General features: G+C 57.0%; 57 protein-coding genes (2 of these 57 only partly in view). 29 read left to right on the forward strand and 28 right to left on the reverse strand.

Annotation, left to right across the window (positions count from 1 at the left end; genetic code table 11):
• From N1689_RS03970 to N1689_RS03980, 3 genes are all read left to right on the forward strand, one after another.
• Positions 1-205 carry the 3' portion of a hypothetical protein gene (locus N1689_RS03970; RefSeq protein ID WP_405038342.1) on the forward strand. 611 nt of this gene lie to the left of the window's left edge, so 205 of the gene's 816 nt are visible here — the last part of the coding sequence; its start codon lies off the left edge, out of view; the stop codon is at positions 203-205.
• A gap of 612 nt (positions 206-817) precedes the next feature.
• Positions 818-2416, forward strand: coding sequence for a hypothetical protein (locus N1689_RS03975; protein WP_260057992.1), 1599 nt, complete (start codon positions 818-820; stop codon positions 2414-2416).
• A gap of 177 nt (positions 2417-2593) precedes the next feature.
• Positions 2594-3658: a lytic transglycosylase domain-containing protein gene (locus tag N1689_RS03980; RefSeq protein WP_260057993.1), complete on the forward strand. Its 1065-nt coding sequence runs from the start codon at positions 2594-2596 to the stop codon at positions 3656-3658.
• Between the two features lie 55 nt (positions 3659-3713).
• Here the strand turns inward: N1689_RS03980 and N1689_RS03985 are convergent, their stop codons facing one another.
• Both N1689_RS03985 and N1689_RS03990 read right to left on the reverse strand, forming a co-directional pair.
• A complete protein-coding gene (locus N1689_RS03985; RefSeq protein WP_260057995.1) occupies positions 3714-4772 on the reverse strand; it encodes a hypothetical protein in 1059 nt (352 codons plus the stop codon).
• A 14-nt stretch (positions 4773-4786) separates the two neighbouring features.
• Entirely contained in the window at positions 4787-5458 is a 672-nt protein-coding gene (locus N1689_RS03990) for a hypothetical protein (RefSeq protein WP_260057996.1), read from the reverse strand.
• A gap of 461 nt (positions 5459-5919) precedes the next feature.
• Between N1689_RS03990 and N1689_RS03995 the strand changes: the two genes are divergently transcribed.
• The 9 genes from N1689_RS03995 to hrpT all read left to right on the forward strand — a co-directional run bounded on the left by N1689_RS03995 (position 5920) and on the right by hrpT (position 12245).
• Entirely contained in the window at positions 5920-6912 is a 993-nt protein-coding gene (locus N1689_RS03995) for a sigma 54-interacting transcriptional regulator (protein ID WP_260057998.1), read from the forward strand.
• Positions 6913-7053: 141 nt separating this feature from the next.
• Entirely contained in the window at positions 7054-7293 is a 240-nt protein-coding gene (locus N1689_RS04000; protein ID WP_058956631.1) for a hypothetical protein, read from the forward strand.
• Positions 7294-7356: 63 nt separating this feature from the next.
• The gene (locus N1689_RS04005) at positions 7357-7725 is read left to right on the forward strand and encodes an EscI/YscI/HrpB family type III secretion system inner rod protein (protein ID WP_260058001.1); all 369 of its coding nucleotides are present in this window, start codon (positions 7357-7359) and stop codon (positions 7723-7725) included.
• A 5-nt stretch (positions 7726-7730) separates the two neighbouring features.
• Complete coding sequence (sctJ, locus tag N1689_RS04010; protein WP_260058002.1) at positions 7731-8495, forward strand: type III secretion system inner membrane ring lipoprotein SctJ; 765 nt, start codon at positions 7731-7733, stop codon at positions 8493-8495.
• A gap of 6 nt (positions 8496-8501) precedes the next feature.
• Complete coding sequence (locus N1689_RS04015; protein WP_260058089.1) at positions 8502-9083, forward strand: serine kinase; 582 nt, start codon at positions 8502-8504, stop codon at positions 9081-9083.
• The gene (gene sctL, locus N1689_RS04020) at positions 9070-9666 is read left to right on the forward strand and encodes a type III secretion system stator protein SctL (protein ID WP_260058003.1); all 597 of its coding nucleotides are present in this window, start codon (positions 9070-9072) and stop codon (positions 9664-9666) included. The genes N1689_RS04015 and sctL overlap by 14 nt, the downstream gene beginning before the upstream one ends.
• A 75-nt stretch (positions 9667-9741) precedes the next feature.
• A complete protein-coding gene (locus N1689_RS04025; protein ID WP_069026120.1) occupies positions 9742-9969 on the forward strand; it encodes an HrpF protein in 228 nt (75 codons plus the stop codon).
• 30 nt (positions 9970-9999) lie between these two features.
• The gene (gene sctC / locus N1689_RS04030) at positions 10000-12042 is read left to right on the forward strand and encodes a type III secretion system outer membrane ring subunit SctC (protein WP_260058091.1); all 2043 of its coding nucleotides are present in this window, start codon (positions 10000-10002) and stop codon (positions 12040-12042) included.
• Positions 12043-12059: 17 nt separating this feature from the next.
• Entirely contained in the window at positions 12060-12245 is a 186-nt protein-coding gene (hrpT, locus tag N1689_RS04035) for an HrpT family type III secretion system protein (protein ID WP_260058007.1), read from the forward strand.
• Positions 12246-12575: 330 nt separating this feature from the next.
• On the opposite strand, the gene sctU is transcribed toward hrpT, so the two are convergent.
• The 11 genes from sctU to sctW are packed head-to-tail and all read right to left on the reverse strand — an operon-like array spanning position 12576 to position 22921.
• Positions 12576-13661, reverse strand: coding sequence for a type III secretion system export apparatus subunit SctU (gene sctU / locus N1689_RS04040; protein WP_260058008.1), 1086 nt, complete (start codon positions 13659-13661; stop codon positions 12576-12578).
• Positions 13658-14473, reverse strand: coding sequence for a type III secretion system export apparatus subunit SctT (gene sctT / locus N1689_RS04045; RefSeq protein WP_260058010.1), 816 nt, complete (start codon positions 14471-14473; stop codon positions 13658-13660). Before sctT ends, sctU begins: the two co-directional genes overlap by 4 nt.
• Positions 14473-14733, reverse strand: coding sequence for a type III secretion system export apparatus subunit SctS (sctS, locus tag N1689_RS04050; protein WP_260058012.1), 261 nt, complete (start codon positions 14731-14733; stop codon positions 14473-14475). Before sctS ends, sctT begins: the two co-directional genes overlap by 1 nt.
• A 7-nt stretch (positions 14734-14740) precedes the next feature.
• A complete protein-coding gene (sctR, locus tag N1689_RS04055; RefSeq protein ID WP_260058014.1) occupies positions 14741-15394 on the reverse strand; it encodes a type III secretion system export apparatus subunit SctR in 654 nt (217 codons plus the stop codon).
• Between the two features lie 5 nt (positions 15395-15399).
• Positions 15400-16443: a FliM/FliN family flagellar motor switch protein gene (locus tag N1689_RS04060; protein WP_260058016.1), complete on the reverse strand. Its 1044-nt coding sequence runs from the start codon at positions 16441-16443 to the stop codon at positions 15400-15402.
• Positions 16440-16979, reverse strand: a complete 540-nt coding sequence (locus N1689_RS04065) for a type III secretion system HrpP C-terminal domain-containing protein (RefSeq protein ID WP_260058018.1) — start codon at positions 16977-16979, stop codon at positions 16440-16442. The genes N1689_RS04060 and N1689_RS04065 overlap by 4 nt, the downstream gene beginning before the upstream one ends.
• A complete protein-coding gene (locus N1689_RS04070) occupies positions 16976-17440 on the reverse strand; it encodes a type III secretion protein (RefSeq protein WP_260058019.1) in 465 nt (154 codons plus the stop codon). Before N1689_RS04070 ends, N1689_RS04065 begins: the two co-directional genes overlap by 4 nt.
• Positions 17418-18776 carry a type III secretion system ATPase SctN gene (gene sctN / locus N1689_RS04075; protein ID WP_311202144.1) on the reverse strand — a complete coding sequence of 453 codons (1359 nt, stop codon included), beginning with the start codon at positions 18774-18776 and terminating at the stop codon, positions 17418-17420. The genes N1689_RS04070 and sctN overlap by 23 nt, the downstream gene beginning before the upstream one ends.
• Entirely contained in the window at positions 18776-19642 is an 867-nt protein-coding gene (locus tag N1689_RS04080) for an FHA domain-containing protein (protein WP_260058021.1), read from the reverse strand. Before N1689_RS04080 ends, sctN begins: the two co-directional genes overlap by 1 nt.
• Positions 19643-19644: 2 nt before the next feature.
• Positions 19645-21768, reverse strand: a complete 2124-nt coding sequence (sctV, locus tag N1689_RS04085) for a type III secretion system export apparatus subunit SctV (protein WP_260058023.1) — start codon at positions 21766-21768, stop codon at positions 19645-19647.
• A 10-nt stretch (positions 21769-21778) separates the two neighbouring features.
• A complete protein-coding gene (gene sctW, locus N1689_RS04090; RefSeq protein WP_260058025.1) occupies positions 21779-22921 on the reverse strand; it encodes a type III secretion system gatekeeper subunit SctW in 1143 nt (380 codons plus the stop codon).
• Between the two features lie 275 nt (positions 22922-23196).
• On the opposite strand from sctW, the gene N1689_RS04095 reads away from it, so the two are divergent.
• The 3 genes from N1689_RS04095 (at position 23197) to N1689_RS04105 (ending at position 25982) form a co-directional block, all read left to right on the forward strand.
• A complete protein-coding gene (locus N1689_RS04095; protein WP_260058026.1) occupies positions 23197-23742 on the forward strand; it encodes an RNA polymerase sigma factor in 546 nt (181 codons plus the stop codon).
• A 126-nt stretch (positions 23743-23868) separates the two neighbouring features.
• Positions 23869-25344 carry a PAS domain S-box protein gene (locus N1689_RS04100; RefSeq protein WP_260058027.1) on the forward strand — a complete coding sequence of 492 codons (1476 nt, stop codon included), beginning with the start codon at positions 23869-23871 and terminating at the stop codon, positions 25342-25344.
• Positions 25341-25982 carry a response regulator transcription factor gene (locus tag N1689_RS04105; protein WP_260058028.1) on the forward strand — a complete coding sequence of 214 codons (642 nt, stop codon included), beginning with the start codon at positions 25341-25343 and terminating at the stop codon, positions 25980-25982. The genes N1689_RS04100 and N1689_RS04105 overlap by 4 nt, the downstream gene beginning before the upstream one ends.
• 195 nt (positions 25983-26177) lie before the next feature.
• On the opposite strand, the gene ychF is transcribed toward N1689_RS04105, so the two are convergent.
• Entirely contained in the window at positions 26178-27269 is a 1092-nt protein-coding gene (gene ychF / locus N1689_RS04110; protein WP_161735574.1) for a redox-regulated ATPase YchF, read from the reverse strand.
• Positions 27270-27377: 108 nt separating this feature from the next.
• Positions 27378-27965, reverse strand: coding sequence for an aminoacyl-tRNA hydrolase (pth, locus tag N1689_RS04115; RefSeq protein WP_161735576.1), 588 nt, complete (start codon positions 27963-27965; stop codon positions 27378-27380).
• A 255-nt stretch (positions 27966-28220) separates the two neighbouring features.
• Between pth and ychH the strand changes: the two genes are divergently transcribed.
• Positions 28221-28496: a stress-induced protein YchH gene (ychH, locus tag N1689_RS04120; protein ID WP_260058031.1), complete on the forward strand. Its 276-nt coding sequence runs from the start codon at positions 28221-28223 to the stop codon at positions 28494-28496.
• Here the strand turns inward: ychH and N1689_RS04125 are convergent.
• From N1689_RS04125 to lolB, 4 genes are all read right to left on the reverse strand, one after another.
• Positions 28493-29644, reverse strand: coding sequence for a GGDEF domain-containing protein (locus N1689_RS04125; protein WP_161735580.1), 1152 nt, complete (start codon positions 29642-29644; stop codon positions 28493-28495). The two genes, ychH and N1689_RS04125, sit on opposite strands and share 4 nt — an antisense overlap.
• A gap of 211 nt (positions 29645-29855) precedes the next feature.
• On the reverse strand, positions 29856-30803 hold the full coding sequence (gene prs, locus N1689_RS04130; RefSeq protein ID WP_003850825.1) for a ribose-phosphate diphosphokinase: 948 nt from the start codon (positions 30801-30803) through the stop codon (positions 29856-29858).
• A 136-nt stretch (positions 30804-30939) separates the two neighbouring features.
• Positions 30940-31797, reverse strand: a complete 858-nt coding sequence (gene ispE, locus N1689_RS04135) for a 4-(cytidine 5'-diphospho)-2-C-methyl-D-erythritol kinase (protein WP_222924135.1) — start codon at positions 31795-31797, stop codon at positions 30940-30942.
• Positions 31794-32417, reverse strand: a complete 624-nt coding sequence (lolB, locus tag N1689_RS04140) for a lipoprotein insertase outer membrane protein LolB (RefSeq protein WP_033782873.1) — start codon at positions 32415-32417, stop codon at positions 31794-31796. Before lolB ends, ispE begins: the two co-directional genes overlap by 4 nt.
• 216 nt (positions 32418-32633) lie before the next feature.
• Here lolB and hemA point away from each other — a divergent pair, with 216 nt between their 5' ends.
• Genes hemA through kdsA form a run of 6 tightly spaced genes read left to right on the forward strand, consistent with a single transcriptional unit; the run spans position 32634 to position 37956 of the window.
• Complete coding sequence (hemA, locus tag N1689_RS04145) at positions 32634-33890, forward strand: glutamyl-tRNA reductase (protein WP_013357619.1); 1257 nt, start codon at positions 32634-32636, stop codon at positions 33888-33890.
• 43 nt (positions 33891-33933) lie between these two features.
• Entirely contained in the window at positions 33934-35016 is a 1083-nt protein-coding gene (gene prfA / locus N1689_RS04150) for a peptide chain release factor 1 (RefSeq protein ID WP_161735582.1), read from the forward strand.
• Complete coding sequence (prmC, locus tag N1689_RS04155) at positions 35016-35849, forward strand: peptide chain release factor N(5)-glutamine methyltransferase (protein ID WP_260058036.1); 834 nt, start codon at positions 35016-35018, stop codon at positions 35847-35849. The genes prfA and prmC overlap by 1 nt, the downstream gene beginning before the upstream one ends.
• A gap of 23 nt (positions 35850-35872) precedes the next feature.
• Positions 35873-36265: a SirB2 family protein gene (locus tag N1689_RS04160; RefSeq protein WP_161735626.1), complete on the forward strand. Its 393-nt coding sequence runs from the start codon at positions 35873-35875 to the stop codon at positions 36263-36265.
• 1 nt (position 36266) lies between these two features.
• The gene (sirB1, locus tag N1689_RS04165) at positions 36267-37076 is read left to right on the forward strand and encodes an invasion regulator SirB1 (protein WP_161735585.1); all 810 of its coding nucleotides are present in this window, start codon (positions 36267-36269) and stop codon (positions 37074-37076) included.
• 25 nt (positions 37077-37101) lie between these two features.
• A complete protein-coding gene (kdsA, locus tag N1689_RS04170; protein ID WP_033732390.1) occupies positions 37102-37956 on the forward strand; it encodes a 3-deoxy-8-phosphooctulonate synthase in 855 nt (284 codons plus the stop codon).
• 366 nt (positions 37957-38322) lie between these two features.
• Here the strand turns inward: kdsA and chaA are convergent, their stop codons facing one another.
• Complete coding sequence (gene chaA, locus N1689_RS04175) at positions 38323-39414, reverse strand: sodium-potassium/proton antiporter ChaA (protein ID WP_260058037.1); 1092 nt, start codon at positions 39412-39414, stop codon at positions 38323-38325.
• 373 nt (positions 39415-39787) lie between these two features.
• Between chaA and chaB the strand changes: the two genes are divergently transcribed.
• Both chaB and N1689_RS04185 read left to right on the forward strand, forming a co-directional pair.
• Positions 39788-40018, forward strand: coding sequence for a putative cation transport regulator ChaB (gene chaB / locus N1689_RS04180; protein ID WP_161735589.1), 231 nt, complete (start codon positions 39788-39790; stop codon positions 40016-40018).
• 226 nt (positions 40019-40244) lie between these two features.
• On the forward strand, positions 40245-40919 hold the full coding sequence (locus N1689_RS04185; RefSeq protein WP_202605020.1) for a gamma-glutamylcyclotransferase: 675 nt from the start codon (positions 40245-40247) through the stop codon (positions 40917-40919).
• A gap of 94 nt (positions 40920-41013) precedes the next feature.
• Here N1689_RS04185 and N1689_RS04190 read toward each other — a convergent pair whose 3' ends face one another.
• From N1689_RS04190 to N1689_RS04225, 8 genes are all read right to left on the reverse strand, one after another.
• The gene (locus N1689_RS04190) at positions 41014-42441 is read right to left on the reverse strand and encodes a serine/threonine-protein kinase (RefSeq protein WP_222924134.1); all 1428 of its coding nucleotides are present in this window, start codon (positions 42439-42441) and stop codon (positions 41014-41016) included.
• Between the two features lie 44 nt (positions 42442-42485).
• On the reverse strand, positions 42486-43439 hold the full coding sequence (locus tag N1689_RS04195; protein ID WP_161735595.1) for a hypothetical protein: 954 nt from the start codon (positions 43437-43439) through the stop codon (positions 42486-42488).
• A gap of 14 nt (positions 43440-43453) precedes the next feature.
• On the reverse strand, positions 43454-44230 hold the full coding sequence (locus tag N1689_RS04200; protein WP_161735597.1) for a PP2C family serine/threonine-protein phosphatase: 777 nt from the start codon (positions 44228-44230) through the stop codon (positions 43454-43456).
• A complete protein-coding gene (tagH, locus tag N1689_RS04205; protein WP_161735599.1) occupies positions 44227-45363 on the reverse strand; it encodes a type VI secretion system-associated FHA domain protein TagH in 1137 nt (378 codons plus the stop codon). Before tagH ends, N1689_RS04200 begins: the two co-directional genes overlap by 4 nt.
• 36 nt (positions 45364-45399) lie before the next feature.
• Complete coding sequence (gene tagF / locus N1689_RS04210) at positions 45400-46098, reverse strand: type VI secretion system-associated protein TagF (protein ID WP_260058040.1); 699 nt, start codon at positions 46096-46098, stop codon at positions 45400-45402.
• A 13-nt stretch (positions 46099-46111) separates the two neighbouring features.
• Entirely contained in the window at positions 46112-48226 is a 2115-nt protein-coding gene (tssM, locus tag N1689_RS04215) for a type VI secretion system membrane subunit TssM (protein ID WP_260058041.1), read from the reverse strand.
• Positions 48226-49443, reverse strand: coding sequence for a type IVB secretion system protein IcmH/DotU (gene icmH / locus N1689_RS04220; RefSeq protein WP_161735605.1), 1218 nt, complete (start codon positions 49441-49443; stop codon positions 48226-48228). The genes tssM and icmH overlap by 1 nt, the downstream gene beginning before the upstream one ends.
• Before the next feature lie 85 nt (positions 49444-49528).
• Complete coding sequence (locus N1689_RS04225; protein ID WP_013357636.1) at positions 49529-50020, reverse strand: hypothetical protein; 492 nt, start codon at positions 50018-50020, stop codon at positions 49529-49531.
• Between the two features lie 487 nt (positions 50021-50507).
• Between N1689_RS04225 and N1689_RS04230 the strand changes: the two genes are divergently transcribed.
• The 5 genes from N1689_RS04230 to nirB all read left to right on the forward strand — a co-directional run.
• Complete coding sequence (locus tag N1689_RS04230; protein WP_222924132.1) at positions 50508-51719, forward strand: nitrate regulatory protein; 1212 nt, start codon at positions 50508-50510, stop codon at positions 51717-51719.
• Positions 51720-51982: 263 nt separating this feature from the next.
• Positions 51983-53233 (forward strand): CmpA/NrtA family ABC transporter substrate-binding protein, encoded by a 1251-nt coding sequence (locus tag N1689_RS04235; protein ID WP_161735628.1) that lies wholly within the window; start codon positions 51983-51985, stop codon positions 53231-53233.
• Positions 53234-53244: 11 nt separating this feature from the next.
• Positions 53245-54117: a nitrate ABC transporter permease gene (gene ntrB / locus N1689_RS04240; protein WP_260058044.1), complete on the forward strand. Its 873-nt coding sequence runs from the start codon at positions 53245-53247 to the stop codon at positions 54115-54117.
• Positions 54118-54127: 10 nt separating this feature from the next.
• Entirely contained in the window at positions 54128-54919 is a 792-nt protein-coding gene (locus N1689_RS04245) for an ABC transporter ATP-binding protein (protein ID WP_161735610.1), read from the forward strand.
• Positions 54920-54929: 10 nt separating this feature from the next.
• Positions 54930-57119, forward strand: partial view of a nitrite reductase large subunit NirB gene (gene nirB, locus N1689_RS04250; protein WP_260058045.1) — the 5' portion only. The gene runs 1875 nt beyond the window's last position; the window shows 2190 of its 4065 coding nt (coding positions 1-2190); the start codon lies at positions 54930-54932; the stop codon falls past the right edge of the window.

Consider the following 57119-nt stretch of genomic DNA (forward strand, 5'->3'; position numbering starts at 1 on the left):
CTGTGCGATGTTGCTTATATCGACCGTTTTACTCTTGAGCTACAGCGTAGTTATGGGTAGCCACTCGGGCCTGTGGCTGATTCTGGCACTCGCGGCTTTGGTAGGTGCTCGCTGGATACTTAATGGGCAGGCTTTCATCCTGTTTGCCATTTATTGCCGGACACAACGCCTCGCCAGCGTCGCCCGGCAGCGTCGCATGAAATAACCTCTGTCCGTGTTCTGTTATTGCGGAACAGCCGTTCCGCAACCCTTCATACAAGACACTCAGGTAAGATTCCGCTTCATCTGGGAAAGTTAACCCCTGCTGCAGGAGAGCTAGCAAGCCACTCCGCGGATCTGTGTTTATAGCCACAGTCGCAGGCCACTCTGCAACTCAGGCAGATGATCCGTGACAGACTGTGGCAGATTACCCTGCAGTGCGAAACGCCGTTTATCCGTCGCTGAACCCGCGCCGCGTGCTATCGCTCCCCATTCAGCTAATTGTGATGCACATCACAAAATACTAAAAGTTCACTCCTGATTTGAAACCCGGCTCGCTCGCGCATCACTCAACCCTGAGGTTGCGGGGTGAGTAGCTCATTTCGCAAGTTATCAACTGACCGGTGACTGATAACCGGCATAACCTGGCGGAGTGAGAATTATGGATGGAATTAGACGCCCACTTTCCCCTGTACATCACGAAACGATTGAACTGCCCACGCGCGGTGGGCCATCAACTAACGCAGTCACTGCTACAACCCCTGCTGAGAGGGCTCGTTCAGCGGAGATTAGTCGTATTACCACGACTCTGCATAACGCGTGTAAAGGCGGACCGGACGTGCGTGAATATCTGCAGGGAATCGCTGTCGAGCTGCACGATGAATTGCACCAGACGGACGATCAGGTAAAAGATGTCCTCAAATTGGCTAGCAGCTGTGACACGATGATCATGGCCAAGGCAAAGGGGGCGATTGGAATGACCTATGCCCTTTCCGGTGTACCTGGCGATCTGGTGGGTAAGGGGATAGCGAGCGCGATGAAGCTGGAGCCGGGTACTCCCATGCACAACTTTGTCGCTGGCGTAGCGGGAGGGATGACCGCAGTGGCTTTTAAAGCGGTGCTCACGCGGGTTATCGGTAGCAGTATCCAGGATTCGAGATGGATGCAGGCAGATGGGGATGCGCTGAATCCTCTTATGAAAAAAGAGGCAGAAAAACGCGAGACTTTTGGACATAAATTAAAAATGACGGCGCTGGGCGGGACGGGCTTTAACGTCCGCAACCCGGTGACGGGGGGAATTTCCGGTGCAACCCAGCTATTACCCGAAAATAAACCGCGGCCAGAGCCGATGGGGATTATACAGGGTGCGCTCAAGCCGGGTTATGCCATCAACCAGATTGCAGGTTTTGGCCTGACTTCCGCTGCCGGTGCATTGAGTGGAGTCGTTGAAAACTACTACGACAACCTGCACGGCGCGGAGTTTTTATTTGGCCGTAACGACTGGAAGGATCGTTATAAGGCGCTGTCCAACGGGCACACGAATAGTAGCGAGGGGAGCCACTTCGATGCAGTGTGGGAACACGCCAAATCGCCAAAACGTTGGGTTGAAGGTGTTACAACGCTGAGTGCATTAAGTGCGGTAGCCTCTGAGACGATGGAAGCGCTCGGTTTGGGCCTCGGAGCGGGCGCGGCACGTGTGACCAAAGGGGGTGCAGAGAAGCTTTTCACCTCCGGCAAGACGAGTGCGGCAGAGACCGCTTTAGATCTGGCGAACAAATCCAGCTTCCGCGTTTCGCGCGAAAGTGTTGGCAATGCGGCTGCCCTGCTGCCAAACGCCTATTCTTACCTGCAACAGGGGGTGTTCGGTCTTCTTTATCAGGAGGCTGAGCGAGCAGTGGCAAACAAGCTGCACCCGAAGGCCGCCGACACGACAGAGGAGGGAGCCCCGGTAAGTTCCGGGGCAAGAACACCAGACGGCACGCCAGCACCGAGTGTGGGTACCGGGGCAAGAACACCAGACGGCACGCCAGCACCGAGTGTGGGTACCCGGACCAGAGTACCGTCAGAAGAAGGCGAATCGGACAGCGGCAGCGTGCATTCGCAGAACTCCGGCCCATTACGTAATACCCCGCCGGAGCGTTCATCAGAGATGCGCACCGCGGGTGATACTCATGCATGGTGGCACGCCTTCCCGGAGCTGGCGAATATCAAAAGCCCACAGCCTGAGAAGTTAACCCAGGCTGACTATGAAGCCATCATCGCCGTCCTTGAAGCTGAAGCGGAGAAGATGAGCGAGCGCATTGCGGAGATGATACCGTTGCCAGACTCTTTACCGACATCGGCAGCAGCATCAGAGGCACCCGGATCATCTGCATCTTCAGAAGCCGGAGGACCAGCAGGATCGCCAGAGCCTGAAGAGACGAAAAAAGCGTCCTGATGCCACACCGTAAAAGCCGCAGCGATGCGGCTTTTTTACGCCTGAATTTGCGCTGTCTCACGCGCCGTCCGGAACTCCCGCTTCGCGCTTTCCACTCAATCCTACCCCGGTCATAGCGGGAAAGAGGTGTCAGTCTGACTGGCGCTAATGATGACGCTTTGTTGAGAGGAGAGAAGGATGAATATCTCGTCAGGGTCGGTTTTCGGGCCGATACAGCCGCAAATGCCTGATTTTAGTGCGCTCGATGAAAAAAATGTAGCCGCGTTTACCCCGCCAGATGCTGGCGGCAGTGGCCTGGCGATTAACTTTGGCAATGATGCCATGAGCGGCACGGATTTCAGTCGCCTCACCGCCACGCCCGACAGTGGGAGCCGCAGGGATCCGATGCAGATGCAGGGGCTGATGCAGCAACTCGGGCCGCAAATAGAGGCACTACTGCAAATGCTATTAATGCTGCAACAGCTTTTCTCTGGTCAGCAGCAAAATAACAGCGCAGGAGCAGGAGCAGGAGCAGGAGCAGGGGCCGGGCGTGGCGGCGATGCCAATATGCCGGGCACCTCAGCAGAAGGGGGGACTTCGCTCAACGCACCGTTTAACGCCGCTCTGCAACCGCCAGTTAACCCGACCGATGCCGCGTCTACGCAGCAACCGCTTCCGGCCATTACAGCGCCACAGCCGGGTACGGCTTCTGATGCAGCACTGAACACGCCTGCCTGGCAGACGCCAGCATCCGGCGGCGTCCCGCTGATAAAAGGCGAGTCGGGGTTACATTTACCTGCTCCGTTACTGGATCACGAGCAGGCTATCATGCGTGCCGCCAGAGAGACTCACCAGGCGCCTGAAGTGCTGGCAGGGCAAATCTGGCAAGAGTCACGCGGAAAAACAGAGGCGACTACCGTTAACGGCGGTAATGGTCTTTCCGACAGCGGCCTGATGCAGGTTAATTCCAACACCTTCGCCGATCTGCAAAGCAGATACCCGCATCTGCTGGGGCCTGATGCCAGCCCGTCTATCCCTGAAGACAGCATCATGGCTGGCGCGCTCTATCTTAAAGAGCAGCGGGAGACTTTTGGGGGCGATCTCGGTGCCGGGCTGCGAGCCTATAACTCAGGGCCGCGGAATGTGAATGTCAACGATCTGAAGGATATCTCGAAAACCGGAACCGGCGATCCGACCTATGTCGGGAAAGTTCTCAACTTTGCCGACATTATCGCCAGCGGCAAAGGCACGTTACCTGCATAAGGGGCAAAAAAAGTCCCTGTACCGGGTACAGGGACAGGCATAAGCCACGTCAACATCAGGCAAACGGCGGCGGTTCGTTCTTGCCTTTCCCTCCGTTATTTTCCACCGCAATCTGCACGGTATCGGTCGCTGCGGTGATGCCCCAGCCAATCGGCCCACGCGCCACGCTCATTCCACCCTCGGCCAGTCCTTTCAGGCCACCGGTAAAGACTTCACCCAGGTTGCGGGCCTCGCCAATATTGTTAAAGAAAGGCGCAGCAACAGATTTGAGAATCGGGATGTTCGACAATATTTTGCCGAATTCACCCATGCCCCACTGGAAGTTGTCTTTATTGGTGCCATCCATACGAACGTGCGAATCATTCGTCTCCGGCAGCTGTTTATTCTCCGGCAGCATCTTCAGACCCTGCTCAGCGATATCCTTCAGCACACCCGCCTCGGTACCGTGGCGCGCGTCACCATCTTTGGTGATGCCCTCTATTTTATCGTTAGCTGAGATCTCCTTCCGTTCGCTGCCATCGCGCGCATTCAGGCCTTTTATGCTGTTTAACACGCAGGCCATGTTATACGCCGCATCCGCACGACTCTTCGGATCTTTATTGGCATCCGTCCAGTCGCCGAAACGCTCTTTTAGCTCCGCCTGTTTGATATCTTTCTGGTTGCCGAGGTTTTTCAGCACCGGGTTTTCATCAATGATCTGTTCGGCGCTGCGGTTATCACCCGGTGGGCGACCCTTCAGATTCTCCTCCGTCGGCCTGACGCTGATATCCTTCTCACTGGTTCGCACGCCATCGCCCGGTGCCTGAGGAGTATCTTCACCGGCTGTTTCGCTGGCAAATAACGCCGTGGGCATCGTCTCTTCATCAGCGGCTGATGGATCGACCAGCGCCCCCAATCCAGCCTGCGTTAAGAGTTGATCAAGCTGCTGGAGCGGATCGGTCAGGCCCGCCAGCGGCGTTCCGCTCCCACCGGCGTAGCTGATGGGGAAATCGCTGCCCGGCCCTGAGAACGCAGAGCCGGGCAGGGGAGTGGATAATGGCAGGTTACCCGGCAGTGGCCTGCCGGGTGAAAAAGCGGGGGTAATTCCCCCCCCGCCAGGTATTGGCATAACCATACAGGCCCCCTGCGTTAGCTTTGCGGATTTTTCTGGGAAGATTGGCCCTCACCGCCGCCCAACAGCCCCTGCAACAATGAAGAAAGCCCTAACAGTGACAGCAGGTTTTGCATCATTCCGCCCTGTTGCCCGCCATTGTCAGTCGCTCCCTGAGCCGGTGCCTGCGGTGCATTTCCGCCAGATTCTCCGCTGTCTGACCCTTTACCTTTATCGATCCCCATCATCTGCTGGAGCAGTTGCTGAAGCATCTGCATCAGCTGCTCAAGCGGATTGCCGTTGTGATTCGTGCCCTGTGAAGGCGCAGGCGTATCTGGTTGCTCCGGCTGCTGCGCCTTATTACCGCCACCCAACAGCTGTTGCAGACCTGTCAGCATCATAATCTGCTGCAGTAAGCCACCGCCCGACGGGATGTCGGGCGAGTTTGCACCGTGTGACTGGCCGTTTTTCTGACCTCCGCCTGAACCGGTCAGCGAAGCCAGCGTGCTCAGGCCGTCAAAGGCGTTACTGGCAAAATTGAGCGGGCCTGTTTTCGCATTACTGAGAAAAGGTAATGACGATTTTCCGGGCTGATCGGGTAAGTCTGGTTTACCTGACGGACTGCCCCCCGTTTTGCCTGGCATATTTGCCGGAGGCATATCGATTTTATTCGCGTTTGCAGCTCCACCACCAAATCCTGGAATCTTCATGAATTTATTCCTCAGAGTTAATAAGTCAGCGATTGATTAGGCAGCAGCAGCGGTAACATTTTGCAATCCTGATTACTGACGATTGCATAATTTTACCGTTCAGGCTGATGCTACCTCGCACTGTGAGTGGCAGTTGTCCCGGGATGGTTCCAGTAAAAATGTTCCCTTTGTGATGCAGATTCAGATTTGTAAAAATTCAGCAGCATTGCCACAAATAAATTATGTGGTTGTTTTAAAAGATTTTTATTTGGTTCATGTAGGGTGATCCTTACCGACTGAGCGTCTATCCCTACAAGATAATAATCCTGGACTGATAGCGGGGATGACCTGATTGGGTGAGAGTGAGGCCGCGGTAAATTTGTAATTCTTTGCATCAGGCTCTGCTTCCAGAACATCCACAAGTGCTGAACGAGCAGCGTGTCACATGTAAGTCGCGCTTATGTGAAGCTAATGGAGAATGTATGGTTCGTCTTTACAGGACACAGTCAGACCAGGTGACTGTCGATGAGGAGAGTGCGGATAACGTCTTACGGCAGGTTGATTCCCGCCCACATATAGCGGCGGATTACCCGGAGCCCGTAACCGATATCCATACTCATCTGTATAAGATTTTAAATACGATTGCACCGTTAAACATAGATGTCTTAATCGAGGGAGAAACGGGTACCGGGAAAGATGCACTGGCCCAGCGGCTGTATCAACTTTCCGGCTGTCGCGGCCCGATGGTGCCGGTCAACTGTGCGGCCATCCCGGAAACACTTGCCGAAAGTGAGCTGTTTGGGGTCATGGCCGGGGCGTTCACCGGCGCAAGCAGTTCCCGCGCCGGGTATATTGAGAGCGCTAACCACGGGGTGCTGTTTCTGGATGAAATAGACAGTATGCCGCTCACGATGCAGGCTAAACTGCTGCGTGTACTGGAAAACCGCGCGGTAGAGCGGCTGGGCAGCACCAAAAGTATTGGACTGGATCTGCGGGTGGTCGTCGCCTCGCAAATTCCACTGGCGCAGCTGGTGGCTCAGGGGCGTTTTCGTCGGGATCTCTTCTTTCGCCTCGACACAATTAAAATTGCCACGCCAACCGTTCGATCACGACCGGAGCTGATTTTGCCCATGTTTCGCCAGTTTACCCAGGAGGCGGCGCTGCGTCTGAATCAACCCCTGCCGCCAGGATCGCTCGCGCTTGATGAAACCCTGCTGCTGCATAGCTGGCCGGGAAATATCCGCGAGCTGAAAGCGGCGGCAGAACGCTTTGTGCTGGGCTTACCGCCGCTGTGCTGTGAGATAAAGCAGGAAGGGCGCGTGTTATTAAAAGACAGAATGCGGCGCATTGAGCGCAGCCTGATCCACGACTGCCTGAACCGGCACGACAATCGTATTGATGATGTTATTCTTGAGTTAGGGATCCCCAGGCGCACCCTTTATCATCGCCTGAAGCTGTTAAAACTTACCGCCTGACAGATCGCCCCCCTCGCTTGCCGTGGGCCAGAGGGCTTAATCTGCATAAATATTTACTCTGCGATGGAACCGGATAGCTTCATTTATTACTTAATGAAGGCAACACCCAAACACAATCTATCATCAACGCGAGGAATGACTATGTCAGGTGCTAGCTTACTTTCCAACGGGATCACCAACGCAGCTTCTGCTTACACTCAGGTTGCCGGTGCTTACAGCGGTGCGAAATATATGGTCCGTTCGCAACAGGCGATGGACAAGATGCAGGAAAACCAGGCCGATAAAATGGATCGCGATGTAGAATTCCAGCGCATTAACGGCATCGCCGAAAGTAATGCGCAGGCCGCGTCTGCCGCAGCCCAGGTCAAAATTCAGTACTAATCGACTCCGGCAGGGAGGTGTTTTTCATGACTCCCTGCTCTCTCATCCCTCAGGAGTTTGCTGATGAAAGTTTCTCAATCTTCCTTGCTCACTTCAGAGCCGGTTCCGTCAGTCGAAATGTACCAGGAAGCACCGTCGGCGGAAGATATTCAATGGTTTAATGCAAAGCTTAATGGCCCTGCGCCTGACAGCAGCCAGATGAGCGCTTCAGAGCCGGGCGTGGTCGGCAATATTCTGCAATCGCTGAGCGGCAGCCAGCGTGCGCAAAAAGAAGCCTTTAGCGATCTCCGAGTTGCTTCACGGTCATCCAGTGCGGAAGATTTCTCCCGCGCCAATGCGCAGCTCTCTGATTACTATATCGAAAGCCTGATGAACGCCAAAGTGATCGCCAAAACCGTTCAGTCAGTCGATAAACTCAGTAACCTTCAGTGAATCTTATGAATGGCGCCGTCATTAAATGCTTCTGTGCGCTGTGCCTGGCGTTGCTGCTTACCGGCTGCGGTGATCAGACCCAGTTGCACAGCGGGCTGTCAGAAAACGATGCCAACGATGTGGTGGCAGAGCTGAGCCGCTTTAAGATTGAGGCGGAGAAACAGGTTTCTAAAGAGGGGATAAGCGTCAGCGTCGCACGCAGTGATATTGAGCGGGCGGTGAATATCCTCAACGCCGCCGGACTGCCCCATCAGGCACGGACCAGCCTCGGCGCGGTTTTTCAGAAAAGTGGGGTTATCTCCAGTCCGCTGGAGGAGCGCGCCCGCTATATCTATGCGCTGTCACAGGAGGTAGAGGCAACACTGTCACAAATTGATGGCGTCGTGGTGGCGCGTGTGCATGTCGTATTGCCGGAACGTATTGCCCCCGGCGAGCCGGTACAGCCCGCTTCCGCCTCTGTATTTATCAAATATCATGAAAACCTCGACCCGGACAGTATCGAACCGCGCATTCGCCGGCTGGTGGCGACCAGCATTCCGGGGCTGGGCGGGCGCGATGATCGCGACCTGGCGATTGTCTTTGTCCCGGCGAAAGCCTGGCAGGATAAAATTGAAATGGTGCAGCTGGGGCCGTTTCAGCTTAGCCCGGAACGATACGCGATGATTAAGATAGTTACAACATGCTTAGGGGCGCTGCTGCTGTTACTGGTGGCAAATTCATTCATTCGTCAGGCACTGAGTCGTAAGCGCCAGGCTGCGCAGGCGAAGTGATTGATTATGCTCAACGCTGCACCTGATGAGGACATTGCCCTGCGCTGGTTGCGCTGGTGGCACGCTGACTTCTGGTTACAGGCTGATGAAAGCTGGCGCATCCAGCCACTGGCACGGTTATCTGCGCCTTTACAGAGGCACTATCTGCGCCAGCATGCCGCGTGCTGGCAACGCACGCTGGGTGTACCAGGCCAACTGGTCGCGCCGGAGCCGATGGTGCTGGCCATCAGCGACTTAAGCGGCGAGCAACGCGCGCAACTGTTGATTGTCGTCGCGGAGATTTGCGCCGGCGCCATGCCGCTGCCCGCAGAGTTAAAGATCTGGTTGCGGCGTCTGGCGAAAGGAATGCGCACTGAGTGCTGGCTGCCCGCCGGGCTGTTCACGACTGGCGACAGCGCCGACAGCCTCTGTCTGCTGCAGGCGTTATTTCCGGCTATCTGGCCGCGCCTGCGGCTACTCTTCCCGGCAAGCGACGCGCCGGTAAACCCGGCGCTTTCACTGCCTGGCCATCGTCTGCGTCCTTTATGGGAAACGGCGCTCTGGCAGGTGCAACACCCTTCGGGAGAGACGCACGATGTGGAAACTTAAAAGCCTGCCTCTGCAGGGCGGCAGCGCGCCACCGGATAATGTGCTGCGCCGCGAAGAAATTGCGCTCAGGCTTGAAGCGGCTTCCATCATCGAGCTGGGCCATAAACAGGCGCAAACGATCCGCGAGCAGGCACGCGCCGAGGCACAAGCCGAAAGGGCGGTCAGCCAGCGCGAATGGGAAGCCCGGTTCTGGCAGCAGGCTCAGACGCTCTTTGCTGACTGGCACGAACAGCGTGCAGCCGAAGAGACGCAACTGGTGTTGCTTGCCGGAAAGGTTCTGAATGAGGCACTGCAACATCTGCTCGATGAGGTGGATGATGAGCGCCGTTTTCACGCGTTGCTCAGACAGTTGTTGCGTCACTATCCGCGTCAGCAGCAGGCGACGCTCTATTGCGCCAGCGGGCAGGAGCAGGAGATTAACGGCTGGCTGGTCGTGCAGCCTCAGCTGAGCTGGACGCTGTGCGCCGACCCGGCGCTTGATCCAGATTGCTTGCGTCTTATTACCGACGCGGGTGAGCTGATGATTAGCTGGCGGACGCTGAGCCAGCAACTCGCGCCAGCACTGGCAGAAGAGAGTACATAAAAAAAGCAAAATCAGTGGAACTGCTTCGCTTGTCGCGCCACTTAACAGGGGTGCCCAACAAGAGGAGTCAACATCATGAGTTCCAGCGATCTGTTACAGCGTCAGTTATCTTCCAACTCAAACCGCAAACATCATGAAGCCTATCAGTTTGCCCGCGATGTTTCGGGCGAGTCGTTCAGCATTGCGGATATGTATGCCTTCCAGAATCGCCTGCAGGATATGTCCAACGCCAGCTGGGCGAGTTCGCAATACACCCAGTTTAAGTTTGGCATCCGTAAAGCGATCATCGACGCTGTTAACTAAGCCCCTGTCATCAAGGAGTCAGGCGTGTTTATGTTTTCTTTTCCGGGCCGCCTGCTGGCGGCCATTACCCTGCTGCTACTGAGTATGGGCATCACAAACGCTCGTGTGCCGGATGAGTGGAAGCAGGGTGCCTATGCCTATTCGGCAGATAATACCCCGCTCAACATTATTCTTGACGATTTTGCCAGCAGCTTTGGGGTTGAGGTCAATCTTGGCACGCTGGGCGACAGCAATGTCACCGGTAAACTACGGGCAGACAGCCCGGAAGCCTTCCTTAATCGCCTGGCGCTTGAGTATCGCTTTCAGTGGTTTGTCTACAACAACACTCTCTACATCAGCCCCCAGGCAGCGCAGACTTCACAGCGTATCGAGATTTCACCGGAAGCCGCGCCGGATCTGAAAGAGGCGCTGCGCGGTGTCGGCCTGCTGGAACCCCGCTTCGGCTGGGGCGAACTGCCGGATGAAGGCGTGGTACTGGTGACCGGTCCGCCGGAGTATGTGCGCCAGATAACGGAATTTGCCCGTAAATCGGAAAGCAAACCTGAAGCCGGGGCCAGTAAAGATATGATGGCATTCCCGCTGCGCTACGCAGCCGTGGCGGATCGCACCATTCGCTATCGCGATCAGGAGCTGCTGGTGCCGGGCGTGGCCACCATACTGAATGAACTGCTGGGTCAGTCCGGCAACGCCTCTTCCGGCAAACTGTCATCAGGCCAGGGCGAGGATGAGCAGGTATCACGCGAACAGTCGCAAAGTGTTTTAAACGAGCTGATTAATCGCAATATGCCGGTCTCCGGGCGTAAAAAGGCGCCTGTCAGCACGCTGGCCGGTAAAGTTTCAGCGGATGTGCGTAACAACCTGCTGCTGGTGCGTGACGATCCGAAAACCCGTAGCGCTTATCAGGCATTGATTACCTCCATTGATGTTCCGCAAAAACTGATCGAGATCGATGCAGTGATTGTCGATATCGACCGCAGCGCGCTGAAGCGCTTCTCCAGCAACCTGGCCGGTCAGTTCGGCAGTGTCGCCAGCGGCGCCAGTATGCTCTCCGGTGCCAGTACGCTGTTTGTGACCGATTTCCAGCGATTTTTTGCCAGCATCGAGGCGATGGAGGGGGAAGGGACGGCGTCCATTATCGCTAACCCCACAATCCTCACGCTGGAGAATCAGCCCGCGGTGATTGATTTCAGCGATACTGCCTTTATTCGCGCCATTGGCGAGAGGGTGGCGGATATCCAGTCTGTTACCGCAGGGACCAGCCTGCGGGTGACGCCACGCGCTATCAGCACTTCACAAAAATCGGCTATCCAGCTCATTGTTGATGTGGAAGATGGCAAGCTCGATAAAGATGAAGAGGGCGACGCGCAGGGAACCCATAACGCAGCGGTCAGCACTCAGGCGCTGGTGGAAGCGCGACGCTCGCTGGTATTGGGCGGGTTCCATTCCAAAGAGACGGGCGACCGCGAGCGACGCATCCCGATCCTCGGCAGTATTCCGCTGATCGGCAAGCTCTTTACCTCAACGCGCTATGAAACCTCCCAGCGTGAGCGGCTGTTTATTATTACGCCGCATTTAATTGGTGACCAGGTCGATCCGACCCGGTATATCGCTGCCGGGTCGCGCGAGCAGCTGAATAGCGCGATGGATGAGGTGACTAACCGTCATAAATACACCGACGTCAAAGGGATAGTGGAAGGTGCGATGCGGGACCTGGCGCTGAACCGCGTGCCAGCGGGAATGACCAGCGGTGGCACGGGGCAGACGCTTTCCTCCCTGTGCCGCATTCCGGGCGCTTTCGGGAGCGATTTCCGCCGCCATCAGTGGTATGGCAACAGCAACGTACAGATAACGGTTGGGGTGATCACCAACAGCACCGGTCAGACGCAGCGTTTTGATGAGAGCCTGTGCCGCAGCGACCGCACGCTGGCGGTAGCGGTCTGGCCGCGTGGAGAACTGCGCCCGGGTGAATCGGCGGAGGTCTTTGTCGCCTTTGATAGCCATGCCCCGTCACGTCCGTCACGCGCTTCGCTGCTCTCTGCAGCAGGCGGCGCACCGGCTAAAAACCTCTACTGATCTGATAAGGAAAAAGCATGTTAGTGAGAATAATCGTGCTGACCGCCGCCGCGCTGATGCTGAGTGCCTGCGCGAAGCCGCAGAGTGGGTGTAATGACGTGGGCTGCCGCCCCTCTTCAGACCTGCATAACCTGACCATCTGGTGGCAACCCCAGCTGCGTAATGGCCCGAACGACTTCACGCGGATAACGGTAGATAACTAATCGCACTTCGGCAGTCTCAGACCCCGGCGAATCGCTGGGGTCAAATTTAGGCGAGGATCGAACATCACCATTTCCCTCCAGTTGCTGAGAAGCCTGCGTGCGGCGCACTCTGCGGCATGCCAGTGCCGGTCACGCTACTCCATTACGTCCGTTTCCCCGCCGCCTGCAGCAGGTCGCAGGCAGCGTTATTATCAGTAACCGCTTGCCGGTTTAACCCCGGCGATATTTAGCGCTTCTATACTGGCTTTTATTCGGCAGGCAGGTGAGATGCGACTGTTACTGTCGGAGCGTGTTGCTGCCTGATAAGAGAATGCGGCGTTAAACTCAGCACTATTCTTCCCGAATCTCAATCACCTCCTCCAGATAGTGATCCTCCAGCTCCCGCAGAAGACGATAGACCTGTGCGACGGCATTTAACGTTTCGCGTGGAACATAAGCCCCTTCGCGCGTGGTGCGCCACAGAGTGCGGGTCAGCCAGATAAAGCGGATCACCGGTCTCTTTTTACGCTGCGCCTCTTCAATTAATGCACGAGCCTCTTCATCGCAAGCCTTAAACAGCAGTCGCGGCAGCGGCGTTTCATCCGGGCGGTAATAGAGACCGACGGCAAAATGGGTGGGGTTGATCAGCAACACATCCGCCTCTTCCACATTAATCTCACGGGCAGGTACCGACTCTTCATTCAGGATCTCCTGCGCCACCTGACGGCGGTGGCCTTTCATATGCGGATCGCCTTCGCTCTGCTTGAACTCGTTTTTGATATCTTCATGACTCATACGCTGCTGTTTAAGGAAGAAGTAACGCTGAATACCAAAATCGAACAGGCTGATTATCAGCATCACCATCAGCACCCGACGTGACACCTTCATAAACAGCGCCATGACCCCCTGCCAGAAACCGTTGAGATCGCCAAGCGCCAGCTGAGCAAGGCCACCGAGGTCCGGCATGATCGCCTGCCATACCACCAGACCTATCACCACCGCTTTAAAGATGCTGGTCAAAAGCTGAGTAAACTGGCGGGCGGAAAACATATTCTTCAGGTGATTAAACGGGTTAAGCGTATCCAGTTTCGGTGCCAGCGCTTCGGTGGAGAAGAGTGGGCCGAACTGCACCCAGCCGCCCACCACCCGCAGCAGCATGGCAATGGCGCACGGGATGCCCACCAGCACCAGCATGACGGTGACACTATCACTGATCACTTCCTCCATGGCGTGATCGAATGGGTCGCGCAGACGCGTTAACGGCAGCAGCATCATCGCCTGCAATCGCTGCATCCCGCTGTCCACCAGAGCAAACAGGGTTTCAAGGATACCGATGGAGATAAGCAGCTTAGGGATATCCTGGCTCTGGCTGACCTGGCCTTTTTTGCGCGACTCGCTGAGTTTTTGCGGTGTGGCGTCTTCGGTTTTTTCGCTCATGGTGCGCTCCCGGCTGAAGAGGCAAATATCTGCGACAGGACAGGGATAAGATCCCGGAGTTCATACAACCGCGCATTACCCAGATGGTCCAGCAGCGGCAGATAGAGGATAAAGAACAGCATGCCGAGCAGGCATTTCAGCGGAATTGTCAGGGCGGTCGCCTGGAGCTGTGGGCTGTAGAGACTCATCACACCGATGGCAAAATCGAGCAGCAGCATCAGCGCCACCGGCGGCCCGGCGTAAAGCACCATATCGCTGAAGATTTTCGCCAACAGCGTAAGCCAGACGTGAAAGCCCGCCTCTGTGGGGAAAGGTATCCACTGGGTGGCGGACCACAGATGATAGCTGTCCCAGATAACCTGGGTGATGGTCGATAGTCCCAGCCCTGTGACCAGCAGCAATATCAGCACCTGCTGCATTAACTTCCCCAGCGGGGTCACGTCCGGTCCCAGCTGGGGGTTTATTTGCCCACCCATTAAGGCACCACGCTGGTTATCGAATAACGCGCCGACAGACTCATACAGCCAGAAAGGCATCGCCAGCAACAATCCGAGCAGGGTGCCTATCATCAGCTCTTTGAGTACCAGCCCGGCCAGCGTCATCATCGTCGGCTCCAGCGCATCGATTTGTTCTTTGATGCCCGGGGTGATAAACAGCGCCAGCGCCACAGCAATAGCGGTTCGCAGCAGCCCTTTTATGACGCTGAAAGAGAAGATTGGTGTCAGTAACAGGCAGGGAAAGATACGCGCCATGCCAAGTCCCAGCGCGAGGATGGCATGAAACGTATCGGTGAGGGGGTAACCTGTCAGCATCAGGAACGAACCGTTGACATCATCGCAAACGCAGCCTGCGCCAGCTCCATCAGCTCAATACCGACCCAGCGCCCGGTGAGCGCCAGCGTCAGGCCTACCGCAATAAGCTTGATGCAGAACGGCAGGGTCTGATCCTGCAACTGCATCGCGGCCTGCACCAGCGAAATGATCACCCCGGCGATCACGGCCACCAGCAGCGGCGGCGCGGAGAGGATAACCACCAGCAGTAACCCCTGGCGAAACAGCGTCAGAATATCCATGATGACCTCATAAATAGCTGTAGAACAGGCCGTCCAGCAGCCGCGTCCAGCCGCTGATGAGCACAAACAGCAGGATCTTCAGTGGCAGCGAAACGGTCATCGGTGACACCATCTGCATCCCGAGCGCCAGCAGGATATTCGAGACGATCAGGTCAACGACAATAAAAGGAATAAAGATCAGAAAGCCGATTTTGAAACCATTCTGCAGTTCCGACAGAACGAAGGCCGGGATAATGAGCAGCATATTGTCGGGGGTGACCGAAGCCGCCATTTTCTTTGGCCACATACGCTGAGCATTTTCCTGCAGATGGATGACGATGTCCGGATCGGTGTTTTTATGCATAAACATTTTCAGCGGTTCGATACCGTTCGTGGCGGTATAGTCGAGCCGCTCCATACTGCTGAAATCGACAGGGATCGCTTTCAGCCGCTCGGTCATATCGCTGAATACCGGCGCCATAATAAAAAGCGTTGCCGCCAGCGCAATGCCGTTGAGCGCCATCGTCGGCGGCACCTGCTGCACGCCCATCGCGTTGCGCGTCAATTGCAGCACCATTGTAATTTTCAAAAAGCTGGTACAGATAATGAGCATCATCGGCAGCAGTGCAAGCGCGCCGAGAAACAGCGCCAGCATAATCGGGTTGAGTGGCCCCATCTCCATCGGAATCACCTGTTCACATCCCCGACGCTCGCCACGCCCGGCAGCATATGGGTAATCTGCAACCCCAGACGCCCTTCGACATCGACCAGTTCGCCTTTTGCCAGCGGAAACTCGCCGTGACACAGCAGTGCTTCACCGGGCACGACGTTTTCGACCGTGACCGTCGAGCCGACATCAAGACGATTTAACTCACCCAGCGTCAGTCTGAGATGACCACAGCGCACGGTTAAGGCCAGCGGCAGCGCATCAAAAGGTGATGCCACAGGCACCGTTGTTTCAGTCAGGCCTTCATCCGGTTGGGGGGTATCGGCAGGCAGATTATCTTCGGGGGTCACATTCATGTAACTATTCTCCAGACGGGTAATAAGAAAACGGGCAGGATGCCCCTCCCCGAACAGCAATTCGCCCTCAAGGTGCAATTGCGCAAGGCGAAGCTCGCCGCGACCAGTCGGGAAAAAATACGAGGTAGCAGGGAAAATCACATCGCCGGGGCGAAGTGTGCGTAACTGCGAGGGGGCAAACGACACTGCACCCATGTCTATCGGCAGCGATAACGGCAGGGCGCTGCAAAGCGGTGCAGGAAGCGGAGCCCAGCCAGGCTGGTTTAACAACGTCGCAAGTGTGGCGGGCGCAAGATATAACTGACTTTGCGCCTGCGCCTCCCCCAGCGTGACGCTAATCGCAAGCCACATCCCCTCAACCGGTGCGCAGAGCGCGTCCTGCGGCGTCAGGTCGCCAAACAGCGCGCGCAGTGCCGGGCTGAGATGCTGGTTAAAGAGCGGCCAGTACCAGTCAGCGCACGCCCCGGGTTCTGGCAGCAGCGGGCAGGTGGAAAACAGACTGAGCAGCGCTTCGCTCTCTGCCAGAGATAACCCTCCCGCCTTGCAGGAGAAGCTCTGCGTCGGTGGCCGCTCGCCGGGCGTGGCGAGCCGCAGCTGAAGCTCACCCGCTTCGCCCGCAAGCGCAAAAGGATAGCCAAGGCCGTGGCCGATACGCTGCCGCAGGCTGGCTTCTTCGCGCGGCAGCGTGCGCAGGGACAAGGGTTTCATTCCCTGCCTCCGCGCTGCTCAAAGCGCAGGCGCACCGCGCAGGCCATCCGGCGGCGCAGGGACTCACGGCAGCGCTCCTGGTGGGCCGCCATCATCGTCATGGCAGGTGGCGCAAAACGCAGGCTGATATCCCAGCCCGCGGCAAAAGGACTCAGGCGGGCATCCACTTCGCCTAAAAGGGGCAGCAGTAGCGTCATCGATATCGGACCAGCAGGCTCCTTTTCCACCATGGCACACAGGGGGGGCTCCAGTTGTTGCCAGGCTCTGACCGGAGAGGCGGCAGGCGCAGGATCATGGGGTAACTGTGACCCAAAAGAGGGGGAGCCTTCCCACGGGGTGATAAGCGGTTGCGTCGGTTCGCTGGGGGTGAGCAGCAGCGCATCAAACAGCGAACACTCTTCGCGAAACGGCTCGGCACGGGATTTACGCTCGGACGCTGCGGCATCTGAATGTCCGGTCTGCTGCGAACGGCGCTGCACCTCCGGGCGTGCCGGCGGCGCTGGATGATTTTGCGGAGGGTGGGGTAAGGCTGTCATCGTAATGCCTCGCTGTGCGCCATCAGATATTCCAGTTTTTCCACATCACGCAGACGCGCCTGTGTTTGCTGCTGTGCGTGCTGTACCTGTTGTTGTTGCATGACCTGCTGTGCGCGGCACTGTTGCAGCTGATTACGCTGCCCACTCACCGCGTCGCTGGCCTGACGCTCCCGGGTCAATCCTCCAATTAGTCGCTCCTGTTTTTGCAGCCCCGACTGGTGGTGTCCGGCAAAGCTATCGCGCAGCTGCTGATAATGTTGTTGTGCGACTTCAAGCTGTTGTTCCGTTTCGGCAGACTGACGTTGTGTTTCGCACAGAGCCTGCTCCGCTTGCCGTTGCAAACGTTCGCTGCGGCGTAAGCGCTGGCGGCGAATCGGCAGCAGCAGAGAGAAGGCCTGCTGCAATTCAGTGCTGCTCTCTTCAGTCGTGATGTCGTGATCAGGTAACGGATGACGGCGCATGCTGGCTTACCTCCGCTAAGTGGTGCAGTGTGTCGTCATACCCGCAGGGCGCGTGCATCGCCTGTTGCAGATAGCCATTGATCGCCTCCTGAGCCGATACCGCCGCATCGGTCATGGCATCGTGCCCCGGCTGGTATTCCCCCAGGCGGATCAACATCTCTACCTGCTGCCAGGCGGACATCATGCGGCGCAGCTGCGTGGCGTCGCGGATATGCTCGCGAGTCGCGACGTTGCTCATGGTACGGCTCAGACTTGCCAGCACATCAATAGCCGGGTAGTGACCGCGCTCCGCCAGACGACGGGTCAGCACAATGTGGCCATCAATCAGGGATCTCACTTCATCCGCGACCGGATCGTTCATTGAATCGGCTTCAATCAGCACGGAATAGAGGGCGGTAATAGACCCGCGTGAGGTCTGTCCTGCACGCTCCAGCAAGGTGGGCAATAAGGTATAAACCGAAGGCGGCAGCCCGCCACGACCCGGCGGTTCGCCCAGCGCGAGACCGATTTCACGCTGGGCGCGGGCAAAGCGAGTCAGGGAGTCGAGGATCAACAGCACGCTCTTGCCCTTATCGCGCCAGGCTTCAGCGATGGCCGTGGCGGTAAAAGCGGCCCTGGCGCGTTCCATACTGCTGCGATCGGAGGTGGCGCAGATGAGTACCGTACGGCTGCGCAGCGCCTCATCCAGCTCGTGGTCAAGAAACTCGCGCAATTCGCGCCCACGCTCGCCAATCAAACCAAAGACAATGACATCACAGGGCGTATTACGGGCAATCTCCGCCAGCAGGGTGGTTTTCCCGCAGCCCGCGCCGGCGAAGATCCCCACCCGCTGTCCCACGCCGAGGGTCAGCGGACCATCAATGGCGCGAATGCCGGTCGGCAGCGGCGTATCGATGCGCGGACGATCGGTGGGTGCCGGGGCATCGCCCAGTACGCCTGCCGCATCATCCACCGTACTGGGCAGGGCGAACGCGCCAGGCTGGCCTGAATCCAGTGGGCGGCCGAAGCCGTCAAGTACGCTGCCGAGCAGGGCGTCCGACACCACAATACTGTGCGGCAGGCACAGCGGAACCACGCGCGCGCCCCGGGCTATGCCGTCGAGTTGGCCAAGGGCGGAGAGCAGCGTGTGCTGCGGGTTAAAGCCGACCACCTCTGCCAGCACGCTTTGCCCGTCATCCCGGGCGATCTGGCAGAGATCGCCAATCCGCGCCTGGGGCAGGCTGCTTTCGAGCAATATCCCGCTGATCCCGGTAATGCGGCCAAAACTTTCGACCGGCGAAAAGCTGGTCAGCCGCCGCCGCTGCTGTTGATACCACTGCTCCAGCGCCATCGTCATTACCAGCTCACCTTAATGTTATCGCGCCCGTTAAACTCGATCTGGTTACTGGTAATCGCCACCAGCCGCAGGTTGTCGACTTCATCGCCGATAAACAGACGCTGCCCATCATCAGTGACGATATTGGCGCGACTACCGGTGGTGATTTGCACAATGCGAAACGGCAGCCTGACCTTCAGCAGCCTGACCTGGTTATCCAGCGGGAGGTCGCTGGTGTACGTTGCGTTAAAGCGCTCCAGCATTCGTTTAAAGATTTGCATCTTTGGCTTACTGAGGCGGCCTGTAAGACGCAACCGCTGGTTATGCATGTCCACTTTCACGAGGCTCGCCAGATCGCGTTCGCGCAACATTTTCTCTAACGGCGCCTGCAATGCTGCGGGGGTGCTCAGTGGCCGGGAGGAGGTGATCTGAGTCTGGGCAACGGTGGGCTGCAAAACCCAGCTCGTTACCGTCAGGGTGAGCAGCAGCATCAGGCTCCAGGTCAGCGTACGGATGCTGCGGGTGAGTATCCCTTTACGGGCGGCGGCAGGGGGAACGGCCTCAGTCGGCGTTTCAGCCGCTTCTTCTGGCTTAGCTGGGGTGGCAGGCGGCATACAGGCGGCCCACGGCGTGTCGATACGCGCAACGCAGAGCCAGACGTCAGCGACCTGAAAAGGTTCCTCAATGTTAATGCCACAGGCTTCCCCGCCCTCCGGTTGCACCAGCCACTGTGTCTCCTCCCGGCGCAGCTCGCACTGGCGGGCAGCAACGCGGGCATCACTAAGCATAAGATCGGCCTCATCAGCGCTGCCAATCAGCCATTTATCGCCGAAGAGGGGTAACGCGGCGCCTAAATGCAGGCCAGACAGCACGCGCAGTTCGAACATGATTAACTCTCCCACGTGGTAAGCGAGTAAGCGGCTGGATCAGGCTCTATACGCCCCAGCACATTTACTGCGAGATTAGGTTGCAGCTCTGCAAACGAGAGCACCGGCACATAGTGGAACTCTTCCTGGATAAGCCCGCGCAGCGGGCTGCGCAGATCCTGGGCGACCAGCAGCACGGCGCTTTCCGGGGTGTCAGCCGGGAATGCGTTGGCGATGACCGGAAGAATGGCGCTGATCTGCTCATGGGTTAGCGCAAAGAAGAGATCGTTTTGCGTCTGACGAAGCGAGTCACGCAACTGTTCTTCCAGTTCCGGTGTCAGCAGCCAGACATGCAGGCCGTCCGGACGGGCATACTGGTAACAAAGATGGTTTTTTAACGAGATGCGCACCTGGTCGGTCAGCAGCCCGATGTCACGCTCATGCTGCCCATGCTCGATCAGCGCTTCGGCAATGGCCCGAACCGATCGCAGCGGAATACGTTCTGACACCAGTTTTTGCAGGACGCTGGAGAAGCGTGAGAGGGGCATCACGCGCTGCAACTCCTGCGACAGCTCCGGCTGCTCTGATTCCAGCCAGCTCACCAGCGCGCGGGTTTCCTGCAGACCAATAAAATGCGGGCTGCTGGCGTGAATCGCGTTCTCCATGCGCTTGACCAGGAGTTCGCGCGCGGTCCAGCGCTCGACCTCTTCGTTTTGCAGCAGCGGATGATCCGCCGGCAGCCAGATAAGATCGTTTTCCTGACGCCGCGCATCGCCCTCTGCCACGCTTTCCCTGTCAGCGGACGCGATCTCGTCCAGCCAGCGGCGTTTCACCGCCCGGTGCGACACGTTAAATGTGCCTTTTACTTTCGGGATTTCATAAACCGAGAAGCGAAACTCATCTTCCGTCTGCTGGTCGAGAAACTCGATATCGAACGCGGGCAGGGTAAAGCCGAAGTGGTAAACGATACGGTTACGCAGGCGGCGAATATCCTGCACCAGCTCCAGCATCTCCGTATGGCCGCGCCATGAGGAGGAGAAATTGATCAGATAAGGCCGTGTCGGGTTAAACTGACGTAAATCCTCCTTGCCGTTCAGCTCAGGGGGAATGACCTCATTTTCCATTTGTGGCTGCGCAAGGCTCAGGGTCTTCCTGACGCGCCAGATCTGAAAACCGCCGCTAATCATCGTCAGCGCGGCCAGCAGTAAAAAAATTGCCGTTGGCATACCCGGCAGCAGGGCAAAGCCCACCATACCCATGGAGGAGAGCAGCCAGGCTTTCGGCTGGCTGGTTAACTGCTCGGCAATCTCGCGGCCGATATTATTATTGACCGTCTGTTCATCGTCGGACGAGACGCGGGTAATCAGCATCCCGGCGGTCAGCGAGATCAGCAGCGCAGGGATCTGCGCAATCAGTCCGTCACCGATGGTCAGAATCGAGTAGATATGCATCGCTTCGCCGGCCGGCATGCCCAGCTGCAGCACGCCAATACTGATGCCGCCAATCAGGTTAATCACGACAATCACCAGCCCGGCGATGGCGTCACCTTTAACAAACTTCATCGCGCCATCCATCGCCCCGAATAACTGACTCTCTTTTGCCAGTTCATTACGCCGGTTTCTGGCCTGTACCCCATCAATCAGTCCGGCGCGCAGATCGCTGTCGATGGACATCTGCTTACCGGGCATCGCATCAAGGGTAAAACGCGCGGCCACTTCGGCTACCCTTTCGGAACCTTTGGTAATGACCAGGAAGTTCACCACAGTCAGGATCAGGAACATCACCATCCCAACTGCAAGGTTGCCGCCCACCACAAAATTACCGAAAGCCGCCACCACATGGCCCGCATCCTGCTGAATTAAGATCTGGCGGGTGGTGGAGATTGAGAGTGCCAGACGGAACATGGTGGTGAGCAGCAGCACGGCGGGAAAGGTCGAGAACGCCAGCGGCTTTGGCAGATACATGGCCAGCACGACCAGCAAAGATGACAGGCAGATATTTACCGCTATCAGCGCATCAATTAATGGCAGCGGTAACGGAATAATAAGCATGAACACCAGCGCCATGGCAAAAGCCGCACCGACCACTTCGGAGCGTTGCATGGCGCTGATAGCGATGCGATTCAGTATCTGAAACAGGGTATTCATCTTTGTTGCCTCACGACGCAGCGTTCCGGTTGCGGCGTTGCTGTTGCTGCTCAGTTTTGGTGACGTCCGTAATCATGCCGCGCAGCAGTTTTAACGCGTTGTCGCGGTTTTCCTGGGCGGGCCACAGCGAGGCAGGCACGCTGTGAAGGAGCGGAAAAAGCGAACTAAAAAAGAGCGGCAGATGCTGCCTGTTCTGGCCGACAATATCGTCCGCCAGCCCCGTAAAATCACTCTGATAAGCGCCGTTATGGCTGATTTGCAACATCCGGCGCGCCAGAGTCAGGCTGTTCATGGCAACACCGGGCAATTTGCTGCGCATACGCTGCAAAAAAGTCGTGCTGTCGCTTAGCGTCTGGCTTATCCCGGCAGCATCGCGCAGTCCGCGGTGGATACGTCCGAGAGTCATGACGCTGATTGAGGGGGCAAGCGCGGCGATATCATCCGCCAGCGCGCGCTGCATAGTACGCAGCGTCGGTATCAGATGACGTGAGCCGATCAGCTCCAGTAGCATATCCAGCATCCTTGTTGCGGACTGCTGGTGGACGATGCCGTCGTAATAGAGGTTGCGCAACGACTGTTTACGCTGCGGATCGCAGGTGTACCCGGCGATGGCTGACGCCGTGTTGTTGCCTGCACGAATGGCCTGGCCGTGAGTCTGCTGTAGCTTATTCAGCTGGGTTCCGGCCAGCCCGGCCAGTTCTCCGTCGCCTTCATCCTGTGCCTGTTCGCCGAGCATACGCAGTAACAGGGCGGTACGTGCCGGATCGCCGCCGGTCTTTTCAAGGAGTGTGTCGCTATCCGGTGGCGGATTCTGGCGCAGGACGCTGCGCAGCCACGCCATCTGCTCCAGCGTTTGCTGTTCATCGCCGCCATCGAGCAGGGAAAATAGCGCATTCAGCTCACCGACTTTGCCGAGTGCCTGTCTGCCACGCTGCGGGTTACGTGATGCGTTACGGCGGTTCTGCGCCTTTTGCCTGCGCTCCATCTTTTCACTGAACGTGGCACCAATTTCTTCCATCGCGTCATTCAGTGACGATTCCCGCGCGCGGACATTATCCGGCAGGTCGTTTTTACCTGCTGCCTGTGGCGTATTTTTATGCAGAGCTTTTAGCGAGTGCGCCAGCGCCGGTATCGCATGTTGTATTTTGAGCATCGCCAGCCATCCTCAGTGGTTATTACTCTCTTTCTGTGTCAAAGCACGCCTGTCGGTTCCGAAAAAAGCAGTAAAAAAAAGGGCGAATAATTTCGCCAGGAAATCAGTGCAATTTTTTGCATTATTCAGCGATAAGGAAAGGTAAAAACTGTCTCAGATAATTCTGTATTAAGAATTAATTGTTTTCATAAACAGTGGGTTATTTGCTGAGCGGCGGATGGCATATCTCTTGCTATGTCAGGCAATCAATAGCCACTACTCAGAGAGATAAGAAAATGATTAATTCAACGCTCGTATCCGCTGTCGCAGAGTCACCCTTATCAATTAACGTAAACTGGGATGAGATCTTCATTACGCATAATAAGAAGCTGTTAAATTTCATTCGAAAACGTATTGCCAGCCATGAAGATGCTGATGACATCCTGCAAATGACCTGTCTGGAAGTGTTGTCTAACTGCCATAAGTTTCGCGGCGCATCCCGTCCGGAAACCTGGGTGTTTGGCATCGCAGTTAATTTAATTCGCAACTATTACAAGTCGAAACAGATGCACTATCTGTTTGATAACCTTAATGATGAGGTTGTCGCCGATCTGATGCTGGATAACGATCCCAGCGATCTGACGGAAAACAGGCAATTACTGAGTCATACGCTGGCCTCCCTGGAAATTTTGCCGAAAGACGTCAGGGTTATGCTGTCTATCCTTGTGGAGGAGGAGGGCAGCTATCAGGATATCGCTCAGCATTTAGCCATCCCGGTCGGCACCGTGCGTTCCCGACTCTCACGCGCGCGGGAAACATTGAAAGGGAGAATTTACGCATGAACCTGGGCTTACGATAAATGGCAATTTAACTGCTAAGCTTATCAGCTCGTTAATATTTAGCGGGTTATGACTATTATGCCGTCGGGACGTTATTCTCTGCGGCATGATAAATTCGTGGAGGGAATAATGCTTTTACAGGGTGTATCTGGTCAGAATGAAAATCACGAAATTAATATCACCGGCTTATCAAATATTGCCTTAAACAAAATTCATGATGCGATATATTTGATAGACAGCCAGCTGCATATCAAATATGTCAACGATAAAGCCTGCCAGTTGACGGGATATTCCCGTGAGGCATTTTCGCAACTTAGCTTTGACATCATAGATAAAGAACTGCGCGACAATGATGTTTTTGCCCTGTGGTGGAAACTGAGTACCCGCCCTGAAGGGATACAATTCACTTCACATCATACCGGTCGGCATGACGTTTTTCCCGTAGAGGTGAGTTGTAGCGGATATCACCAGGATGATGAGCTGCATATCTTATGCATTGTGCGTGATATGCATGAAATTCGTAGGCAAAAAGAGCAGCAGCAACTGCGGGAAAAACAGCTGCATCAGGTAGTGGAAAATTCTCCCGACCTCATTTTACGTTTTGATTTGCAGACCCGTTGCCTCTATGCCAACCTGGCGGTCCGCAGCTGGTTTAATCTTAGCGAAAACGATATCAGTCGGATGCCGCTGACCGAAAGCGTGCAGCGCGGGGGGATTGGACTGAGCCTGTTTAAGCTGGTCTCACGCACGATGGTTGATGAGAAAGTGGCCGAAGATGAGCTGGTGGTAAAGCATCAGGGTGATAAACGCACCCTGCATGTGCGCTGCGTGCCGGAATATGATTTACAGGGCGAGCTGGTTAGCGTGCTGGCGGTTGGGCGCGATATCACCGCAATCCGCAAGACCGAAGAGGAGTTGCGGCAGTTAACTCATAATCTGGAGCGGGCGCGGGAAGCGGAAAAAAAACAGCTTGCGCGTGATATTCATGACGAGCTGGGGCAGCATTTAACCGCGCTGCGCACCGGATTGTCGCTGCTGGCGATGCGTAAAGATCAGTCTGGCAAAGCGCAGCAGGCAAAAATCCAGCAGCTGATGGTGCATCTGGACAGCACGATTCAGGTGGTGCGCGATGTTTCGACGCGCCTGCGGCCTAATGTTCTCAATCTTGGGTTAATTCCGGCGCTGGAATGGTTGCGCGATCAGTTTATAAAAGACAATGGTATCCGCTGCATTTTGCTGGCACCTGATGAACACACCGTGGTGCTGGATGAGGCGACGCTGACGGCGGCCTTTCGCGTGGTACAGGAGTCCCTCACCAATGTCATCCGCCATGCCAGAGCCAGCAATGTGTATATCTTCGTCAAACTCAAGCCGGATGCGCTGCTCATCGAAGTGGTCGATAACGGTAAAGGGTTTCATCTGAATCGTGTGAAGAAAGGGACGTGTGGGCTGCACGGCATCAGGGAGCGAGGACGCATGCTAAATGGAGAAGCGACCATCGATAGCACGCCCGGAAAAGGGACCCGGGTTAAACTGAAGTTCCCCCTCTCTGTAAGCGTTAAATCAGAAGCATCCAGTCCGAAAACCGGGAGTATTAACCCATGAGTAAATGCATACGTCTGATGATTGCCGACGATCATGCCATTATGCGCGAGGGCCTGAAGCAAATTTTTGCTCTTGATGACAATATCGACGTGGTATGCGAAGCATCGGATAGCGGCCAGGTGCTGGAGCGTCTGCGTCAGCACGAAGTCGATCTGCTGCTGCTGGATATCTCGATGCCTGGCATGAGCGGAGAAGATCTGATTACCCGCCTGATGCCTCTCTATCCTGGGCTGCACATTCTGGTATTGAGTATGTACAACGAACCGCAGATTACCCGGCGGGTGTTAAATAATGGCGCGCTGGGCTATATCACCAAAGACAAAGCACCTGATGTTTTACTCAACGCGATTCGTACCGTGGCGCAGGGATCACGCTATATCGATCACGATCTGGCACAGGAGATTATTTTCTCTGACTACCAGAGCAATAATCGTGCGCCTCATGAGAGCCTGACGATGCGCGAACGGCAAATCATGATCATGCTGGCCCACGGGGAGTCGATTAATGCGATAGCCGATGCGCTCTCCATCAGCAATAAAACCGTCAGCACCTATAAGTCACGCATGATGAAGCGAATGAAATTTACCAATAATGCCCATATTGTGAAATATTCCCTGCAGCATAACCTGGTGCAATAACATGCTGAAGGCACCGTCTGATACGCCTGGGGCGGGGTCGATCTGAGCCTGTTTTGAAGCTCGGCTGGTGGAGAGGACGTCTCCGCATGAATTTTACGCCCGACCGCACAATAAAAAATCCACGCAGTTGCGTGGATTTTAAAGATTTTTGCATCTTCATGAGATTCAGTAAAACCTCATATGGCATCAACCCAATCAGACGTTAAACAGGAAGTTCATCACATCGCCATCTTTCACGATGTACTCTTTACCTTCTGAACGCATCTTGCCGGCTTCTTTCGCGCCTTGCTCGCCTTTGTAGGCGATAAAGTCTTCAAACGCGATAGTCTGGGCGCGGATAAAGCCTTTCTCGAAGTCGGTATGGATTTTACCGGCTGCCTGTGGGGCAGTGGCGCCAACCGGGATGGTCCAGGCACGCACTTCTTTCACGCCAGCGGTGAAGTAGGTCTGCAGGTTCAGTAGCGAGTAACCGGCGCGGATAACGCGGTTCAGGCCCGGTTCTTCCAGTCCCAGCTCCGCCATGAACTCTTCACGCTCTTCATCTTCCAGTTCGGCAATGTCCGACTCAACGGCGGCGCACACCGGCACGACGACTGAACCTTCTGCTTCGGCGATAGCACGCACCTGATCCAGGTACGGGTTATTCTCGAAACCATCTTCATTGACGTTAGCAATGTACATGGTCGGCTTCAGGGTCAGGAAGCTCAGATAGCGGATGGCCGCTTTGTCGTCAGCATCCAGATCCAGTGAACGCAGCATGCCCGCTTCAGAAAGATGCGGCAGGCACTTCTCCAGCGCAGCCAGCTCGGCTTTGGCATCTTTGTCGCCACCTTTGGCTTTCTTCTGCACACGCTGAATCGCACGCTCACAGGTTTCCAGATCGGACAGCGCCAGCTCGGTGTTGATCACGTCAATATCTTCCGCCGGGTTTACTTTACCCGCAACGTGGATGATGTTGTCGTTTTCAAAGCAGCGCACCACGTGGCCGATCGCTTCGGTTTCGCGAATGTTGGTCAGGAACTGGTTGCCCAGGCCTTCACCTTTGGACGCGCCTTTTACCAGGCCCGCGATATCGACGAATTCCATGGTAGTCGGCACCACGCGCTGTGGCTTAACAATCTCAGAAAGCTGGTCCAGACGCAGGTCAGGCATGGGTACCACGCCGGTGTTTGGCTCAATGGTACAGAAGGGGAAGTTAGCCGCTTCGATGCCCGCTTTAGTCAGCGCGTTAAACAGAGTGGATTTACCGACGTTCGGCAGGCCCACGATACCGCATTTGAATCCCATGGTTTGATACCCTTTATAACTGGATGGACAGCACGCCATAAGGCGGACTGTCGGAGACGAATGGAAAAATTTCGCGCATTATACACGGAATCACGATGATTCGGGCGTTTAAGCAGGCCTGAAGGCGTGCAGCCGGTTCATTGCCTTGATGCGATCCTCTTTCAGCCACAGTTCGGTGCAGCGCGCCGCCTCATCAATGGCCTCATCAATCAGCTTCTGCTCGCTAGCGGGCGGCTTGCCCAGCACAAATCCGGTCACCTTGTTGCGATCGCCGGGATGCCCGATACCGATGCGCAGCCGATGAAAATTATTGTTGTTGCCCAGCTTGCTGATGATGTCTTTCAGCCCGTTATGGCCGCCATGGCCGCCGCCCTGCTTGAACTTTGCCACACCGGGCGGCAAATCGAGTTCATCATGCGCCACCAGAATCTCTTCTGGCGCGATGCGATAAAAGGTCGCCATTGCCGCCACCGCTTTACCACTCAGGTTCATAAAGGTGGTCGGCACCAGCAGGCGCACATCCTCGCCGGCTATCGCCAGGCGGGCGGTATAGCCATAGAATTTGCCTTCCTCTTTCAGTGACTGATTGTGGCGCTCAGCCAGCAGATCCAGATACCAGGCACCCGCATTGTGGCGTGTGGCGGCATATTCAGCGCCCGGATTGGCCAGTCCCACAATCAGTTTAATGCTGCTCACAATGATTATCCTGCTGTTATCGCGAAAGGGCGTTAGTTTACTTCGCCACAGGCGAGATGACAAAGCACAAGCAGCGAAATGGTTCAGAACCGTGATTAATCATTTTTCATCTGAATCAACAGGCTGCATTCAGGGCCAGGTCATTCTTTATGACTGATGTGTGATCCAGTCCGCAACGTGGACCTCAGCCATTGCCTAAACTTATGACACTTAACATTGTGTGCGGTTATTAACTCATATGGATGGAGGTGCAGCATGAAACATCAACACTGCCGCGTAGCGGGTAACAGCTTGATGGTACTGGGATTAGTCACAATGGTGCTGGGTGTTGGGTTTTCAATTATTAACCAGCTGCCGACACTCGATTTGCCACAGTTTCTGGCGCAGGGCGCGATTCTGAGCATCTTTATTGGCGCACTGATGTGGCTGGTGGGCGCGCGTATCAGTGGCCGTGAAAAAGTTGAGGATCGTTATTACTGGCTGCGTCACTATGACAAGCGCTGCCGCCGGTCACACCACTCTCACCACTAACTGAAAGCTGCCGGGACCGGATGCTGCGCAGTGCAGTTCCGGCCACTGGCTTTCGCGTGATAGAGCGCCGCATCTGCCATCGCCAGTAAACTCACAAAATCCTGCTGGCTGTGCGTGACCGTGGCAAAGCCAATACTGACCGAATAAGCTATTTCATTGGGTTGCGATGCACAGACCGCCAGCCGGATCGCCTCACACCACGCCTCTGCATCCCGTGCTCCTGCCGGAATGATGGCCGCAAATTCTTCTCCGCCCAGTCGTGCAAAACGCCCCTCAGCCGGTATCAATCCTCTGACTATTTCGCAAAAGTGAATCAAAATCTGGTCGCCCTGATGATGACCATATCGATCGTTGATGCTTTTAAAATGATCGAGGTCGAACAGTATTGCGCTGAACGGCCGGTTCTGACGGCGGCAGCGCGCCACAATTTTCTCTGCTTCAGCAAATAGGGCGCGGCGATTCCAGACGCTGGTCAGCGGATCGTGCAGGGAAGAGTATTTTAACGCTATCTGCATCCGCTCATTTACCATGGCCAGAATGGTAAACGTCAGGCCGATGACAAACAGAATGGATTCCAGAATCACGTAAACCGAGAAGTCCGATCCGCCAATGGCGCCAGGCAGCGTGCTGGGAATAGCGCTGTCCAGAAACAGGCGCACCAGATGAAACAGCAGGTGGATCCACAACAGCAGCTGGGCAGGCCAGAAAGTGGCTTTCAGCGTGTCACGCGCCTGCCAGACCAGCTGGATCAGTGCGGCGGTATAGGCGACGCAGGCGATGCACAATACCAGTACCCGTTTGGGTAAGCTGTAATAAAACGCCGGAAAGCAGCAGAGGAGTGCCCAGAGCAGGGCACCCAGTAACCAGTGTGTGCCGATGGGTTTACCGCAGAAGCGCCGGAACGCATTTAATAATCCGCCATAAGCGAGCATCACTAACACATTGCCCACCGCAACCGGCAGGAAATGCAGGCCGCTGCTGCGCAGGCTGCTTAAGAATACGGCAATCAGGGTGAAAACCAGTGACAGACAGGTGAAGCCAAGAACGCGGTCATAGTGCGACCCCACCCAGGCAAACACCATAATGATGCTCAGAAACCCCAGCACGTAGAGCTCGCAGACAAATAATGTGTAGATATCGAGGCTCATGATGGCTGAATTCAGATGAGAAATGCGCAGCAAATTACCACTTAATACTGGAGGGTAGAAGCGGGGGAACACCGCGTTTTAGTAAAAAAGTGGGTGGCGTTGAAAACAGGAGATTAAAAGGAAATTTATCGGGGAAAAGGCAGAAAAAGAAGCGGGTTAATCCGGAAGGCAGAGATAAAAAAACCGGGCACAGGGCCCGGTTCCGCGAAGATTAATGCTCGAACATCGCCGAGATAGATTCTTCGTTACTGATGCGGCGAATCGCTTCGGCCAGCATGCCAGATAAGGTCAGCGTGCGCACATTCGGCAGTGACTTAATCTCGTCTGAAAGCGGGATGGTATCGCAGACGATGACCTGGTCGAGTACAGATTTACGCAGGTTTTCAACCGCATTGCCGGAGAAGATCGGATGCGTCGCGTAAGCAAACACGCGCTTGGCACCACGCTCTTTCAGCGCTTCAGCCGCTTTGCACAGCGTGCCGCCGGTGTCGATCATATCGTCGACCAGCACGCAGTCGCGGCCAGCAACGTCACCAATGATGTGCATTACCTGAGAAACGTTCGCGCGAGGGCGGCGTTTATCGATGATAGCCATATCGGTGTCGTTCAGCAGTTTAGCGATAGCACGGGCACGTACTACGCCACCAATATCGGGAGAAACCACAATCGGGTTTTCCAGACCGATCTGCATCATATCTTCCAGCAGGATCGGGCTGCCAAATACGTTATCAACCGGGACGTCGAAGAAGCCCTGGATCTGCTCGGCGTGCAGATCAACCGTAAGAACACGGTCAACACCGACGCTGGAAAGGAAGTCTGCCACTACTTTAGCGGTAATAGGTACACGCGCGGAACGCACGCGGCGGTCCTGACGGGCATAACCAAAGTAGGGGATGACTGCGGTAATACGACCAGCAGAAGCACGACGCAGCGCGTCGACCATCACAACCAGTTCCATCAGATTATCGTTGGTGGGAGCACAGGTGGACTGGATGATGAAAATATCACCACCGCGTACATTTTCATTAATCTGTACGCTCACTTCACCATCACTGAAACGGCCTACAGCGGCGTCTCCCAGGCTGGTGTAAAGGCGATTGGCAATACGTTGTGCTAGTTCCGGGGTGGCGTTACCAGCAAATAGCTTCATATCAGGCACGAGAAGAACCTCAGGCTTTGCGTCCAGAGAATGAACGGCATGACTGTAACCGGCGCGTACGGTCATAGACGTTCACACGGGTGTGTTAATGCGAAACGCGCAGTGTCCGGAACGGGGTGACACTGTCACGCATTCGCTAATCGCCTCGCAGGGTACGCTGTAGCGGTGAGACGTTAACGCCCCGGGCTACAAATCCGCGTACCCCATTCGGGGCAAGCTCCAGCACCTGGCGGGCGGCGGACTCGGTGTCAAATTCAGCAAACACACAAGCGCCTGTGCCAGTCAGGCGTGACGGCGCGTATTCTAGCAGCCAGGAAACAAGCGCATCAACCTCACGAAAACGTTTTCTTACCACTGCTTCACAATCATTGGTGAAGGGTAAGGCTAAAAGCGTCGATAAACTGCGCGATGGCGTATCCCGCGTCAGCCCGGGGTCGTTGAATACCACGGGCGTGCTGATATTCACTCCGGGATGGGCGACAAGATACCACTTTTCTTCCGGCGCTGCGGGCTGAAGTTGTTCACCCACGCCCTCTGCAAAGGCCGCAAAGCCGTGCACAAAGACCGGTACATCCGCGCCCAGCTTCACGCCGATTGTCGCCAGCTCATCCGGTGTGAAGCCGGTTTGCCACAGATGATTCAGCGCCACCAGCACGGTCGCCGCATCAGAAGAGCCGCCACCGATGCCGCCGCCCATGGGCAGCCTTTTCTCGATAGCAATCTGCGCACCCGCGCGTGCGGGCAGGCGATGGTTATCCTGTGCCGCCTGTTTCAGCATGTTCGCGGCCCGCACAATCAGGTTGTCCGCATCCGCGACGCCCGGCACCGGCGTTAACAGCTGAATAGAATCGCTGTGATCGACGCTAATCTGCAATTCATCACCGTAATCGAGAAACTGAAACAGCGTCTGCAGGTTGTGATAGCCGTCAGGACGACGGCCAGTAATGTAGAGAAAAAGATTCAGTTTTGCCGGAGCAGGCCAGTGGGTGATCATTGAACGGTCCAGCCGTCCATACGCAGTTTAATCCGCTGGTCACCCTCTTTCAGCTCCAGGCTGGACGGCAGCGGCGGGGTAACCTTGCTGTCGTAGCCCGCAATCGAAACCTGCCAGTTCTGACCGTCGCGGCTGTAGTTGAGACTGCTCAGCTGATAGCTATCGTTAAGTTTATAATCCGTGGCATCGCCTGGCAGACCCATCATCCACTGACGCAGATTGGCCAGCGGAATGTTCATGCCGGTCAGCTGCGAGATCATTTTCTGCGCATCGTTACTGACGTAGCGCTTGCCTTTGTTATCGACGATCTGCACCACCGAGCCTTGCGCATCAAGCTGCAGTTCAGTGCTGCCGAGCGGATTGGTCAGCAGCAGGCGATAGCGATCGGGTGCGGTCTGCTGCCAGTTGAAGCGGGCGTAGACTTTCTGCTTGTCAGAGAGGTAGGCAAAGGCGCCGCGGGTCTGGTAGTGCGTGACCTTTGAGACCGCCTGCTGATGCTGTTGCCACTGTGGCGCGGTAACGCTGGGGCCGGGACCTTGCGGTTTGTTGACGCTACAGGCCGCCAGCAGCACGCTGGCAAGGGGCAAAAGGCGCAACAGATTGCGTGGTGAATTAAGCATCAAGTGGTCATCTCCTCGGACACATTTATTATTCGTAACGGATAACGCTAACCGTCCCGGTTTTAACCGTCAATGCTGTTATGCAGCAAATTGAGCACGAACAGGTTAATCTTATTACAGTCATAGCCTTTGTATGGCTTTTCTTGATCTGCCGCATCTTGTAGAATGCGCCTCACAAAACCCTGACATTATTGGGACATCCCAACCAAAACCGCCATGACGCTGCTCGCTCTCGGAATCAACCACAAGACTGCCCCCATTGCTCTGCGCGAACGCGTTTCGTTCGGGCCGGAGACGCTTGAGCAGGCGCTGAACAGCCTGTTATCACAGCCAATGGTGCAGAGCGGCGTGGTGTTGTCCACCTGTAACCGGACGGAACTCTACCTCAGTGTAGAGCAGCAGGCCGATTTACAGGCGCGTCTGGTGAGCTGGTTATGCAATTATCATCAGCTGGATGAAGAGGATGTGCGCAACAGCCTCTACTGGCATCAGGATAACGAGGCGGTCAGTCACCTCATGCGCGTCGCCAGCGGACTCGATTCACTGGTGCTGGGCGAACCGCAAATACTCGGTCAGGTAAAAAAAGCGTTTGCCGACTCCTCACGCGGTCATGCGCTGAGCAGTGAACTGGAACGCATGTTCCAGAAAACCTTCTCTGTCGCCAAACGCGTACGCACGGAAACCGATATCGGTGCCAATGCGGTGTCAGTGGCGTTTGCCGCCTGTACGCTGGCCCGTCAAATCTTCGAATCTCTCTCTTCCGTTAATGTGTTGCTGGTTGGCGCGGGTGAAACCATTGAGCTGGTGGCACGTCATCTGCGTGAACATCAGGTGAAAAATCTGATCATCGCGAACCGTACCCGCGAGCGTGCCGAAGCGCTGGCGTCGGAAGTCGGCGCGGAAGTGATCACGCTGGCGGAGATCGATGCCCGTCTGGCCGAAGCCGACATCATAATTTCCTCAACCTCCAGTCCGCTGCCGATTATTGGCAAAGGGATGATGGAGCGCGCCCTGAAAGCGCGCCGCAACAAACCCATGCTGCTGGTGGATATTGCCGTACCGCGTGACGTAGAGCCGGAAGTCGGCGATCTGCCTAACGCCTATCTCTACAGCGTGGATGACCTGCAGGCGATCATCGAGCAGAACCTGGCGCAGCGCAAAGCGGCCGCGGTTCAGGCCGAAAGCATCGTCGTTCAGGAAAGCAGCGAATTCATGGCGTGGCTGCGTTCACAGGGTGCGGTGAATACCATCCGTGAATATCGTTCTCAGGCGGAGGATATCCGTGCTGAGCTGGAAGGCCGTGCGCTGCAGGCGCTGCAGCAGGGTGCCGATCCGCAGAAAGTCATGCAGGAACTGGCGCACAAGCTGACCAACCGTTTAATACATGCGCCAACCAAATCACTTCAGCAGGCCGCCCGCGATGGCGATAATGAACGCCTGCAGATTTTACGCGACAGCCTGGGTCTCGATTAGGCACACCGCTGTCGCCACCTGTTTACGGGAATCCCACATTTAAATGAAAACCTCTATAGTTGCCAAACTGGAAGCCCTGCAGGAGCGCCACGAAGAAGTGGAAGCCATGCTGGGTGATGCTGGCGTGATCGCCGATCAGGAGCGTTTCCGTGCGCTGTCACGTGAATATGCTCAACTGACCGATGTGACCCGTTGCTTCCGCGACTGGCAGCAGGTTCAGGACGATATCGAAACGGCGCAGCAGATGCTCGACGATCCTGAAATGCGCGATATGGCGCAGGAAGAGTTGCAGGAAGCGCGTGAGAAGAGTGACGTGCTGGAGCAGCAGTTGCAGGTGTTGTTACTGCCGAAAGATCCCGACGATGAGCGCGCCTGTTTTATCGAGGTGCGCGCCGGAACGGGCGGCGATGAAGCCGCGATCTTCGCCGGCGATCTCTTCCGCATGTACAGCCGCTATGCCGAAGCGCGTCGCTGGCGTGTGGAAATCATCAGCGCCAACGAAGGCGAGCATGGCGGTTACAAAGAAGTGATTGCCCGCGTCACCGGCGACGGTGCCTATGGCCGCCTGAAATTTGAGTCAGGCGGACATCGTGTGCAGCGTGTGCCGGAGACCGAATCCCAGGGCCGTATTCATACCTCAGCCTGTACCGTAGCCGTGATGCCGGAAATTCCGGAAGCGGAACTGCCGGAAATCAACGCTGGTGACCTGAAGATCGATACCTTCCGCTCATCCGGCGCAGGCGGTCAGCACGTTAACACCACCGACTCCGCGATCCGTATTACCCACCTGCCAACCGGCATCGTAGTGGAGTGTCAGGACGAACGTTCTCAGCATAAAAACAAAGCCAAAGCGCTGGCGGTGCTGGGTTCCCGTATTCACGCGGCAGAGATGGCCCGCCGTCACGCTGCCGAAGCCAGTACCCGCCGCAACCTGCTGGGCAGCGGCGATCGTTCTGACCGTAACCGTACCTATAACTTCCCGCAGGGCCGCGTGACTGACCACCGCATCAACCTGACAATCTACCGTCTGGACGAAGTAATGGAAGGCAAACTCGACAGCCTGATTGAGCCAATTGTGCAGGAGTACCAGGCGGATCAGCTGGCAGCGCTGGCTGGTCAGGATTAATGGATATTCGTCACTGGCTGAAACAGGCTGTCGCCACGCTGTGCGGGGGTGACAGTCCTAAGCGTGACGCAGAGATCCTGTTAGGTTTCGTGACCGGCAAATCGCGCAGCTGGTTAATTGCCTTCGATGAAACGGTGCTCAGCGATGCCCAACTCGCACAGCTGGACAGCCTGCTGGCACGGCGTGCACGGGGTGAACCGGTGGCGCATCTGGTGGGCGAACGCGAGTTCTGGTCGCTGCCGTTACGTGTCAGTGACGCCACGCTGATCCCGCGCCCGGATACCGAACTGCTGGTTGAGCAGGCGCTGGCGCATCTGCCCGCGACGCCCTCGACCATTCTGGATATGGGCACCGGCACCGGGGCGATTGCGCTGGCGCTGGCCAGCGAGCGGCCCGACTGTCAGGTGACCGGCGTGGATCGCATTGAAGCCGCTGTTGAGCTGGCGAGCAGCAATGCAGCACAGCTCAACCTCCCTAATACCACCTTTCTGCTCAGTCACTGGTTCCAGGCGCTGACGCCGCAGCGCTTTACGCTCATCGTCAGCAATCCACCCTATATTGATGCCAGCGATACGCATCTGGAGCAGGGCGACGTGCGTTTTGAACCGCGCAGCGCGCTGGTGGCGGATGAAGCGGGACTGGCCGATCTGCGCACGCTCATCGGGCAGGCGCCCGCGTGGCTGCTGCCGGGTGGCTGGCTGCTGCTGGAACATGGCTGGCAGCAGGGTGAGGCGGTGGCCACGCTGATGCGGAATAATGGCTATCACGCCGTTGAAACCGTCGCCGATTACGGCGGTAATCCGCGTGTGACGCTGGGTCAGTTCCCTTCATAAAAGCGCTTTGAAAAGGATTCATGATGTTTGCTTTTTATCCCCTGATTAAAAATCTGCATATCTTAACGGTCGTGCTGACCGTGACGCTGTTTCTGCTGCGGTTTTACTGGCTGCGCCGTGGTTCGGCGATGATGACAAAACGCTGGGTCCGCATTCTGCCGCACGTTAACGATACCCTGTTACTGCTGACCGGGGTCTTGCTGGTGGTGATTACCCACTTCTATCCCTTCACGCCACAAGGAAGCTGGCTGACGGAGAAGCTTTTAGCGGTTATCATCTACATCGCCTTAGGATTTGTGGCATTGAGTCGCCGTCCACGCACTGATCGCACCCGCTGGATCGCTTTTCTGGTGGCGTTAATCGCCCTGGTGACCATCATTACGCTGGCGCTGACCAAAATGCCGTTATGGGGATAGCATGACCTCGACCGAACAATTAGATTTCAGCCAGACACCGCTGTGTGAAGCGGTGATTGGTGCCACGCTTGCCATCCGCGCCGATTTCCCGGCGGTGTCGGTGGAAGCGCAGCTTGCGGCGTTAGTCGCCGAAGCGCGCGACTATGTCAGCGACATCGAAGATGCTGACATGCAGCTGGAAAAGCTGCTGGAACTGTTTTATCGCCAGTGGGGATTTGGCGGTGCCAGCGGCGTCTACAATCTTTCTGATGCGCTCTGGATCGACAATGTATTAAAGACCCGTCAGGGCACCGCCGTGTCACTGGGCGTGATTCTGCTGCATATCGCCGCCGAGCTGGAACTGCCGCTGATGCCGGTGATCTTTCCGACGCAGCTGATTCTGCGCGCCGACTGGATTGATGGCGATAAGTGGATGATCAACCCATTCAATGGTGAAACCCTTGACCGGCATACGCTGGAAGTGTGGCTGAAAGGCAATATCAGCCCTACCGCGCGTCTGTATGACGATGATCTTGATGAAGCCAAAACCGTCACCGTGATGCGCAAGATGCTCGACACGCTGAAAGCAGCGTTGATGGAAGAGAAGAAGATGGAGCTGGCGCTGAATGTCAGTCAGGTGCTGTTGCGTATCGATCCGGATGATCCTTATGAAATCCGCGATCGCGGTTTAATCTACGCGCAGCTGGAGTGCGAACATATCGCCCTGAGTGATTTAAACTATTTCGTTGAGCAGTGTCCTGAAGATCCGGTCAGCGAAATGATCAAAGTTCAGATTCACGCAATCGAACAAAAACAGGTCACGCTGCACTAAGCGGACCCACTGAAAAGGAAAGGGCATGACACAGAAAGTCGTGAGTATTGGCGATATCAACGTTGCAAACGATCTGCCATTTGTACTGTTTGGCGGGATGAACGTGCTGGAGTCGCGCGACCTGGCGATGCGCATCTGCGAGCACTATGTCACCGTAACAAATAAACTCGGTATTCCTTACGTGTTTAAGGCGTCGTTTGATAAAGCGAACCGCTCCTCCATTCACTCTTACCGTGGCCCTGGCCTGGAAGAGGGGATGAAGATTTTCCAGGAGCTGAAGCAGACGTTCGGCGTGAAGATTATCACTGATGTCCATGAAGCGGCACAGGCGCAGCCGGTTTCCGAAGTGGTGGATGTGATTCAGCTGCCGGCCTTCCTGGCGCGTCAGACTGACCTGGTGGAAGCGATGGCGAAAACCGGTGCGGTTATCAACGTCAAGAAGCCGCAGTTCGTCAGCCCAGGTCAGATGGGCAACATCGTGGATAAGTTCGCTGAAGGTGGCAACGAGCAGGTTATCCTGTGCGATCGCGGCAGCAACTTTGGCTATGACAATCTGGTTGTCGATATGCTGGGCTTTAACGTGATGAAGAAAGTCACCAAAAACAGCCCGGTGATTTTCGATGTGACCCATGCGCTGCAGACGCGCGATCCGTTTGGCGCAGCATCCGGCGGGCGTCGTGCGCAGGTGGCAGAGCTGGCGCGTGCCGGTATGGCTGTCGGCATTGCCGGTCTGTTCATCGAAGCGCACCCGGATCCGGAACATGCCCTGTGTGATGGCCCATCTGCATTGCCGCTGGATAAGCTGGAGCCGTTCCTGGTGCAGATGAAAGCGATTGACGATCTGGTGAAAAGCTTCCCGGAACTCGATACCAGCAAATAAGTTTGCAGTAAAAAGAGCACTGAGTCGCTTAATAAGATGGTGGGAAAGTGCTGCTGGATTCGCTGTGAAATTGAGCCAGTTCAGAGAACAGGGGCAGATCGAAAAGACGCTAAAGCCATCCATGGCCGCTCGTCCCGCGCGATTACGCACTTCATCCCTGAAGTGCGCCCGTAGCCGGGCCAACGCGTTGCGTTGTTCAAAAACGCTCCCGGCGTTTTTGTCCATGGCGCGGAACGCTTTTCTCCTCTGCCCCTTTTCCCTTCACGTCGGGTTCATCTGTTGCTGTCAGATGTATTCTGACCTGGGTTTTCAACGACAAAAAAGAGCGATTAATCGCTCTTTTTTTTCGCCTGAAATCCGGTGACGTTACAGCATGATGGTCATCAGATAGCCAATAAACAGCGCCAGATGCGCAGCACCGTTCAGCACATTGGTGCGGCCGGTTGAGAAGGAGATCTGACAGAGGATCAGCGATGCCATCATAATCACCATCTGCGGCGGCTCCAGCCCGAATATCAGCTCCTGTCCGGTCAGCGTGGCGATAATGGTTACCGCCGGTACCGTGAGTGAGATGGTCGCCAGCACCGATCCGAAGAAGAGGTTCATGGCGCGCTGCACCTGATTCATCAGCACCGCCTTAATCGCGCCCAGGCCTTCAGGGGAGAGGATCAGCAGAGCCACCAGGAAACCGGTGAACTGTGCCGGTGCATTCATCTCCGTCAGCAGGCTTTCCAGCGTGTTGGCGTTCATTTTGGTTACGGCAATAACGGCAATCAGATGCACGATCAGCCAGATGGTGTGCCAGACGCTGCTGTGAGCCGAGGGTTTACCATGATGCGGATCACCATCATCGCTATCATCTTCATGCTCATAGACAAACAGGCTCTGATGCGTTTTGGTCTGAATCAGCAGGAAAACACCATACATCGCCGCGGAAATTGCCGCAATCAGCAGCGCCTGCGTCACCGAGAAATTGCCGCCCGGCAGCGCGTTGGGAAACACCAGCACCAGAATCGCCAGCGGGAAGATAGCGATGAGATATTGCTTTACGCCCGCCAGATTAACGTACTGCGTCGCAAATTTGTTACCGCCCAGCAGCAGCGCAAAACCCACCAGCCCGCCGGTCACAATCATCACTATCGAATAAAGCGTATCGCGCATCAGCCCGGGTGCGGCATCGCCGGTCGCCATCAGCGCTGAGATCAGGCTCACTTCGAGAATCACCACCGACAGGCTCAGGATCAGCGAGCCATAAGGCTCACCCAGGCGGTGGGCCAGCACGTCAGCGTGACGCACAACGCTGAAGGCGCTGCTCAGAATGGCAACCAGCGCCACTAAGTTAATACCGACAATTATCGGAAACGAGGTGTTTGCACCAAAAAAATAGAGTATACCCAGCGTGATAAGCGGAAGTATCAGTGAGAATTCCTTGTGACGTGTTTTTTCATGTGAAGGCATTCACCATCCTCTCTGGTTAATGATTATCCGGACGCAGCGGATGCTGCTGTTAGAAATATAATCAGTTTTAGGGCAGGGCGCAGTTTATCTTTTCACCGGCCCGGATGGGAAAAATTTACTGCTTTTTACTTAAATGCAATAAGTTTCCGAAGGGGTCTTAACCTGAAGTTATCTCAAATATTGCAATAGTAATCAGTCCACAACAATTATGACTTATGCACCTATCCGGTCTCATTCTGCCGCAAATCCGGCTTATGATTGTGATTTGCAGGGCGAGATTCTCCTTTTTAATCTGAAGTGCTAATAAGTCACTGTTTGTATTTTTGCTGTCCTGCGCCAGGCTTAGTGTGAATCCATAAACTGAGGAGCCGTTATGCCTTACGCTAACCGAGCCGACTTACCGGACAATGTAAAACATGTACTTCCTGCACATGCGCAGGAGATCTATCAGCAGGCCTTTAACAGTGCCTGGGATCAGTATAAAGAGGCTGAAGATCGCCGCGGTGATGACTCACGGGAAGAAGTGGCGCATAAAGTCGCCTGGGCCGCCGTGAAGAAAGAGTACGAAAAAGGTGATGATGATAAGTGGCATCCTAAACGTTAACCTGGCGGCTAGCCGGTTTGCGGTAAAGGGCCAGGATTATCTGGTCCTTTTTTTTGTCTGCGCTATCAGGTTTATCTGGTTTTTTTTAACCTGCGACGGGAATCACGCTTGAAACGCCGCGCGTAAATAGATTAATGTCAGTTTGATGATCGAAACGCCGTGCCGTTTTGGCGATCATGTTAAAGGAGCCATTCTGCAGGACGCTGTTGAAGTCGAGGAGGTCGCATTGCTTACCCGGGAATTTCTATTAAGAGCGGATTGTAAAACGTCATTCGGGGATATCGATGAGACGCTGCTCTGGAGTTGCGAGCAGCGCGCGGCTTCGCTGGCAGCCACGCTGGCCTGCCGTCCCGATCACAGCCCGGTCTGGATCTTCGGATACGGCTCGCTGATGTGGAACCCGATTTTTGAGGCGGATGAAGTCGCATCCGGTTCGCTGGAGGGCTGGCATCGTGCTTTCTGCCTGCGGCTGATTGCCGGACGCGGCACCGCCACGCATCCCGGCCGCATGCTGGCACTGAAGCAGGGTGGCCGCACCACGGGACTGGCATTTCGTCTGCCGGAAGCGCGGTTACATGAAGAACTGACGCTGCTGTGGAAGCGTGAGATGATTACTGGCTGTTATTTACCAACATGGTGTGAGTTACAGCTGGAGGATGGCCGCAGCGTCACTGCGCTGACCTTCATTATGGACCCGCGCCATCCGCTTTATGAATCGGACTCCTGCCCGGAGGCAATTGCGCCTTTAATTGCCGCAGCTAGCGGCCCACTGGGATCGAATGCACAGTATCTGTTTGCGCTGGAAGAAGAACTGACCCGGCGCGGTATGGAAGAAGAGAGTCTGAGCCGACTGGCGCATCAGGTGCGGACGCTGCAGCAATCCTGCCTCAGGCAGGCCTGAATCCCGACCTGCATAGCAAAAGGGCGCGTTTTTATGACGCGCCCTTTATTATCTGCGCCGCTGACAGCTGCAACGAACCTGCTAATCCGGTCAGCTAGTTGCCAGGATTAATCAGCCAGGTGCCCGGCTTATCAATCGTCAGAGATTGCGTGTGCAGCTCACTGCCATTTTTAACGTCAATTTTATACTGTCCCGCCGCCAGATTCAGCGCGGCAAATCCGCTGCTGCCAGGTTTGACCTCAACCGGCTGTCCATTCAGCACCACGCTTTCACCGCTCTCCAGCTTAAGATAAACCGTCGCCAGCGCGGCAGGCACGGCGGCGGCTGGCGGGGTTGATGCGGGTGCCTGCGTTGCGGCTGCCGGGTTATTAACGACATCCGGTGTGGCACTATGGCGATTAGCCAGCCAGACGGTGACGACCACGGCCAGAAGCGCCACGGCAGCCAGCCCCAGCAAGCCTGGCGACAGCCGCCGCACCGTGCGCGGCGTTACCGGCTCCGCTGACGCCGCAGCATGATTCATCGCCATCACCACCGGCGGAGCCGCTTCAACCGGCTCCTCGACGGGCAGCGCGGGCGGCTCGCCCGGCACCGGGAAGCTGTTTACCACGGCTTCCACATCACTGACCGGCAGATCAATCAGTGCCGCAAAGGCGTCAATCGTTTGCGGACGATCGCCGGGTTTCATGGCCAGCGCGCAGTCAATGGCATGCAGCAGCGGCAGCGAGTAGCCTTCTGGCTGACGTTCCACCAGCGGCTGATAATTATCTTCAATACAGCGCACCACACTCACTGGCGGTGGATTGCCGGTAATCAGGCTATGCAGCACCGCGCCCAGCGCGTAAATATCGGTCCACGGTCCCTGTTCGACTTCACCTTCTTCGCTGTACTGCTCAATCGGCGCAAAGCCAGGTTTAAGCATGATTTCGGTTTCATCAGAGAGGTTGCCAATCTCTTTACGCGCCGAGCCGAAATCCAGCAGTACCGGCAGCTGGTTCTCCTGAATCTGGATATTGTCGAGCGAGATGTCACGATGCAGATAGCCGGCCTGATGAATAGTGCTGATGGCCCCAAGGAGCGGCGGCAGCAGGCGACGGATCCAGGCTTCAGAGATCGAGGCCGGGCTGGTCAGCTGCCACTCTTTCAGCGTCATCCCGCTGTAGTAAAGCGTGCCCATATAGGCCGTGCCGTTCTGTTCCCAGAAGCGCAGCACGTGCAGCAGGCCGGGATGATTAAAGCGGGCCAGCAGACGCGCTTCCTGAATAAAACTGGTCAGCCCGGCATTAAATAGCTTCTGGAAACGTTCACCGCGCAGCTCCAGCGTTAAGTCGGCGGCACGGACAGCCAGCGACACAGGCATATACTCTTTAATGGCAATAGTACGTTCAAGCTGGTGATCCCACGCGCGATAGACGATGCCGAAGCCGCCGCCTCCGATCACTTCCTTGATCTCAAATTCATTGAAACGGTATCCGTCAGGCAGGGCATTCGGAACGGTTTTCGGATTATCATTAGCCGACATAGTGAACTCTCTGTACACGGCCTGGTCGTCAGGCTGCGCGGTAATTAATTGATGTTACGCCAGGCACCAATGGCAGGATCAACCAGATCCGCGTGCAGGGTGTCGATGAGTAACACATTCACTTTTTGCTGTGGCATGAAATAGGGCGCCCACTGGCTGCGCAATGTATCGACTCGCGATTTCACAGCGTCAGCATCCTGCTGCGCAGCATTCTTATCCATCTTTATTAACAGCGCACCATTGAAGCGCCAGACATGCTGCCGGGGATCAAAAGGCAGCACCAGCCAGCTATCCGGCGTATCCTGGCGTGTCACAATCATGCGCTGATTATTGGCAGCAATGACTTCCAGCTTGCTGTCCGGAATCGTCAGGTTGGCGATGGGGTAACCCTGATAAAAGGTGACCGCAACCGGCGTCGGATGATCCGCTGTCGCCAGCGTCAGTTCACTTTTGCCTTCTGCCCAGCCGTCCGGCGAGCACTGCTGCTTGCTGACATCCGGAATAAACAGGGTCTGTGCATTGTCATCCCAGGCGGTGCGGAAATGGCAGCCGCTGGGGAGATCAAAATGTTGCAGCGGTGTGCTGTTGGCGGGCCGTGACAGGTCGAGTGGGGCAGCATTGCTGTCACTGGCGCTGGCTGTCGCATCCGCCATCACAATCGGCCGCCAGTTCTGCAACTTGCTGGCGCTGCCGCTGGCCAGTACGCCACCCTCTTTATTGGTCATCTGCCAGGGCAGTTCGTCCAGTAAGCCGCACTGATTTGCGAGCAGGGTGCCCACGCGCGGTAAAAAGGTGGTCAGTACGGCCGAATCCTTACTTTTGCCGGAGACGATACGCAGCGGCAGCGTCTCTTTACACCAGTCGTCAGGCGCTTTACTCACCACATTATCGATATAAACCTCCAGCGCCAGGCTGGGGGAGTAGACCACACGATAATTTTCAGCCTGGGCATTAAAGGCAATCAGCAGAGTGATGATGCCGGGCAACCACAGTTTCATAAGGATCCTTGGAATCAAAAACGAGGCGGCAGAAAGCGCGCCGAATCAGCCAGTGAATAGAGCAGTGTTGCCTCCTCCGGCTCACCAATCCAGACCGCCAGTGCGCTGAGATTATCTTTTTTAACGTTGCGGCTCACCGCCTGTTCCATCAGAGCCAGCCACTCTTCGCAGGCATTTACCATGCGCAGCGCCTGTTCCATTTCACTACTGGTCAGATTCAGCCAGAAGCCATCGGTGCAGACCAGAAAAGCGTCCCCATCCTCCAGCGCAATCTCCTGCGAAAAGCTGACTAAGCGAGGCGGCTCAGCGCCGAGCGCATTATAGAGTAAATTACTGTTAATGCCGGTATTTTCATAGCCCGCTTCTTTCAGCTGCTGGGCCAGACTGTGGTCCCGGGTCACCTCGTGAAGCACGCCCCGTCGGAAGTGGTAAACCCGGCTGTCACCGGCATGCGCCCACCATGCACGCTGTTTCTGGCGGTCAATAAACAGGGCTGCCAGCGTGGTGCTCATGCGGGAATATTTCGGATTTTTACCCTGTGCCTCATGCAGCGCTAAGCGGCACTGCTCGATCGCCTGATGGGTGATTTCCGGCGTAAAGTCGGTGTGCGCCTGTATCTGGCTCAGCAGGGTGTCGCGCACCAGCTGTGCCGCCATCTCGCCACCGGGTAGACCGGCCACGCCATCGCAGACCACAAAACAGGCTTTTCGCTCATCCAGCTCGGCACCCGTGCGATCCTGATTCTCATCGCGTAGCCCCTGCTGGCAGCGGCTGGCAAAAACGATTTTCATGCGTCGTCCACCCGCGTCTGAGAATCTTTATACTGATTCACTTCCATGTCATAGGCATGAAGGAAAGCTTCGCCAAACAGCGTATGGAAATCATCTTCGATCTCACCGGCAGTACGCTGGTAATTACGCATGAAGTAGTCCCATAGCGCCGCTTTCTTCGCGGTGGAAAACGGCAGTTTTGACACCAGACCATCGGCGCGCGCCTGCTCCTCCAGCCGCTGCGGATTAAAGGATTGCAGCATCGCCGCGATAATGGCGCGAATGCCGGCAATCATGCCCAGCTGGTGGGCCTGCAGATCGACCAGCGCATCGCGCACTGCCTGTTCCGGCGGCATAAATCCGGGCATCTGACTCTGATACATCTGCATCAGCACGGTTTTGCCGGAGGGCAGGATTTTGAACGGGTTGTTGGCCTCATTCAGAATCATGGTCATGTCCGCTTTCACGCCCCGTTTGAGAATGGAACGTGATGAGAGCAGGGCCACGGTGCCCTGAGAAAAGAGGCTCAGCATCCGGCCGGTAATGCGCATCTGCTCTTCGTCAACCGGTGTGGCGTGGCCGTTGCTCAGCCCCATGCCGTCCAGCAGGGCGGCGATTAGCCGATCCTGATCCACCGGCTGTGCCGCCAGCGCCCGGCGTGGCTCACTGGCCTGCGGCTCGATCGCCAGCCGCGCATCACTGTGACGCTCGTGACGTGAAGGCGGCACGTCGTTGACCAGCAGCCGATCCTCAACCTCATGATGTTCGTGAATGCCCAAAGGATTCGCGGGCTGGGCGCTGTCACCCGCAAACAGCGCCAGCGGATCGCTCTGCGCGTTCTGGCAGGCGGGATCGCGCACTTCGAGCGCATACTCACCGATACGCAATGCGTCGCCGTGCTTAAGCAGCACCTGCATGCCGCGACCCAGCGTAATGCCGTTATGCTCGACCGGCGTTACGCTGCCCTGGTTGGTCAGCCGGCACTCCCCGTCATGCGACAGGTGAACCAGCGCCTGCAGGCGCGAAATAGCCCGCGTCTCATCCGGCAGCACCAGATCGTTGTCCTGACTGCGGCCGATGGTGCCGCCAGGCGGTTGAAACGCGACGCTTCTGACCGGAACATCCGTAGTGCATTGCACGATGGTAAATTGCATGAGTTATCCCAGATTGAACGGCAAACGCATCCGGCCTCACTCGAACATCGGAGGATAGAGGCCATTACGTCCCGGCTGTGCACCTGCCGCCGGGTTAAACAGTAACGAAAACAGTTGCGCCGTGAGGTTGCCGCTGTGCTTGTGGGTCGCATGGGCAAAACCATCACTGCGATTACTCCACCAGTAGCTCATATGCTGCTGAGGGTCGAAACGTTCGGCCACTTCACGCCAGCTCAGCGTGCAGGGCAGATCCTGAAAACCGATCACATCCATAATCTCAGAGGGCTTCCTGGCGGGCACCAGCAGCGGCGGCAGCGCCTGGATCTGCTGCTCTAACTGCTCGCCGTTCAGCGGCGTCTGAACCGCCCGTAACAGGGTCACGCCCAGATCCTGAAACCATTCACCGGAGATGGTCAGCTGAGCCGGATGCCACTGTGCCAGCGGAAAGCTGTGCAGTGCCAGCAGCGGCCAGGCGCGCCCGACGCGGTCACAGGAGGGCAACAGACAGCCCATCTGTACGTGTGGCCGGGTCGCGGTCACCGGCAGGACAAAGTTCCATACCGGCGCGTGAAGAAAGTTCGCGCTGTATGACCAGGCCTGCTGATGCCAGTGCATTAATCCCTGCTGGAACCAGTGATTCCACGGGCTAATCTGTTGCTCACTCAGACGACGGTGCAGAAAGTCACCGGTCGACGGCAGCTTGCCATACCAGCCGGGGGCGGTGTAAGCAGCCATGTTCACCTCACCATTACTCGCTTTGCGAGTGTGATCGCGCGGCCGGCTGCAGCGGTGCTGCCGCCAGCACGCTGCCCGCCTGGCCCGCGATTTTAAGATTGTCTGCCAGCTTGCGCATCATCAGTGCATTGTCACGCGCATAAGGCGATGACTGAATCTGCTGATCCAGCAGCTGGCTCAGGTGCCAGTCGAGCTGCTGCAGATCGCGGGCGCTTACCGTATCGGGCAGCGAGCGCTGTAAGTTTTGCAGCAGCCATGCCCGTAAAAATTCGCCATCGTAATTGCGCGGTTGATAGAGCATCTGATAGGCGCGCAGCGCATTGCGGCTGTAGGCGTTATCATCACCCGGATCGTTGCGCAGAATGTTGGTGATCTGCTGCGCCACGCGCGGCAGCAGCAAAGACTTAAGCGCATTTTGATAAAGCACCCAGGCGGCATCGCTGACCTGACTGCCGCGATATAAGCCAGCCCGCATAGTAAGCGGCGGATTATCGAGAGAAAAACGTTCCGACAGCGGCAGCTTCACCAGGTTGTTAAGAAAGGGTAGCAGATCAAAAATATTATCAGCAGGCTGATGAATCACCTGCTGACTCTGCTCACGAATGGCGGGTACGCGCGCGGCCACCTGCTGCAGATAGTGCTGATTCTGGTAGTAGCTGATGCCCCACAGGCTGGAGGCGATTAACAGCGCGCCTGCCAGCACGCCGTAGCCAATCCAGTGGAACAGCTGATTGCGATACTCCCAGCGGCGATTACTGCCCGCCAGCCCGCTCTCTTTAAAGACCAGATCGCTCAACAGGTCACGAATAAAGAAGCTCTGGCCTTTGTTGCCGGGAATCGGACTGTTGCGATTAACGCTGTCCCAGGCGGCAATCGAATGTTCGCCCGCCTGACGTAATTGCAGTTTACGGCTCAGTTCACCCATCACCCGATCAAACGGCAGGCCTTCCTGCGTGCCGCTGGTAAAGAAGAGGCCGCGCGGGCTCCAGGCGACGGCATCCTGATGATCAGAAAAGACGATATCGAGATACTCGTTCAGCAGCGGGCGCAGTGAGGCGAACTCCTGCGGGAAGAGGAAGCATTCAGCGCGCTCATTCAGGTCGCGCTCCTGAGTCATCTGCTCCGCCAGCTGCTGCTGTAGCTGCTCTTCCAGCCGCTGAAATTGCTGGCCAAAATGACGATGCCAGTCATCTCTGTGCGGCCTGGTCGTCTCCCGGTTAAACGTAAAGCCCCAGATAGCGTCACGCCGCGCTTTATCAATGTTGCCGAAGTAGCTCATAAAGCCTTTCAGCAAATCAGTTTTGGTGACCATCACATAGACCGGGAAGTGAATGCCTGTCTGCTGATGCAGTTCCGCCATGCGCTCACGCAGCGCACTGGCCTGGGCAAAACGCGCTTCGGCAGAATCGCTCAGCAGATCGGCCACGCTGATGGTCATGATGACACCGTTAATCGGCTGGCGGGTACGATAGCGTTTCAGCAGATTGATAAAACTGTGCCACTCCGCGGCATCGCGCACGCGCTGGCTCTCCTGCAGCGCATAACGCCCTGCAGTATCAATCAGCACCGCGCTGTCGGTAAACCACCAGTCGCAGTTGCGGGTGCCGCCGACGCCACGAATCGCCTGCTTACCCAGCGTATCGGTCAGCGGGAAATCGAGGCCCGCATTAAACAGCGCGGTGGTTTTACCGGCACCGGGCGCACCCATCACCAGATACCAGGGCAGCTGATAGAGGTAATTGGCATTAAAGCGCGAGAGCAGATTGCCGCTGTGACGCCGGCCAAACTGGGTGCGTTTCAGCTGCATCGCCGCTTCGCTGAAGCGCTGATTAAGCCGCTCCTCCGTCATCTGGCGTTCCGCCGGATCGTCGTTGCCCGCCAGTTGAAGCTGGGTCAGTAAGCGGCTGTTAAACCAGGCACGATAAAGCGACGGGATTAGCTGGAACAGGATCCAGAGAAAATAGAGCGCGCTCACGGTGAGCTGGCGAGGGAGCACCGGTTCCAGGGGACGCGACTCGCCCCATGTCCAGAACGGCCCCAGCATCCAGACCAGACAGCTCAGCGCCGTGACGCCAATAAAGCTCCACAGCAGGCGATGCGTTAACAGCAGGCGAAGGGAAGCGCGCATTATTGTGCTCCTTGATGATTACTGAGCGTTTCAGGCGCGGCAAACAGGGTGATCTCAACGCGGCGGTTGCGGGTCCGGTTTTCGCTGCTGTCGTTGGGCAGCAGCGGGTCGCTGTCACCACGGCCTTCAGAGCGTACCGTATGACCGTCCTCCAGCTGCAGCTGCAGCAGCTGGGTGATGGCACGGGCGCGGGCGAATGAGAACTCATAGCTGGAGGCAAAACGGCTGTTATCCACCGGATGATCGTCGGTAAACACGGACACCAGAATGGTGCCTTTGACATCTTTCATCGCAGTTGAGACGCGGGCCAGCAGCGCGCGGCCCACCGGGTTAATCACCGTGCCTTGCTCGGCAAACAATTTGTCTGCGGGAATAATCACTTTACTGCCAAAGGCACCATCGCTGACTTCGAGCTGTCCGGCAGCGATCACATCGTTCAGTCGCTGACGCAGATCGAGCAGCGCCTGCGGAGAAGAGGGACGGCGGCCCGCAGTAATCTGCGGCAGCGGGGTCTGATAGATGGTGCGCAGCAGCGGTTCGGCAGCGTTGCCGAGTCGCCAGTTCAGGCCGCTGTAGATCAGGCAGCCGATGAGCGCGACCAGCATGGCGCAGGCCCAGAGCGGCACCATCGGGCGGGCGAGGGTACTGACCAGCGGATGCACCTCGACCAGCGGGGGTTGCGGGGTCTGGCGCTGGGCGCGCGTCTCGTCAATCAGGCTTTTCAGGCGCTTACGGATACCGTCGCACTGGGCGCGGCCATTTTCACTGCCGCGATAGCGGCCTTCATAGCCCAGCAGCAGGCAATATTGCACCACTTCCAGCAGCCAGAGGTGTTGTTGCGGACTTTGTGAAATGCGCGACAGCAGCTGAAAGAATTTCTCGCCGCCCCAGCTTTCATTGTGAAAGGTCACCAGCATGCCGTTGCCCGACCAGACGCCACGCGTGCCCCAGGGGGTTTGCGCCGCGGCTTCGTCCAGCGCGCTGCAGATGCAGTAACGCGCGCCGATAATCATCTCAAACGGCAGCCCTGCCTGTTTACAGCGTTGTTCAAACTGGCGAATTTCATCGATCAGAGACTGGCGCAGACCCGCAGGGTCATCATGGGTGGCTGCCTGACGAATTTGCACCACCGCATTCAGCAGTGGCGCCGCAGCCTGAAGTAATAGATTCTCATTGCCCGAGGGGGTCGCCTCACGCGCAGGGGATTCCACAGTCATTAATTCGTGATCTTCCAGCCAATGGCAAATCCCTTTACCCGCAGCACAGGACGGTGCTGCGGGCAATATGCGCCGGATTTCATATTCAGTCTAAGATCCAGGTCGCGGTATCATTAGTCCGACAGGCTTTACTCGCGCCCCCGACGGCCACGCAGACCTGTTTCGCTTTCCGCGGACGGGGACGATCGCTCTGCAGCGTGGCATCGTAACGACTGCTCTCTACACCCGCTTTTAACGGTACATAACCAATCAATGGGCCATCGGCCTGGTCAGCAATCGCCAGCCAGCTGTGCTCCACATTACCTAATACTTCAAACGGTTTACCCGTTTCGAGATAGCGAACGACTTTGCCGCCGTAATCCGGCGAGGTCATAACCGAGGCACCATAGAGCGCCCGCCAGGTCTGATTGACCGGCTCAAATTCAGTCGGTGCTGCGACAGCGTGTCGATGGACCAGTTTAACGCCGTTAATTTCGCTGGTGACCAGCGTATCGTCAGTGACGGGCGGCGGCGGGGCCTTACAGCCTGCCAGGGTAAGCACCGCCAGCAGCGTTAACGCAAGACTCTTTTTCACCATGTTCCTCGTGATCTCATCAAAGTATCTGCATATTGCCAGGCCCGATGCAGGAGGCACTGTTTTTCGCGCCGCATCGTGCCGAAAGTCTGTTTTTCAAAAAAAGTTCAGATTACATCAGGATAGTTACGCGTTTAGTCTACCTAAGACTTTTGAGAATTCAAACCATTGCACACGCTGCCGATGCGTGATAGCAGACGCTTTCTGGGCGGGCTGCGATATAAGAAAAGCGCCAGGCAATGCGATAGTTAAAGCGAACTGAATTATCGCGGGGACAAACTGGTTGAGAACAGTGCCGCGCATTCTGGCATGCAATGGATTCGATTGGAAACTATTAAGTCTTTCTAATATTTTGCTGCCGAAAAAATTTATCTCTTCAGCTAAACAATCTTATCAAAATCAGAATTTACGCGCCGGATACGCCTGCCTGTTTTCCGGAAAGCGGCACGCCTTTTGCTTCAGAAAGGTTTTAACGGCGGAGAGGTGAAACATGGATGCCCTGACCTGGCTGCAGGCCTCGCGTGACAGCGATATTGCCAGCCTGCAACGGCTGCTTGAAACCGGCGAGCTGATGGCCGCCGTCAGTGAGCTGGTTCATCGGCTGCAGCGGGAACGCGGCGCAAACAATCTCTGGATCTGCTCCGGTGGCACGCTCTTCAGCGCCGAGCGCCACGCCCGTCAGCAGGAGGTCAGCGCCGGCCTGCACCATTTTTACCAGGCGCTGCCGCACGCCATAGCACAGCCCGGTTTCAGTCGTTTCTGCAACCTGATTGCCGCCGCCCTGCAGGCACTGGAGGGACTGCCCGCGCTGCGTCAGCAAATCAGCCAGCATGAGCGGGATCAGGCTGCGGCGATGGCGGCGTTTAATCAGGTGATCCGCACCTTACTCAATCTGGTGTTTGAGGCAGCCGACACCGCCAGCGATCCCGGTATCTCGCGTGCACTTATCGCGCTGTTCAGTTTTATGCAGGGCAAAGAGCTGGCAGGACAGGAGCGGGCCATCGGCTCCGCGGGCTTTGCGGCGGGGCACTTCACGCCTGAGCAGCGCAGCCAGATGGTGGCGCTGATTGCGGCTCAGGAGCAAAGCTTTACCACCTTCCGGGAGTTTGCCGACGGCGTCGCCTGTGCAAGCTGGCAGCCGCTGTCTCAGGCCAGCCGGGATATCGAACGGCTGCGGCGCATCGCCTGCACCGGTAGCCAGTATGATGAAACCGGCGCACTGGAGTGGTTTTCTCTGCTCTCCGATCGGCTGGACCAGATGAAAACCCTGGAGGATGCCCTGACGGCCACGCTGATGCAGCGTTGTCGTGAGGCGATTGAGCAGGCGCAGCAGCAGGCGGCATCGCCGGTCGTTCGGGGCGACAGCAACTTCTCGCTCTACGTCTCGGGAGCTGACTGGCTGCCCGGCGCGGCTGCGCTCAACAGTGACGGTCTGGCCCCGCAACTTGGACGGTCGGTGCTGTCGCTGATTGGTGAGCAGTCACAGCGCCTGCAGCAGCAGGCGGATGAGCTGGCATCAATGCGCGCTTCACTTGACGAGCGACGGGTGATCGATCAGGCCAAGCACTGGCTGATGAAGCAGCAGGGTTTCAGCGAAGAGGCCGCCTGGCAGGCGCTGCGCAAAAGTGCGATGAACCAGAACAAACGGGTACTGGAGATCGCGCAGGCGGTGCTGGCGGTGGCGAAAACCCTGAGCAACTAACCCGGACGAGGTAGCTGCACAGCCTTTGTGCGTGATCTGCGTCAGAAACGTGCAAAAAAGGTTAATTTCTCACCAGGCTGCCCCCCGCAGATTGGCATTAACACGGCTTGAGCGATCTGGCACACCCTTTGCTTTAACCCTACAGAGAGTACGCATTGCTCCCGCCAATGGCGGTGGGGTCGGTGCTTTGGATAAAGGCGTCCATCCGCAGGCTTCGGCTTGTCGGAGGATGCCTTTTTTTATTTCTGTTCAGGGGCAACATGATGAGCAAAACGCCATTTTCACTGACACGACGTCAGGCGCTGATCTCCGGTGCGGCGCTGGGTGCGGCCTGGATCGTGCCGGGATTACGAAATGCAGTCTGGGCAGCCGGCTCCGATGCGCCAGAAAAGGCGCAGGTGCGGGTCGGCTTTATTCCACTCACCGACTGCGCGCCGGTCGTCATGGCGTCAGTAAAAGGCTTCGACAAAAAGTATGGCCTGACATTGCAGGTCAGCAAAGAGGCGAGCTGGGCAGCGGTGCGCGACAAACTGACCTCCGGCGAACTGGATGCGGCGCATGTGCTTTACGGCATGATCTACGCGCTGCAGCTGGGTGTGGCGGGGCCGCAGCACGATATGGCAAACCTGATGACGCTTAACCACAACGGCCAGGCGATCACCCTGTCGAACCAGCTCAAGGCAGGCGGCGTCACCGATGCGGCCAGCCTGAAAAAAGCCGTTGATGGCAGTCCGAAAGGCAGCCTGACCTTCGCCCATACCTTTCCTACCAGTACGCACGCCATGTGGCTCTACTACTGGCTCGCCAATGCCGGCATTCATCCGTTTGACGATGTGCGCACCGTGGTCGTGCCGCCGCCCCAGATGGTGATGAACATGAAGATTGGCAACATGAGCGGTTTCTGCGTCGGTGAGCCGTGGAACCAGCGTGCCATCAGCGACAACATCGGTTTTACCGCTGCGACCAGCCAGCAGATCTGGCCGGAGCATCCGGAAAAAGTGCTAGGCACCCGCGCGCAGTGGGTGAAAGAGAACCCCAATACGGCCCGCGCGCTGACTGCCGCGGTGCTGGAGGCGGCGCGCTGGATCGATGCCTCAGACGATAACCGCCGTGAAACCGCGCAGGTGTTAGCCGGTCGTGCCTGGATCAACACCAAAGTGGAGACGCTGCAGGGGCGGATGCTCGGCCAGTACGAGAACGGGCTGGGACAGTCGTGGCAGGACGCGCATCCGATGCGCTTCTTCGACAACGGCAACGTCAGTTTTCCGTGGCTCTCCGACGGGATGTGGTTCCTGACCCAGATGAAACGCTGGGGACTGCTGGCCAGCGATCCCGATTACCTCGCCGTGGCCCGCCAGATCAACCGCATCGACATCTACAAACAGGCCGCCAGCGCCGTCGGGCAGATGGCACTGCCCGCCAGTGAGATGCGCAGCAGCACCCTGATCGACGGCAAAGTCTGGGATGGCAGCAATCCTGCCGCCTATGCCGCCAGTTTCGCCATCAAACGTTAAGAGAGGTTGTTATGAAAACTGATGCGCGCGCCCTGGCGCAGCCGGAGCAAACCCCCGGCAGTGCCACCGTTATTCCGTTACAGGTCACCCCCAAAGCCGCCGTTCGGCCGGCACGGCTGCGTCCGTTTTTGCAGCACTGCATTCCGGCTGCGGGCGGCCTGCTGCTGATGCTGCTGGTGTGGCAGATCGCCGCCCTGTCCGAACCCTCGTTTCCCTCGCCTTACGTGACCTGGCAGGCCGCGCAGGTACTGTTCGCTGACCCGTTCTACAGCAATGGTCCCAACGATCAGGGCATTGGCTGGAATGTGCTGGCCTCGCTGCAGCGCGTCGCCATCGGATTCGGCCTCGCCGCGCTGGTGGGCATTCCTGCCGGATTTCTGCTGGGGCGCTTCACCTTTATGGCGCGCATGTTCAATCCGATTATTGCCTTACTGCGCCCGGTCAGCCCGCTGGCCTGGCTGCCGATTGGGCTGCTGCTGTTTCAGCGCGCCGAGCCGGCCGCCAGCTGGACCATTTTCATCTGTTCGATCTGGCCGATGATCATCAACACCGCCGAAGGGGTGCAGCGCATTCCGCAGGATTACCTCAACGTGGCGCGGGTGTTACAGCTCTCTGAATGGACGGTGATGCGCCGGATCCTGCTGCCCGCCGTGCTGCCTGCGGTGCTCACCGGGGTGCGTCTCTCTATCGGCATCGCCTGGCTGGTGATTGTGGCCGCCGAAATGCTGACCGGCGGGCTGGGGATCGGTTTCTGGATCTGGAACGAGTGGAACAACCTCAACGTGGCAAACATTCTGATCGCCATTCTGATTATCGGCGTCGTCGGGCTGCTGCTGGAGCAGGGTCTGATGCTGCTGGCGCGTCGTTTCAGCTGGGAAAAATAAGGAGAACATCATGCAGCAACACATTATTCGCGTTCAGCAGGTGAGTCAGCGTTTCAACACCGCCAGCGGCGAGTTTCTGGCGCTGGACAACGTCAGTTTTGATATCCACGAAGGGGAAACCCTGAGCCTGATCGGCCACTCCGGCTGCGGCAAATCGACGCTGCTGAACCTGATTGCCGGATTAACCCGTCCCAGCAGCGGCGTGCTGCTATGTGATAACCGCGAAATCACCGGACCCGGCCCGGCGCGTGCGGTGGTATTTCAGAACCATTCGCTGCTGCCGTGGCTGACGGCGTTTCAGAACGTCGAACTGGCGGTGCAGCAGGTGTTTAAAGGACGCTTCAGCAAAGCGGAGATGCGCGACTGGATCGAACACAACCTCAATCGGGTGCAGATGAGCCACGCCATGCACAAGCGGCCTGGCGAAATCTCCGGCGGCATGAAGCAGCGTGTCGGCATTGCCCGGGCGCTGGCAATGAAGCCGCGCGTGCTGCTGCTCGATGAGCCATTTGGCGCGCTGGATGCCTTAACCCGCGCCCACCTGCAGGACAGCGTGATGCGTATTCAGCAGGAGCTGAACACCACCATTGTCCTGATCACCCATGACGTGGATGAAGCGGTGCTGCTCTCCGATCGGGTGCTGATGATGACCAACGGCCCGGCAGCGCAGGTCGGCGAAATCCTCACCGTCGATCTGCCGCGTCCGCGCTCGCGGGTCGCGCTGGCGGATGAGCCGCGCTACCACCAGCTGCGCCAGAAAGTGCTGCATTTCCTCTATGAAAAACAGACCACGGCCGCATAAGGAGCAGACCATGAGGCAACGGTTGCTGGTGATAGGTAATGGCATGGCGGGGATGCAGATGGTGGAGAGCCTGCTGCAGCGTGCGCCGCTGCGCTACGCCATTACGGTCATTGGCCGCGAGCCGCACGGCAACTACAACCGCGTGCTGCTGTCGCCGGTGCTGGCCGGTGAAAAGTCCTTTGGTGAAACCCTGATCCACGATCGCGACTGGTATCAGCGGCATGGCGTCACGCTGCTGACCGGGGAAACCGTGCAGCAGGTCGATCTGGCCGCGCGTACGGTGCAGACCGATCAGCGCCAGCTCGGCTGGGATCGGCTGGTGTTTGCCACCGGTTCACAGCCTCGTCTGCCCGCGATTCCCGGTATTGATGCCCGCCACGTACTCGGTTTTCGCAGCATCGCCGACGTCCGGCAACTGCTGACGGGCCAGGGGCCGGTGGTGATTCTGGGCGGCGGTTTTCTCGGCATTGAAGCGGCGGCGGCACTCCGCGCCCGTGGCCGTGAGGTCACGCTGGTGCACCACAAACCCTGGCTGCTGGACCGCCAGCTGGATGCCAAAGCGGGCGAGCTGTTGCTGACGGCATTAGCGCAGCGCAGCATTCGCTGCGAACTCAGCAGTGGACTCACGGCGATTGACGAGGCGGGCGTAACGCTGACCTGCGGGCGTCACTGCGCCGCCACGCAGGTCGTGATTGCCATCGGTGTTCAGCCTGCGGTGAAGCTGGCGCTGGCGGCGGGTCTGCCGTGTCAGCGCGGGATTATGGTTGATGGTCAGCTGCGCAGCGCCATTCCCGATGTTTACGCCGTGGGCGAGTGCTGTGAAATCGCGGGCGAAACCTTTGGCCTGGTCGCGCCCTGCCTGGCGCAGGCAGAGATTCTGGCGGCGCAGCTGGCGGGATCGCCGCTGGCGGATTTCGTCAGTGAGCCGCTGGCGACGCGGCTTAAGGTTAGCGGCATTTCGCTGTTCAGCGCCGGTGATGTCAGTGAGGCGCCATCCATCAGCAGTTTTGATCCGATCTCCGGCGACTATCGCCGCCTTTTTCTCCGTCAGGGCCGCCTCTGTGGCGTGCTGCTCTCTGGCGATACCCGGCAGGGTGCGGCGTGGCTTGAACGTCTGCAGCGTGCCGAACCTGTCACGCTCGATACCCTGTTCGATCACCATCAACCTGAACCGCAGCCGCAGGCTGCTGAGAGTCCTGAGATGAGTAAACCGGTTTTAGCCGTGATTGGTCACGGCATGGTCAGTCACCACTTTCTTGAGCAGCTGGTTGCCCGCGAACTGCATCAGCACTATCACGTCGTGGTTTACGGCGAGGAGCGTCAGCAGGCCTACGATCGCGTGCATCTGTCGGACTATTTCAATGGCAAAACGGCCGGCGATCTGTCGCTGGTCGGCGCGGACTTCTTTGTCCGGCACGGTATCGAACTGCGCAGTGGCTGCACGGTTGTGGCCATCGATCGCCAGCAGCGCAGCCTGCGTGACAGCGCGGGCAGTGAACTGGCGTGGGATAAGCTGGTGCTGGCGACCGGCTCACGCGCATTCGTCCCGCCGGTGCCGGGCCACGATGGCGACCGCTGCTTTGTCTACCGCACGCTGGACGATCTTGATGCCATTGCCGCCTGCGCCCGCCATAGCCAGCGCGGTATCGTCATTGGCGGCGGCCTGCTGGGTCTGGAGGCGGCGAATGCGCTGCGGCAGCTCGGGCTTGAAACGCACGTGGTGGAGTTTGCGCCGCGCCTGATGGCGGTGCAGCTTGATGAGGGCGGGGCGCTGATGCTGCGCCAGAAGATCGACGCGCTGGGCGTCACCGTCCACACCTCAAAACAGACCGAGCTGATCGAGCAGCAGCCCGATGGCAGCGTGGTACTGCGCTTTGCCGACGGCAGCAGTTTACCCGGCGATCTGGTGCTGTTCTCCGCCGGTATCCGTCCGCGCGATGAGCTGGCGCGTGAAGCGGGCCTGACGCTGGGACCGCGCGGCGGCATTGAGATTAACGATCGCTGCCAGACCAGCGATGACGATGTGTTTGCCATTGGGGAATGCGCGATGTGGAACGGCCAGATTTTTGGCCTTGTCGCGCCAGGATATCAGATGGCACGGGTGCTGGCCGGACATCTGGCGGCTGAACCTGCCGCCTTCAGCGGCGCGGACATGAGCACTAAGCTGAAACTGCTGGGCGTGGAGGTGGCGTCGTTCGGT

The sequence above is a fragment of the Pantoea sp. XY16 genome (genome assembly GCF_025153065.1).
Lineage (GTDB): Bacteria > Pseudomonadota > Gammaproteobacteria > Enterobacterales > Enterobacteriaceae > Pantoea > Pantoea alfalfae.

Bases quoted from the DNA above. Each gene is read 5' to 3' on its own strand.
- N1689_RS03980 (WP_260057993.1), top strand. From the start codon at position 2,594: ATGAATATCTCGTCAGGGTCGGTTTTCGGGCCGATACAGCCGCAAATG.
- N1689_RS03985 (WP_260057995.1), bottom strand. From the start codon at position 4,772: ATGGTTATGCCAATACCTGGCGGGGGGGGAATTACCCCCGCTTTTTCA.
- N1689_RS03990 (WP_260057996.1), bottom strand. From the start codon at position 5,458: ATGAAGATTCCAGGATTTGGTGGTGGAGCTGCAAACGCGAATAAAATC.
- N1689_RS03995 (WP_260057998.1), top strand. From the start codon at position 5,920: ATGGTTCGTCTTTACAGGACACAGTCAGACCAGGTGACTGTCGATGAG.
- N1689_RS04000 (WP_058956631.1), top strand. From the start codon at position 7,054: ATGTCAGGTGCTAGCTTACTTTCCAACGGGATCACCAACGCAGCTTCT.
- N1689_RS04005 (WP_260058001.1), top strand. From the start codon at position 7,357: ATGAAAGTTTCTCAATCTTCCTTGCTCACTTCAGAGCCGGTTCCGTCA.
- sctJ (WP_260058002.1), top strand. From the start codon at position 7,731: ATGAATGGCGCCGTCATTAAATGCTTCTGTGCGCTGTGCCTGGCGTTG.
- N1689_RS04015 (WP_260058089.1), top strand. From the start codon at position 8,502: ATGCTCAACGCTGCACCTGATGAGGACATTGCCCTGCGCTGGTTGCGC.
- sctL (WP_260058003.1), top strand. From the start codon at position 9,070: ATGTGGAAACTTAAAAGCCTGCCTCTGCAGGGCGGCAGCGCGCCACCG.
- N1689_RS04025 (WP_069026120.1), top strand. From the start codon at position 9,742: ATGAGTTCCAGCGATCTGTTACAGCGTCAGTTATCTTCCAACTCAAAC.
- sctC (WP_260058091.1), top strand. From the start codon at position 10,000: ATGTTTTCTTTTCCGGGCCGCCTGCTGGCGGCCATTACCCTGCTGCTA.
- hrpT (WP_260058007.1), top strand. From the start codon at position 12,060: ATGTTAGTGAGAATAATCGTGCTGACCGCCGCCGCGCTGATGCTGAGT.
- sctU (WP_260058008.1), bottom strand. From the start codon at position 13,661: ATGAGCGAAAAAACCGAAGACGCCACACCGCAAAAACTCAGCGAGTCG.
- sctT (WP_260058010.1), bottom strand. From the start codon at position 14,473: ATGCTGACAGGTTACCCCCTCACCGATACGTTTCATGCCATCCTCGCG.
- sctS (WP_260058012.1), bottom strand. From the start codon at position 14,733: ATGGATATTCTGACGCTGTTTCGCCAGGGGTTACTGCTGGTGGTTATC.
- sctR (WP_260058014.1), bottom strand. From the start codon at position 15,394: ATGGAGATGGGGCCACTCAACCCGATTATGCTGGCGCTGTTTCTCGGC.
- N1689_RS04060 (WP_260058016.1), bottom strand. From the start codon at position 16,443: ATGAAACCCTTGTCCCTGCGCACGCTGCCGCGCGAAGAAGCCAGCCTG.
- N1689_RS04065 (WP_260058018.1), bottom strand. From the start codon at position 16,979: ATGACAGCCTTACCCCACCCTCCGCAAAATCATCCAGCGCCGCCGGCA.
- N1689_RS04070 (WP_260058019.1), bottom strand. From the start codon at position 17,440: ATGCGCCGTCATCCGTTACCTGATCACGACATCACGACTGAAGAGAGC.
- sctN (WP_311202144.1), bottom strand. From the start codon at position 18,776: ATGACGATGGCGCTGGAGCAGTGGTATCAACAGCAGCGGCGGCGGCTG.
- N1689_RS04080 (WP_260058021.1), bottom strand. From the start codon at position 19,642: ATGTTCGAACTGCGCGTGCTGTCTGGCCTGCATTTAGGCGCCGCGTTA.
- sctV (WP_260058023.1), bottom strand. From the start codon at position 21,768: ATGAATACCCTGTTTCAGATACTGAATCGCATCGCTATCAGCGCCATG.
- sctW (WP_260058025.1), bottom strand. From the start codon at position 22,921: ATGCTCAAAATACAACATGCGATACCGGCGCTGGCGCACTCGCTAAAA.
- N1689_RS04095 (WP_260058026.1), top strand. From the start codon at position 23,197: ATGATTAATTCAACGCTCGTATCCGCTGTCGCAGAGTCACCCTTATCA.
- N1689_RS04100 (WP_260058027.1), top strand. From the start codon at position 23,869: ATGCTTTTACAGGGTGTATCTGGTCAGAATGAAAATCACGAAATTAAT.
- N1689_RS04105 (WP_260058028.1), top strand. From the start codon at position 25,341: ATGAGTAAATGCATACGTCTGATGATTGCCGACGATCATGCCATTATG.
- ychF (WP_161735574.1), bottom strand. From the start codon at position 27,269: ATGGGATTCAAATGCGGTATCGTGGGCCTGCCGAACGTCGGTAAATCC.
- ychH (WP_260058031.1), top strand. From the start codon at position 28,221: ATGAAACATCAACACTGCCGCGTAGCGGGTAACAGCTTGATGGTACTG.
- N1689_RS04125 (WP_161735580.1), bottom strand. From the start codon at position 29,644: ATGAGCCTCGATATCTACACATTATTTGTCTGCGAGCTCTACGTGCTG.
- ispE (WP_222924135.1), bottom strand. From the start codon at position 31,797: ATGATCACCCACTGGCCTGCTCCGGCAAAACTGAATCTTTTTCTCTAC.
- lolB (WP_033782873.1), bottom strand. From the start codon at position 32,417: ATGCTTAATTCACCACGCAATCTGTTGCGCCTTTTGCCCCTTGCCAGC.
- hemA (WP_013357619.1), top strand. From the start codon at position 32,634: ATGACGCTGCTCGCTCTCGGAATCAACCACAAGACTGCCCCCATTGCT.
- prfA (WP_161735582.1), top strand. From the start codon at position 33,934: ATGAAAACCTCTATAGTTGCCAAACTGGAAGCCCTGCAGGAGCGCCAC.
- prmC (WP_260058036.1), top strand. From the start codon at position 35,016: ATGGATATTCGTCACTGGCTGAAACAGGCTGTCGCCACGCTGTGCGGG.
- N1689_RS04160 (WP_161735626.1), top strand. From the start codon at position 35,873: ATGTTTGCTTTTTATCCCCTGATTAAAAATCTGCATATCTTAACGGTC.
- sirB1 (WP_161735585.1), top strand. From the start codon at position 36,267: ATGACCTCGACCGAACAATTAGATTTCAGCCAGACACCGCTGTGTGAA.
- kdsA (WP_033732390.1), top strand. From the start codon at position 37,102: ATGACACAGAAAGTCGTGAGTATTGGCGATATCAACGTTGCAAACGAT.
- chaA (WP_260058037.1), bottom strand. From the start codon at position 39,414: ATGCCTTCACATGAAAAAACACGTCACAAGGAATTCTCACTGATACTT.
- chaB (WP_161735589.1), top strand. From the start codon at position 39,788: ATGCCTTACGCTAACCGAGCCGACTTACCGGACAATGTAAAACATGTA.
- N1689_RS04190 (WP_222924134.1), bottom strand. From the start codon at position 42,441: ATGTCGGCTAATGATAATCCGAAAACCGTTCCGAATGCCCTGCCTGAC.
- N1689_RS04195 (WP_161735595.1), bottom strand. From the start codon at position 43,439: ATGAAACTGTGGTTGCCCGGCATCATCACTCTGCTGATTGCCTTTAAT.
- N1689_RS04200 (WP_161735597.1), bottom strand. From the start codon at position 44,230: ATGAAAATCGTTTTTGCCAGCCGCTGCCAGCAGGGGCTACGCGATGAG.
- tagH (WP_161735599.1), bottom strand. From the start codon at position 45,363: ATGCAATTTACCATCGTGCAATGCACTACGGATGTTCCGGTCAGAAGC.
- tagF (WP_260058040.1), bottom strand. From the start codon at position 46,098: ATGGCTGCTTACACCGCCCCCGGCTGGTATGGCAAGCTGCCGTCGACC.
- tssM (WP_260058041.1), bottom strand. From the start codon at position 48,226: ATGCGCGCTTCCCTTCGCCTGCTGTTAACGCATCGCCTGCTGTGGAGC.
- icmH (WP_161735605.1), bottom strand. From the start codon at position 49,443: ATGACTGTGGAATCCCCTGCGCGTGAGGCGACCCCCTCGGGCAATGAG.
- N1689_RS04225 (WP_013357636.1), bottom strand. From the start codon at position 50,020: ATGGTGAAAAAGAGTCTTGCGTTAACGCTGCTGGCGGTGCTTACCCTG.
- N1689_RS04230 (WP_222924132.1), top strand. From the start codon at position 50,508: ATGGATGCCCTGACCTGGCTGCAGGCCTCGCGTGACAGCGATATTGCC.
- N1689_RS04235 (WP_161735628.1), top strand. From the start codon at position 51,983: ATGAGCAAAACGCCATTTTCACTGACACGACGTCAGGCGCTGATCTCC.
- ntrB (WP_260058044.1), top strand. From the start codon at position 53,245: ATGAAAACTGATGCGCGCGCCCTGGCGCAGCCGGAGCAAACCCCCGGC.
- N1689_RS04245 (WP_161735610.1), top strand. From the start codon at position 54,128: ATGCAGCAACACATTATTCGCGTTCAGCAGGTGAGTCAGCGTTTCAAC.